The sequence below is a fragment of the Streptomyces sp. NPDC093260 genome (genome assembly GCF_040683715.1).
In the GTDB taxonomy this organism is placed as follows: domain Bacteria; phylum Actinomycetota; class Actinomycetes; order Streptomycetales; family Streptomycetaceae; genus Streptomyces; species Streptomyces sennicomposti.
The window spans coordinates 1-56,482 of the sequence record NZ_JBFBEK010000015.1; the positions used below are offsets into that span (position 1 = coordinate 1).

General features: G+C 74.9%; 50 protein-coding genes and 1 pseudogene (1 of these 51 cut by a window edge). 23 read left to right on the forward strand and 28 right to left on the reverse strand.

The features are described 5' to 3' along the window. Nucleotides 1–195 precede the first annotated feature (195 nt). Complete coding sequence (locus AB0N63_RS20145) at nt 196–1,761, reverse strand: phospholipid carrier-dependent glycosyltransferase (protein ID WP_365530505.1); 1,566 nt, start codon at nt 1,759–1,761, stop codon at nt 196–198. Nucleotides 1,762–2,132: 371 nt separating this feature from the next. Then, nucleotides 2,133–2,789 carry a nucleoside/nucleotide kinase family protein gene (locus AB0N63_RS20150; RefSeq protein ID WP_365530356.1) on the reverse strand — a complete coding sequence of 219 codons (657 nt, stop codon included), beginning with the start codon at nt 2,787–2,789 and terminating at the stop codon, nt 2,133–2,135. A gap of 135 nt (nt 2,790–2,924) precedes the next feature. Between AB0N63_RS20150 and AB0N63_RS20155 the strand changes: the two genes are divergently transcribed. Both AB0N63_RS20155 and AB0N63_RS20160 read left to right on the forward strand, forming a co-directional pair. After that, complete coding sequence (locus AB0N63_RS20155; protein WP_365530357.1) at nt 2,925–3,680, forward strand: beta-phosphoglucomutase family hydrolase; 756 nt, start codon at nt 2,925–2,927, stop codon at nt 3,678–3,680. After that, nucleotides 3,677–6,022, forward strand: coding sequence for a glycosyl hydrolase family 65 protein (locus AB0N63_RS20160; RefSeq protein ID WP_365530358.1), 2,346 nt, complete (start codon nt 3,677–3,679; stop codon nt 6,020–6,022). Before AB0N63_RS20155 ends, AB0N63_RS20160 begins: the two co-directional genes overlap by 4 nt. A 61-nt stretch (nt 6,023–6,083) precedes the next feature. Here the strand turns inward: AB0N63_RS20160 and AB0N63_RS20165 are convergent, their stop codons facing one another. Then, the gene (locus AB0N63_RS20165) at nt 6,084–6,464 is read right to left on the reverse strand and encodes a BlaI/MecI/CopY family transcriptional regulator (protein ID WP_365530359.1); all 381 of its coding nucleotides are present in this window, start codon (nt 6,462–6,464) and stop codon (nt 6,084–6,086) included. 256 nt (nt 6,465–6,720) lie between these two features. Between AB0N63_RS20165 and AB0N63_RS20170 the strand changes: the two genes are divergently transcribed. Both AB0N63_RS20170 and AB0N63_RS20175 read left to right on the forward strand, forming a co-directional pair. Continuing rightward, nucleotides 6,721–8,289: a hypothetical protein gene (locus AB0N63_RS20170; protein WP_365530360.1), complete on the forward strand. Its 1,569-nt coding sequence runs from the start codon at nt 6,721–6,723 to the stop codon at nt 8,287–8,289. Beyond that, a complete protein-coding gene (locus AB0N63_RS20175; protein ID WP_365530361.1) occupies nt 8,286–9,236 on the forward strand; it encodes a lysylphosphatidylglycerol synthase domain-containing protein in 951 nt (316 codons plus the stop codon). The genes AB0N63_RS20170 and AB0N63_RS20175 overlap by 4 nt, the downstream gene beginning before the upstream one ends. A 234-nt stretch (nt 9,237–9,470) precedes the next feature. On the opposite strand, the gene AB0N63_RS20180 is transcribed toward AB0N63_RS20175, so the two are convergent. After that, nucleotides 9,471–10,208 (reverse strand): phosphatase PAP2 family protein, encoded by a 738-nt coding sequence (locus AB0N63_RS20180; RefSeq protein ID WP_365530362.1) that lies wholly within the window; start codon nt 10,206–10,208, stop codon nt 9,471–9,473. 381 nt (nt 10,209–10,589) lie between these two features. On the opposite strand from AB0N63_RS20180, the gene AB0N63_RS20185 reads away from it, so the two are divergent. Next, on the forward strand, nt 10,590–11,096 hold the full coding sequence (locus tag AB0N63_RS20185) for a DUF5709 domain-containing protein (protein WP_365530363.1): 507 nt from the start codon (nt 10,590–10,592) through the stop codon (nt 11,094–11,096). A gap of 96 nt (nt 11,097–11,192) precedes the next feature. Here the strand turns inward: AB0N63_RS20185 and AB0N63_RS20190 are convergent, their stop codons facing one another. Continuing rightward, nucleotides 11,193–11,399 (reverse strand): hypothetical protein, encoded by a 207-nt coding sequence (locus tag AB0N63_RS20190; RefSeq protein WP_365530364.1) that lies wholly within the window; start codon nt 11,397–11,399, stop codon nt 11,193–11,195. 300 nt (nt 11,400–11,699) lie between these two features. On the opposite strand from AB0N63_RS20190, the gene AB0N63_RS20195 reads away from it, so the two are divergent. After that, a complete protein-coding gene (locus tag AB0N63_RS20195) occupies nt 11,700–13,529 on the forward strand; it encodes a glycoside hydrolase family 15 protein (protein WP_365530365.1) in 1,830 nt (609 codons plus the stop codon). 26 nt (nt 13,530–13,555) lie between these two features. Here AB0N63_RS20195 and AB0N63_RS20200 read toward each other — a convergent pair whose 3' ends face one another. The 10 genes and pseudogenes from AB0N63_RS20200 to AB0N63_RS20245 all read right to left on the reverse strand — a co-directional run bounded on the left by AB0N63_RS20200 (nt 13,556) and on the right by AB0N63_RS20245 (nt 23,554). Further along, nucleotides 13,556–14,398: a chitosanase gene (locus AB0N63_RS20200; RefSeq protein WP_365530366.1), complete on the reverse strand. Its 843-nt coding sequence runs from the start codon at nt 14,396–14,398 to the stop codon at nt 13,556–13,558. 164 nt (nt 14,399–14,562) lie between these two features. Continuing rightward, nucleotides 14,563–17,325, reverse strand: coding sequence for a SpoIIE family protein phosphatase (locus tag AB0N63_RS20205; RefSeq protein WP_365530367.1), 2,763 nt, complete (start codon nt 17,323–17,325; stop codon nt 14,563–14,565). A gap of 165 nt (nt 17,326–17,490) precedes the next feature. Beyond that, nucleotides 17,491–17,979 (reverse strand): annotated as a pseudogene (locus AB0N63_RS20210) (PP2C family protein-serine/threonine phosphatase); the annotation flags it as partial. 168 nt (nt 17,980–18,147) lie between these two features. Beyond that, nucleotides 18,148–18,840, reverse strand: a complete 693-nt coding sequence (locus AB0N63_RS20215; RefSeq protein ID WP_365530368.1) for a GAF and ANTAR domain-containing protein — start codon at nt 18,838–18,840, stop codon at nt 18,148–18,150. Between the two features lie 247 nt (nt 18,841–19,087). Then, nucleotides 19,088–19,561, reverse strand: a complete 474-nt coding sequence (locus AB0N63_RS20220; protein WP_365530369.1) for a hypothetical protein — start codon at nt 19,559–19,561, stop codon at nt 19,088–19,090. Between the two features lie 632 nt (nt 19,562–20,193). After that, nucleotides 20,194–21,054 carry a fructosamine kinase family protein gene (locus AB0N63_RS20225; RefSeq protein ID WP_365530506.1) on the reverse strand — a complete coding sequence of 287 codons (861 nt, stop codon included), beginning with the start codon at nt 21,052–21,054 and terminating at the stop codon, nt 20,194–20,196. 143 nt (nt 21,055–21,197) lie between these two features. Beyond that, nucleotides 21,198–21,662 carry a low molecular weight protein-tyrosine-phosphatase gene (locus tag AB0N63_RS20230; protein WP_365530370.1) on the reverse strand — a complete coding sequence of 155 codons (465 nt, stop codon included), beginning with the start codon at nt 21,660–21,662 and terminating at the stop codon, nt 21,198–21,200. Nucleotides 21,663–21,768: 106 nt separating this feature from the next. Further along, on the reverse strand, nt 21,769–22,533 hold the full coding sequence (locus AB0N63_RS20235) for a metallophosphoesterase (protein WP_365530371.1): 765 nt from the start codon (nt 22,531–22,533) through the stop codon (nt 21,769–21,771). Further along, nucleotides 22,530–22,832, reverse strand: coding sequence for a BON domain-containing protein (locus AB0N63_RS20240; RefSeq protein WP_365530372.1), 303 nt, complete (start codon nt 22,830–22,832; stop codon nt 22,530–22,532). The genes AB0N63_RS20235 and AB0N63_RS20240 overlap by 4 nt, the downstream gene beginning before the upstream one ends. Nucleotides 22,833–22,864: 32 nt before the next feature. Beyond that, nucleotides 22,865–23,554, reverse strand: a complete 690-nt coding sequence (locus AB0N63_RS20245; protein ID WP_365530373.1) for a nucleotidyltransferase family protein — start codon at nt 23,552–23,554, stop codon at nt 22,865–22,867. Between the two features lie 760 nt (nt 23,555–24,314). On the opposite strand from AB0N63_RS20245, the gene AB0N63_RS20250 reads away from it, so the two are divergent. After that, the gene (locus AB0N63_RS20250; RefSeq protein ID WP_365530374.1) at nt 24,315–26,594 is read left to right on the forward strand and encodes a catalase; all 2,280 of its coding nucleotides are present in this window, start codon (nt 24,315–24,317) and stop codon (nt 26,592–26,594) included. Between the two features lie 201 nt (nt 26,595–26,795). Beyond that, nucleotides 26,796–27,329 (forward strand): hypothetical protein, encoded by a 534-nt coding sequence (locus AB0N63_RS20255; RefSeq protein WP_365530375.1) that lies wholly within the window; start codon nt 26,796–26,798, stop codon nt 27,327–27,329. Nucleotides 27,330–27,531: 202 nt separating this feature from the next. Here the strand turns inward: AB0N63_RS20255 and AB0N63_RS20260 are convergent, their stop codons facing one another. Beyond that, the gene (locus AB0N63_RS20260; protein WP_365530376.1) at nt 27,532–29,142 is read right to left on the reverse strand and encodes a glycerol-3-phosphate dehydrogenase/oxidase; all 1,611 of its coding nucleotides are present in this window, start codon (nt 29,140–29,142) and stop codon (nt 27,532–27,534) included. Further along, the gene (locus AB0N63_RS20265; RefSeq protein ID WP_365530377.1) at nt 29,139–29,801 is read right to left on the reverse strand and encodes a TetR/AcrR family transcriptional regulator; all 663 of its coding nucleotides are present in this window, start codon (nt 29,799–29,801) and stop codon (nt 29,139–29,141) included. Before AB0N63_RS20265 ends, AB0N63_RS20260 begins: the two co-directional genes overlap by 4 nt. Before the next feature lie 48 nt (nt 29,802–29,849). Between AB0N63_RS20265 and AB0N63_RS20270 the strand changes: the two genes are divergently transcribed. Continuing rightward, nucleotides 29,850–31,460 carry an FAD-binding oxidoreductase gene (locus AB0N63_RS20270; RefSeq protein ID WP_365530507.1) on the forward strand — a complete coding sequence of 537 codons (1,611 nt, stop codon included), beginning with the start codon at nt 29,850–29,852 and terminating at the stop codon, nt 31,458–31,460. 158 nt (nt 31,461–31,618) lie between these two features. Further along, nucleotides 31,619–32,500, forward strand: coding sequence for a YegS/Rv2252/BmrU family lipid kinase (locus AB0N63_RS20275; protein ID WP_365530378.1), 882 nt, complete (start codon nt 31,619–31,621; stop codon nt 32,498–32,500). 93 nt (nt 32,501–32,593) lie between these two features. Here the strand turns inward: AB0N63_RS20275 and AB0N63_RS20280 are convergent, their stop codons facing one another. Further along, nucleotides 32,594–32,956 carry a transglycosylase family protein gene (locus AB0N63_RS20280; protein WP_365530379.1) on the reverse strand — a complete coding sequence of 121 codons (363 nt, stop codon included), beginning with the start codon at nt 32,954–32,956 and terminating at the stop codon, nt 32,594–32,596. Between the two features lie 176 nt (nt 32,957–33,132). Here AB0N63_RS20280 and AB0N63_RS20285 point away from each other — a divergent pair, with 176 nt between their 5' ends. The 7 genes from AB0N63_RS20285 (at nt 33,133) to hypE (ending at nt 39,893) form a co-directional block, all read left to right on the forward strand. After that, entirely contained in the window at nt 33,133–33,261 is a 129-nt protein-coding gene (locus tag AB0N63_RS20285) for a hypothetical protein (RefSeq protein WP_365530380.1), read from the forward strand. Beyond that, the gene (locus tag AB0N63_RS20290) at nt 33,258–33,860 is read left to right on the forward strand and encodes a hydrogenase maturation protease (protein ID WP_365530381.1); all 603 of its coding nucleotides are present in this window, start codon (nt 33,258–33,260) and stop codon (nt 33,858–33,860) included. Before AB0N63_RS20285 ends, AB0N63_RS20290 begins: the two co-directional genes overlap by 4 nt. A gap of 80 nt (nt 33,861–33,940) precedes the next feature. Continuing rightward, nucleotides 33,941–34,831 (forward strand): hydrogenase nickel incorporation protein HypB, encoded by an 891-nt coding sequence (gene hypB, locus AB0N63_RS20295; protein WP_365530382.1) that lies wholly within the window; start codon nt 33,941–33,943, stop codon nt 34,829–34,831. After that, a complete protein-coding gene (gene hypF / locus AB0N63_RS20300) occupies nt 34,828–37,179 on the forward strand; it encodes a carbamoyltransferase HypF (protein WP_365530383.1) in 2,352 nt (783 codons plus the stop codon). The genes hypB and hypF overlap by 4 nt, the downstream gene beginning before the upstream one ends. Nucleotides 37,180–37,292: 113 nt before the next feature. After that, nucleotides 37,293–37,649 carry a HypC/HybG/HupF family hydrogenase formation chaperone gene (locus tag AB0N63_RS20305; protein ID WP_365530384.1) on the forward strand — a complete coding sequence of 119 codons (357 nt, stop codon included), beginning with the start codon at nt 37,293–37,295 and terminating at the stop codon, nt 37,647–37,649. Beyond that, the gene (gene hypD, locus AB0N63_RS20310; protein ID WP_365530385.1) at nt 37,646–38,818 is read left to right on the forward strand and encodes a hydrogenase formation protein HypD; all 1,173 of its coding nucleotides are present in this window, start codon (nt 37,646–37,648) and stop codon (nt 38,816–38,818) included. Before AB0N63_RS20305 ends, hypD begins: the two co-directional genes overlap by 4 nt. Beyond that, nucleotides 38,811–39,893: a hydrogenase expression/formation protein HypE gene (gene hypE, locus AB0N63_RS20315; protein ID WP_365530386.1), complete on the forward strand. Its 1,083-nt coding sequence runs from the start codon at nt 38,811–38,813 to the stop codon at nt 39,891–39,893. Before hypD ends, hypE begins: the two co-directional genes overlap by 8 nt. A 77-nt stretch (nt 39,894–39,970) precedes the next feature. On the opposite strand, the gene hypA is transcribed toward hypE, so the two are convergent. The 7 genes from hypA to AB0N63_RS20350 form a co-directional block, all read right to left on the reverse strand. Continuing rightward, entirely contained in the window at nt 39,971–40,330 is a 360-nt protein-coding gene (hypA, locus tag AB0N63_RS20320; protein WP_365530387.1) for a hydrogenase maturation nickel metallochaperone HypA, read from the reverse strand. A 48-nt stretch (nt 40,331–40,378) separates the two neighbouring features. Then, nucleotides 40,379–40,975: a DUF5947 family protein gene (locus AB0N63_RS20325; RefSeq protein WP_365530388.1), complete on the reverse strand. Its 597-nt coding sequence runs from the start codon at nt 40,973–40,975 to the stop codon at nt 40,379–40,381. Continuing rightward, entirely contained in the window at nt 40,972–41,565 is a 594-nt protein-coding gene (locus AB0N63_RS20330) for a NifU family protein (protein ID WP_365530389.1), read from the reverse strand. The genes AB0N63_RS20325 and AB0N63_RS20330 overlap by 4 nt, the downstream gene beginning before the upstream one ends. Beyond that, nucleotides 41,562–43,352 (reverse strand): nickel-dependent hydrogenase large subunit, encoded by a 1,791-nt coding sequence (locus tag AB0N63_RS20335; protein ID WP_365530390.1) that lies wholly within the window; start codon nt 43,350–43,352, stop codon nt 41,562–41,564. Before AB0N63_RS20335 ends, AB0N63_RS20330 begins: the two co-directional genes overlap by 4 nt. Nucleotides 43,353–43,459: 107 nt before the next feature. Further along, a complete protein-coding gene (locus AB0N63_RS20340; protein ID WP_365530391.1) occupies nt 43,460–45,097 on the reverse strand; it encodes a hypothetical protein in 1,638 nt (545 codons plus the stop codon). A 188-nt stretch (nt 45,098–45,285) separates the two neighbouring features. Next, complete coding sequence (locus AB0N63_RS20345) at nt 45,286–45,768, reverse strand: MSMEG_6728 family protein (protein WP_365530392.1); 483 nt, start codon at nt 45,766–45,768, stop codon at nt 45,286–45,288. A 78-nt stretch (nt 45,769–45,846) separates the two neighbouring features. After that, complete coding sequence (locus AB0N63_RS20350) at nt 45,847–46,665, reverse strand: SDR family NAD(P)-dependent oxidoreductase (RefSeq protein ID WP_365530393.1); 819 nt, start codon at nt 46,663–46,665, stop codon at nt 45,847–45,849. Nucleotides 46,666–46,814: 149 nt separating this feature from the next. Here AB0N63_RS20350 and AB0N63_RS20355 point away from each other — a divergent pair, with 149 nt between their 5' ends. From AB0N63_RS20355 to AB0N63_RS20365, 3 genes are all read left to right on the forward strand, one after another. Further along, nucleotides 46,815–47,882 (forward strand): YihY/virulence factor BrkB family protein, encoded by a 1,068-nt coding sequence (locus tag AB0N63_RS20355; protein ID WP_365530394.1) that lies wholly within the window; start codon nt 46,815–46,817, stop codon nt 47,880–47,882. 95 nt (nt 47,883–47,977) lie between these two features. Then, on the forward strand, nt 47,978–48,352 hold the full coding sequence (locus tag AB0N63_RS20360) for a DUF488 family protein (RefSeq protein ID WP_365530395.1): 375 nt from the start codon (nt 47,978–47,980) through the stop codon (nt 48,350–48,352). A gap of 238 nt (nt 48,353–48,590) precedes the next feature. Next, complete coding sequence (locus AB0N63_RS20365) at nt 48,591–50,318, forward strand: RecQ family ATP-dependent DNA helicase (protein WP_365530396.1); 1,728 nt, start codon at nt 48,591–48,593, stop codon at nt 50,316–50,318. 1 nt (nt 50,319) lies between these two features. Here the strand turns inward: AB0N63_RS20365 and AB0N63_RS20370 are convergent, their stop codons facing one another. Then, nucleotides 50,320–51,549, reverse strand: coding sequence for a chitinase (locus AB0N63_RS20370; RefSeq protein ID WP_365530397.1), 1,230 nt, complete (start codon nt 51,547–51,549; stop codon nt 50,320–50,322). 264 nt (nt 51,550–51,813) lie between these two features. Then, entirely contained in the window at nt 51,814–51,984 is a 171-nt protein-coding gene (locus tag AB0N63_RS20375) for a hydrophobic protein (protein WP_360719660.1), read from the reverse strand. 99 nt (nt 51,985–52,083) lie between these two features. On the opposite strand from AB0N63_RS20375, the gene AB0N63_RS20380 reads away from it, so the two are divergent. From AB0N63_RS20380 to AB0N63_RS20390, 3 genes are all read left to right on the forward strand, one after another. Beyond that, nucleotides 52,084–53,199 carry an NAD(+)/NADH kinase gene (locus AB0N63_RS20380; protein WP_365530398.1) on the forward strand — a complete coding sequence of 372 codons (1,116 nt, stop codon included), beginning with the start codon at nt 52,084–52,086 and terminating at the stop codon, nt 53,197–53,199. Nucleotides 53,200–53,296: 97 nt separating this feature from the next. Further along, nucleotides 53,297–53,797 (forward strand): SRPBCC family protein, encoded by a 501-nt coding sequence (locus AB0N63_RS20385; RefSeq protein WP_365530399.1) that lies wholly within the window; start codon nt 53,297–53,299, stop codon nt 53,795–53,797. Then, complete coding sequence (locus AB0N63_RS20390) at nt 53,790–55,421, forward strand: NAD(P)/FAD-dependent oxidoreductase (protein WP_365530400.1); 1,632 nt, start codon at nt 53,790–53,792, stop codon at nt 55,419–55,421. Before AB0N63_RS20385 ends, AB0N63_RS20390 begins: the two co-directional genes overlap by 8 nt. A gap of 109 nt (nt 55,422–55,530) precedes the next feature. On the opposite strand, the gene AB0N63_RS20395 is transcribed toward AB0N63_RS20390, so the two are convergent. Continuing rightward, on the reverse strand, nt 55,531–56,482 hold the 3' portion of the coding sequence (locus tag AB0N63_RS20395) for a PP2C family protein-serine/threonine phosphatase (protein WP_365530401.1). It continues 224 nt past the right edge of the window; only the last 952 of its 1,176 coding nucleotides appear in the window; its start codon lies off the right edge, out of view; the stop codon is at nt 55,531–55,533.

The following is a 56,482-nucleotide window of genomic DNA, read 5'->3' on the forward strand; positions in this document are numbered from 1 at the left end:
GGTTCGTGGGCCTGCACCCGCGGGTTTCGGGGCGCCGGCCCCTGTGCTTTTCGTGGGTCGTGGGTGTTGGTGTGGGGGGGCCTGGCGGTAGTCACGAGCCGGTGGACCCTCCCGGCCACAGCACCTGGATGCCCCTGTCCCCGGCGCGACCGCTCCCCGGCGTGCTCGCGAGCGCGCTCATGACGGTCGGCGCGGTCAGCGCCGGTAGAGCGTGATCGAGTGCCCGACCTCGTCCACCGCGCGGCTCGACGCGATCAGCTCGGCCAGCCGCCCCGTCGCCTTGGCGGCGGCCGAGTCCGACACGGCCAGCAGCCCGTGCACGTCCGCGGGCGGTGCCGCGCGCGGATCGGCGGCGTGGACGCCGTAGAACGACGGCACGCCGCTGCCCTTGTAGACCAGCCACACCCGCTCGTCCGGGTACCGCGAGCGCAGCCGGCCGGCCAGCCGGCCCAGGTCCTGGCCCCAGTCCACGTTGGAGTCGTGCAGCAGCAGACGGGTGCGGGCCGGGCCGCCGAACGCCTCGTTGGCGTACGGCAGGTAGAACGGGTACGTCCGGACGGAGCTGATCGCGACGAAGGCCGTCAGCACTCCGGCCGCCGCGAGGGCGCCCCGCGCGCGGCGCGCCGTCACGGCGGCCGCCGCGGCGACGGCCAGGAACATCGGCAGGAACAGCGCGTACCGGGTGCCGAAGTCGCGCGAGGAGTGCATGGCCGCCGCCAGCAGGACCGCCGGCGGCGCGAGCACGTAGGGCGCCGCGCGCCGCAGCCGCCGCGCCGCCAGCAGGACGGCGGCGCCCGCGGCCCACAGCGCGAGCATCCCGAGGGGGGTCTTCACCAGCAGCGCGGCCGGCAGGTAGTACCAGCGCGCCCCGGTGTACACGTGCCCGAACAGGAAGCCCTGCCACGGCCGTCCCTCCAGCCCGAACTGGACGCGCATCCCGTCCCGGTACGCCCCCGGGAACGGCATCAGCTCGACCAGTGCCGCGCGCACCCCGTGCACGGCGGGCACCGGGCCGGCGTACGGCCTGCGCAGCCGTGGGTCGACCGCCAGGTAGGAGGCCCAGACGACGGCCACCATGGCCGCCGCCGCGACGGCGGCCCACCCGGCGGCGGCCGCGACCCGGATCCTGGCGGCGCGGCGGCCGAGTCCGTCCCGCGGCGGCCGGTCGCCCCGCGCGGGCCACACCGCGACCGCGGTGAGCGCCAGCAGCACCGGCACGGCCGGGAGCGCGTTCATCTTCGTGGCCACCGCCGCCCCCAGCGCCGCCCCGGCCAGGGGGACGCACGGTCCCGGCCGCCGTCGCGCCCGCCACAGCAGCCACGCCGAGGTCAGCACGAAGCCCGCGGCGGGCACGTCCAGCGTGGCCAGCGAGCCGTGCGCGATCAGATCGGGGGAGAAGGCGTACAGGGCGAGGGCCACCAGGCCGCCGGCCGGACCGGCCAGGTCACGGGCGAACGCGAGAACCACCAGCCCGAACAGCAGTGTCAGCGCGATCACCGGCAGCCGGGCCCACAGCATCAGCCGCCACGGATCGTTGCCCGACTCGTACAGCAGGTGCCGCCCCACCGCCCCTTGGTCGCCGGTGAACGAGGTGTCCAGGCGCGGACCGGCGACGGCGACCCCGGCCGCGATCAACAGCTTGCCCAGCGGCGGGTGTTCGGGGTTGTACGCGAGCCGGTGCTCCCGCAGGTAGACCGCCGCCGTGGCCACGTACACCGGCTCGTCGATGGTCGGGGTCTGCTCCCTGGCCGCCGTCACCATCGCGACGGCCATCTGCGCCAGCAGCAACCCGGCGACGCACGGCACGAGCCACCGCCGCCACCACGCCCTGTCGCGCCGTGCCGTCCCGGCGCCGGTCCGCGCCGGCCCGCGAAGCCCTCCGCGGACCATCGCCGCTCCGGACGGCCCTCCGGGCGGCGCCGCCTCGGCCGCCTCAGCCGTGTCCGCCGCGTCCGCGCCGTGAGGCCCGGGCGCCGTCCGGGCCGCTCGCTGTTCGCTCGCCATCGTCCGCCCCGCGGCGCCCGCCGTCCGGGCCGCGCCGCCGTACGCGTCGTACCGGCGGACCCTCCGCCGTGCCCACCGGTACGGTCCGCGGCCGGTCGTGGTTCAGCGCGCGCCCGTGCCGGCCGCGTTCAACGGGCGGGCGGCACCGCGGTGTCCGGCACGATCAGGTCCGCGCGGTCGCGGGTCGACGCCACCAGGTCCGCGTTGCGCTGGTCCGTGCCCAGCACCCAGGCGACCGCCTCGTCACGGCCCTTGCCGAACTCCTCGTGCCGGGCGACCAGACGGCGCACCCGCTCCGCCTCGTCCGGCTCGCAGAACCACACCTCGTCCAGCTCGGCCCGCACCCGTGCCCACGGGCCCTCGTCCAGCAGCAGGTAGTTGCCCTCGGTCACCACCAGCCGAGCCGTCGGTGGCACCGGGACGGCCCCGGCGAGGGGCTGCTCCAGGACGCGCTCAAAACCGGGCGCGTACACCGTCTCCGCCGTGCCGTAGTCCTCGCGCAGCCGCCGCAGCAGTGCCGCGTAGCCCGCCGCGTCGAAGGTGTCCGGCGCGCCCTTGCGGTCCCGGCGGCCCAGGCGGTCCAGTTCGGCGTCGGCCAGATGGAAGCCGTCCATCGGCACATGGGCGACCCACGGCTCGCCCGCGCCGTTCAGCGCGCGCACCAGCCGCTCGGCGAGCGTGGACTTCCCGGCGCCCGGGGCGCCCGCGATGCCCAGCAGCGCGCGGCGGCCCCCGCCGGTCAGCGAACGGGCGCGGTCGAGGAGGTCGGCGAAGGTCAGCGGCACGCGCCCAGTGTGTCACCCGGCCGTACCAGAGTCCGGGGCGCCCCGGACGCCCGTTGGCCGGAATGTCGGGGCGCGGCACGGTCGATGTGGCGCGCGCCACTTCGTCAGCGCGGCGATGCGGGGAAGGGTGCCTGTATGAAAGAGCTCGGTCTGCCCCCGGAAATCCTGGCCTGCCTCTTCGACCTCGACGGCGTCGTCACCAAGACGGCCGCGGTGCACGCGGCCGCCTGGAAGGAGACGTTCGACGCGTTCCTGCGCGAGCGGGAGGGCGCCGGCTACCGCCCCTTCGACTCGGTCGCCGACTACGACGAGTACGTCGACGGCCGGCCCCGCGCGGACGGCGTCCGCACCTTCCTCGCCTCGCGCGGCATCGAACTGCCCGAGGGCAGCCCAGACGACCCGCCGGACGCGCCCACGGTCAACGGCCTGGGCAACCGCAAGAACCAGCTCGTCCTGGAGAAGATCCGCACCGAGGGCGTGGAGGCCTACGACGGCACGCTGCGCTACATCGAGGCGGTCCGGGCGGCCGGGCTGAAGACGGCGATCGTCTCCTCCAGCGCCAACACCCTCGACGTACTGCGCTCCATCGACGCCGGGCACCTGTTCGACGTACGGATCGACGGCGTGGTCGCCCGCGAACGCGGCCTGCCCGGCAAGCCGCACCCGGACACCTTCCTCGCCGCCGCCCACGACCTCGGGGTGGAGGCGAAGCAGGCCGCCGTCTTCGAGGACGCCCTGGCCGGCATGGACGCGGGCCGCTCGGGCCACTTCGGCTACGTCGTCGGCGTGGACCGCGTCGGGCAGACCGACGCGCTGTACGCGCACGGCGCCGACGTCGTCGTCAAGGACCTCGCCGAACTCCTGACCGCCGCACCGGGAGGCGCCGCGTGATCACTCACGGTTCCTACGCCGTCGAGCCGTGGAGCGTCCGCGAGACGGAGCTCAGCCTGGACGTGCTGGCCCAGAGCGAGTCCGTCTTCGCGCTCTCCAACGGCCACGTCGGCTGGCGCGGCAACCTGGACGAGGGCGAGCCGCACGGCCTGCCCGGCTCCTACCTCAACGGCGTCTACGAGATGCACCCGCTGCCCTACGCCGAGGCCGGCTACGGCTACCCCGAATCGGGCCAGACGGTCATCAACATCACCAACGGCAAGGTGCTGCGGCTGCTCGTCGACGACGAGCCCTTCGACCTGCGCTACGGTCGGCTCGTCTCCCACGAGCGCGTCCTCGACCTGCGCCGGGGCGTGATGACCCGGACCTGCGAGTGGTGCTCGCCGGCCGGCACCCGCATCCGGGTGCGCGCCACCCGCATGATCTCCCTCACCCAGCGCTCCATCGGCGCGATCGCCTACGAGGTGGAGCCGGTCGACTGCCGGGCCCGCGTGGTCATCCAGTCCGAACTGGTCGCCAACGAGCAGCTCCCCGACGCCGACGGCGACCCGCGAGCGGCGCTGGCGCTGGAGGCCCCGCTGGAGCCGGAGGAGGACTTCGCCGCCGGCAACCGGCTGCGGCTGGTGCACCGCACCCGGCGCAGCGGACTGCGGGTGGCCGTGGCCGCCGACCACGTCGTCTCCGGCCCCGAGCGGACCACGACCACCAGCGAGAGCCACCCGGACCTGGCCCGGCTGACGGTCGCCGCCGTGCTGGAGCCGGGCCAGGCGCTGCGGGTGGAGAAGATCGTCGCGCACGGCTGGTCCGGGGCGCGCTCGCTGCCCGCCATGAGCGACCAGGTGGACGCCGCCCTGGCCGCCGCCGCGCACGGCGGCTGGTCCGGACTGGTCAAGGAGCAGAAGGCGTACCTGGACGACTTCTGGGCGTGCGCCGACGTGGAGGTGGACGGCGACGAGCAGATCCAGCAGGCCGTCCGCTTCGGGCTCTTCCATGTGCTCCAGGCCGGCGCCCGCGCCGAGGAACGGGCCATCCCCGCCAAGGGGCTGACCGGCTCGGGCTACGACGGGCACGCCTTCTGGGACACCGAGATGTTCGTGCTGCCGGTGCTCACCTACACCGCGCCGGACGCCGTGGCCGAGGCACTGCGCTGGCGGCAGAACACGCTGCCCGCGGCCCGGGAGCGGGCGGCCCAGCTCGGGCTGCGCGGCGCCGCGTTCCCCTGGCGGACCATCGGGGGGCAGGAGGGCTCGGCGTACTGGCCGGCCGGCACCGCCGCCTTCCACGTCAACGCCGACATCGCGCACGCCGTGGTGCGCTACGTCGCGGCCACCGGGGACGAGGAGTTCGAGCGCGAGACCGGGATGGAACTGCTGGTGGAGACGGCCCGGCTGTGGCGCTCGCTGGGCCACCACGACCACCGCGGCACCTTCCACATCGACGGCGTCACCGGCCCCGACGAGTACAGCGCGATCTGCGACGACAACACGTACACCAATCTGATGGCGCGGGCGAACCTGCTGGCCGCGGCCGACGTGGTCGAGCGCTACCCGAAGGAGGCGGAACGGCTCGGCGCCGACGACGAGGAGAGCGCCGCCTGGCGGGACGCCGCCGAGGCGATGAACATCCCGTACAACAGCGAACTGGGGGTGCACGAGCAGCACGCGGGCTTCACCCGCTACCAGCGCTGGGACTTCGCCGGCACCCGCGCCGACCAGTACCCGCTGATGCTGCACTTCCCCTACTTCGACCTGTACCGCAAGCAGGTGGTCAAACAGGCCGACCTGGTGCTGGCGATGTACACCTGCGGCGCCGAGTTCGACGCGGAGCACATCGCCCGCAACTTCGCCTACTACGAGCCGCTGACGGTGCGGGACTCCTCGCTGTCGGCGTGCGTGCAGGCGGTCATCGCCGCCCAGGCGGGCCATCTGCGCCTGGCCTACGACTACGCGGCCGAGGCCGCCCTGATGGACCTGGAGGACCTGGAGCACAACACCCGCGACGGGTTGCACATCGCCTCGCTGGCGGGTACCTGGATGGCGCTGGTGGCCGGCTTCGGCGGCACTCGCCGGGCCGGCGACGCGCTGGAGTTCGCGCCGCGCCTGCCGGAGAAGTTCAGCCGCCTGGCGTTCTCGCTGCGGTTCCGGGACCGCCGGCTGAAGGTGGAGATCACCCAGCAGACGGCGACATACACGCTGCTGGCCGGACCGGAGCTGACGGTGCGCCACCACGGCGACGCGCTCCCGCTGAGCCCCGACGCCCCCACGGCGGCCCGCCCGGTCCCCGCCCCGAAACACCGCCCGGCCCCCGAACAGCCCCCGCACCGCCGCCCGAACCGCCGCTGAACCGCCCACGGGCCTCCGGGGGCGGGGAACGGGCCGGACCGGCCCGCCCCCGGTCGGCCCGCTACGCCGGTCCCCGGGCCAGCAGTTCCCGCAGGGCGTGTTCCTCCTCGGGGCTCAGGCCGGTGACGAAGCGTCGCAGCACGGCGATCGGGTCGGGGCCGCGGTCGAGGGCGTCGTGCATCGCCTGGGCGGTCAGCTCGGCCGCGTCCTTCGCCGGCCGGTACGCGCCCCGGCGGCCGTCCACCTCGCGCAGCACCAAACCCTTGTCGTACAGCCGCTTGAGGATGGTGTGCACGGTGTTGTACGCCAGGCCGCCGATCTCCAGCTGGATCTCGGCCGGTGTCAGGGGCCGTTCCGTCGACCACAGGGCCGCGAGGACCTCGCTCTCCAGCTCGCCCGAGCTGCGCCGTTCCGTCCTGCCGTGAGGCCCTCCACCAGCCATGCCCTCAACCTTACAGCGCGTAGTGATTCCGGGGGTCCGGTGGTGCCCCGGCCGGCGGACCACCGCGACACGGGCCGGTTCGCCCCGGAAATCCCCGCTTTCCGCGGCTTCATCGTTTCTGCTGGTCCCTTCCGAGTTCGCCGACCTTTGGCAGATACTTTTCCGACGATTCCCCGACCTTCCACCCAGCTGCCGCGTCCGTCCCGCAGACTGTGGGGAGTCAGAAACCCTACAGTGCGTAGGGGGAGGGGTGGAGATGGCCGACAGCACGCACGCCATACTCGCCGGGACCCGGCGCCCCGGACCGGCGCCCGGCGCCGACCGCGCCTCCGGCCGCCGCGACGCCCTGCCCGTCGCGGCGGTGGCCGCCGCCTTCACCCTGGCCCAACTGCTCCTCGTCCGTCCCGGCACGGGCCTCGGCTGGGACGAGTCCGTCTACGTCAGCCAGGTCAGCCCGCACGCCCCGGCCGCCTTCTTCAGCGCCCCGCGCGCCCGCGGCGTCTCCCTGCTGGTGGCGCCCGTCGCGTCCTGGTCGTCCTCCACCGCACTGCTGCGCGTCTACCTCGCCGTCCTCTCGGGCCTCGCCCTGTACCTCGCCCTGCGGGTGTGGCGCACCCTCCTGCCCGCCCCGGTCCTCGCCCTGGCCGGCACCCTGTTCGCCTCACTGTGGGTGACCGTGTTCTACGGCCCGCAGGCCATGCCCAACTACTGGGTGGCCATCGGCGCCCTCGTCTGCGCCGGCTGCTTCCCGCGCGCCCGCGCCGACGGCCCCGCGGACGGCCGCTCCCGCACCGGGGACCGTCCCCGCGCCCGCAGCGGAGGGCGCCCGGCCGGAGGCCACCGCGACCGCGCCGCCCTGTACGGACTGTTCGGCGGCGCGGCCCTGATGGCCTGGATACGGCCCATGGACGCCGTCTGGGCCGTCCTCCCGCTGCTCGCCCTCGCCTCGGCGCAGGGAAACCGGCGGCCGCTGGCCGCCCTCCTCGCCGGACTCGTCGCCGGGTCCGCCGAGTGGGTGATCGAGGCGTACGCCGCCTACGGGGGCCTTCTGCGGCGGCTGTCCGACGCCTCCGCCATCCAGGGCCGCCTCGGCCCGCACTTCGCCGTGGTCGACCAGTTGCGCAGCCTCGGCGGGCGGACCCTGTGCCGTCCGTGCGCCGGCGCGCTGCCCCACCCGCTGATCACCGCCTGGTGGTTCGTCCTGCCGGCACTCGCCGTGCTCGGCGTCGTCCTCGCCCGGCGGGCCGGCCGCACCTCGCCCGCCGGGGTCGCCGCGGCCTGCGCGGCCACGGCCGCCGTCCCCTACCTGTTCCTCATCGGGTACGCGGCCCCCCGCTTCCTGCTGCCCGCCTACGCCCTGCTCGCCCTCCCGGCGGCCCTCGCCCTGACCCGTCTCGTCAGGAGAGCGGACGGCGCCTGGCGCCCCGTCGCCGCCGGGCTGGCCGCCGCCGGCCTCGCCACGCACCTCGCGGTCCAGTACGCCGTCCTGACCCGCACCGTGGACCGCACCGCCGCCGCCCACCGCGACTGGGACCGCACCGCGGCCGAACTGCACCGCCTCGGTGTCCGCCCGCCCTGCCTGCTCACCGGCGACAACGCCATCCCCATCGCCTTCTACACCGGCTGCGCCTCGGCCGCGACCGAGGGGCACAACGCCAACACCACCCGGGCGGCCATCGAGGAGACCGCCCGGCGGCAGCCCGTGGCCGCCCTCGTCGCCGCCCAGGGCTCCCCACCCGGCTACGCCCGGTCCTGGCCCGTCCACCCGTTCGGCGACCTGCGCCTGTACGTCGCGCCGGCGGCGCGGAAGGGCGCCGGACGATGACCACGTCCCCGCCGGTCGCCGCCGCCCCCGTCACCCGCCGCCGCGCCTGGTGGCACACCGGCGCCCTGCTCGCCGTGCTGCTGTGCGCCGCCTACCTCGGCGGCCGGCACTGGCCCGTGGTGGCGAGCGGCGTGGACCGGCTCGCCGTCGCCGACCAGGGCTGGCTGCTGGTGGGCGCTGCGGCGGCCGTCGCCACCTGGTGCTGCGCGGCCCTCGCCCAGCAGGGCGCGGTCGCCGAGCGGCTGCCCGGCGGGCGGCTGCTGGCCGCACAGTTCGCCGCCTCCGCCGCCAACCACGTCCTGCCCGCGGGGCTCGGGGCCGGCGCGGTCAATCTGCGCTTCCTGATGCGCTGCGGGCTGCCCGCCTGCCGTTCGGCGAGCGCCCTCGCGGTCAAGGCCGCGGCCGGGGTGCTCGCCCGCGCCGTCCTGATCGCGGTGCTCGCCGTCGTCTGCCCCGGCGTCCTGCGCGTCCCGCATGTGCCCGTGACGGCCGTGGCCGGGGGCCTGGCCGCCGTCATGGCACTGACCGTGCTGCTGCGCGGCCCGCTGCGGTCCCGCTGCGGGCGCGTGTTCGGCACGGTGCTGGCGGACGTGCGGGCCGTGCACTCCCGGCCGCACCGGGCCGCCGCCCTGTGGGGCGGATCGCTCGCCTTCGCGGCGGCGCACTGCCTGGTGGTGGTCGCCGTCGCGCAGGCCGTCCGGCTGCCGATCGAGGCGCCCCGGGTGGCCCTGCTCTACCTCGCCGCGAGCAGCGCCGCCGCCCTGCTGCCCACCCCGGGCGGTCTCGGCTCGCTGGACGCCGCGCTGGCCTTCGCCCTCACCACCGCCGGGGCGCCGGGCTCCGGGGCCGCCTCCACCGTCCTCGGCTACCGCCTCCTGACGGTCTGGCTGCCCCTCGTCCCCGGCCTGCTGGTCCTCGGGGCGCTGATCCGTCGCCGGGCGCTCTGACCAGGCGCGGGGCGTGTCGCGAAAGTCCCGATCGGCCCGCGGCGCCCGGCGCAGCGCCTGGCCGCGTTGTCGGGGCCGTCCGCGTCCGCCCAGTGCGCTGACGACCCTCCGCCTTGCGACGCACCGCACCGGACGCCGCGGGCCCCGCCCTTCGGGCGGACGACGGGACTCTCCCGACACGCCCCGGTCCTCGCGTCGGACCGCCCCGGCACACGTCGTGCCGACGGGCGGGCGTCAGGCCGGCGGGCGTGCGCGCCGTGCGGAGTACGACCGCTCCGCACCGCCCGGCGGCTTGCCGGCGGCCACCTCCTTCCCCGACAGCCCGTCCAGGACGTCCGGAGGCAGCCACCGCACCGCCGCGTACAGACACACCGCCAGCCACCCCGCGGCGTACAGCCAGCCGCCGATCACGTCGGTGAACCAGTGCACCCCGAGGTACACCCGGGTCAGCCCCACCAGCACGCCCCAGCAGCCCGCGACCACGCACAACGCGGTCCGGCCGCGCGGGCCGCGCAGCAGCGTGGCGGCGATCAGCAGACCGGCGGTGAGCGCGGACGTGCTGGTGTGCCCGGACGGGAACGACCAGCCGGAGGCGGCCGTCGCCCAGTCCAGCCGCGGCGGGCGCGGCCGGGCGGCCAGCTCCATCAGGCCGTAGCGCACCATCTGGCCCGCGGCGAGGCACACGACCCCGAGTCCCGCCGCGACCGCCCGCAGGCGCGGCGTACGCCCGAGGAGCACCCCGGCCAGCACGACGAGTACGTACGGCACCGCGCCCGTCCCCGTCGCGGTCAGGCCCCGGGCCACGGCGAGCGCCACCTCGGGCCGGTGGCCGAGGGACCAGGACAGCAGGCCCCGGTCGACCGGCAGAGGCGCGCCGTCGCCCCCGGCGGCGACCACGCCGACGACGGCGAACGCGGCCCAGGCGCCGCATCCCACGAGAGCCGCGCGCCCGGCGGCGTCCCGGCGGCTCACGGCGCCCACGGCGGCCGGGGCGTGGGGAAGGGCGGCCGAGGCGGCCCCGCCGCGACCGCGCGACGGGAGCCGCCGCACCACGAGCCCGCGAGGACTGGGACCATCCGCGCCTCCTGCGCCTGCGCTCCGCGCCCGTGGACCGTCCACGAACGTCCGGGGGACCTGCTTGGGACAACGACCGCCGTGCGCCCCCGTGACCACCCCCGGCGGGTGAACCGGCGGGCCGCGGCCCGGCCCGGTGTCCGGCGGGGGAGCCCAGGGGAGCCCATGGCAGTCCTGACCTGGTGTACCCCCGATTCGGCGGCGAAGTGATTGGACGGGCCCCGGCGGGAAACGCGGATCACGGCACGACGAGACACCGACCGCCGCGAGGGAGGACCCGTGAGCACCGATCCCATGGCCGACGACGCCTACCAGCCCACCGGGAGCAACGAGGAGCAGGAGGACGCCGCGCCGCTGGACATGCAGGACGCGGTGGACGAGCGGACCTACGACGACACCCTCGACGAGGGGTACTCCCCGCCCGAGAAGCCGCTCGGCGTCGACAAGTACGGCACCACGGCGGCCGAACAGCACGAGGGCGAGACCCTCGACCAGCGCCTGGCCCAGGAGCGCCCCGACGTGCGCGAGCCGGAGGGCGACGGCGTGGGCGACCTGCCCGGCGGCGAGGGTGAGCCCGTCGACCCCGAGGCGGGCACGGACCGCGCCGGGCGGCTGGTGGCGCCGGACGAGGGCGCGCACCCCGACACCACCAAGGACGAGATCGCCGCCGACAAGGGCATCGACGCGGGGGCCGCGAGCGCGGAGGAGGCCGCCGTGCACGTCGTCGAGGACGACGCCGCGCTGCCCGACGACGCCTACCGAGGCCGCACGCCGGACGACGTCTGACGAGGGCGCCCACCGGGGCCGCACGCCGGAGGGACCGGGACCCGCGCCGGGTTCCGGTCCCTCCGTGACGGCGGGCCGCGTCGGGTCCGCCGCCGGTCAGGGCAGCAGCTTGTCCAGCGCGGCCGGGCCCTCCGCCTCGATCTTGCGCTTGGCCCACTCCAGGTTGCGCGGCGTGATGTCCCGGCCGGCGGCCAGCACCACGTCCTCCGCCGTCACTTCGGTGCCGGTACGGGCGTGCAGCAGCTCGTCCGGCGTGCAGGCGTTCCCGGACGAACGGGATGCTTCGGGTTGCGACGTCGACATGTGTCCTCCTCGGGTCCGGCCGGGTCCCCGACCGGGTGCGGACTGCGCGCCCGTGCTGCGGGACCGGGACCTTCTCCCACCATTGCCCGCCGCGCCGCACCCTGCATCCGGAAGGGCCCCGCGTGCCGGGCCGGGCAGGTCCCGGCCCGCTGTGCCAGTAGGGGTACCTGACCGCGGCCCGGGAAAACCGCCGGACCCCGCCCCCGCCCCGATGTGCTCCTAAGCTGGAAGGACCCGGAAGGCCGGGCGGCGGGACGCACCGCGCGCCACCCGCGCGCCCCGATCAGGGAGGCCGCCGCCATGGCCGACACCGCCAGCCCGCAGCCCGTCGCCGACTGCGTGCCCATCGCCGACCACGGCCTGATCGGCGATCTGCGCACCGTCGCCCTCGTCGGCACCGACGGCACCATCGACTGGTACTGCCCGCCCGCCTTCGACGCCCCCAGCGTCTTCGCCGCCGTCCTCGACGCCGAGCGCGGCGGCCGCTTCGAACTGGCCGCGGCCCAGGCGGCCCGCACCAAGCAGTTCTACTTCCCCGACACCAACGTGCTGATCACCCGGTTCTTCACCGAGGACGGCGTCGGCGAGGTGCAGGACTTCATGCCGGTGACCGACGCCGGGGCGGGGGAGGCCGAACGGCACCGGCTGATCCGGCGGGTGGTGTGCGTACGCGGCACCCTGCCGTTCCGCGCCAGGATCGCGCCCCGTTTCAACTACGGCGCCGACCCGCACACGGTGCGCGCCGAGGGCCGGCTGATCCTGTTCGAGTCGGCGTCGCTGTCCCTCGCCCTCACCGCGACCGTGCAGCTGGAGGCGGACGGCCCTGACGTGACGGCGGAGTTCAAGCTCGCCGAGGGCGAGTCGGCCGTCTTCGCCCTCGACCAGGTCGGCGGCGAGGTGGCCCCGCGCCGCTGCGCCTGCACCGAGGCCGACGAGCAGTTCGCGGCCACCGTGGCCTACTGGCGGCGCTGGCTCGCGCAGTCCCGCTACCGGGGTCGCTGGCGCGAGATGGTGCACCGCTCCGCGCTCACCCTGAAGCTCCTCACCTACGCCCCGACCGGCGCCATCGTCGCCGCGCCCACCACGAGCCTGCCCGAACGCCTCGGCGGCGAGCGCAACTGGGACTACCGCTACGTGTGGGTGCGCGACGCCGCGTTCGCCGTCTACGCGCTGCTGCGGCTCGGCTTCACGGGCGAGGCGGCCGCCTTCATGCGCTTTTTGACCCTGCACATCAGCCCCGGCGACGGCAGGGCCACCGGCCCGTTGCAGGTCATGTACGGCATCGACGGCCGCACCGAGCTGCCCGAGCGCGAACTCGGCCACCTCACCGGGCACCGCGGCTCCGCCCCGGTGCGGGTCGGCAACGCCGCCGCCGACCAGCTCCAGCTGGACATCTACGGCGCGCTGATCGACTCCATCTACCTCTACGACAAATGGGCCGAGCCGATCTCCAGCGCCCAGTGGGACGACGTGTGCGCCCTGGTCGACTGGGTGTGCGACAACTGGGACCAGCCCGACGAGGGCGTGTGGGAGACCCGCGGCGGCCGCAGGAACTTCCTGTACTCGCGGCTGATGTGCTGGGTCGCCGTGGAGCGCGCCATCCGGCTGGCCAACCGCCGCGGTCTGCCCGCCGACCTGCCGCGCTGGCGGCAGAGCCGGGACGCGATCTACCGCCGGGTCATGGACCGCGGCTGGTCGGCCGAGCGGCGGGCGTTCGTCCAGTACGAGGGCGGCGACGTGCTGGACGCGGCCGTGCTGATGATGCCGCTGGCCAAGTTCATCGCCCCCACCGACCCCAAGTGGCTGGCCACCCTGGACGCGCTCACCGACGACCTGGTCTCCGACTCCCTCGTCTACCGCTACGACCCGACGAGCAGTCCCGACGGACTGCGCGGCGACGAGGGCACGTTCTCCATCTGCTCGTTCTGGTACGTGGAGGCCCTCACCCGGGCCGGCCGCCTGGACGAGGCCCGTCTCGCCTTCGAGAAGATGCTCACCTACGGCAACCATCTCGGCCTGTACGCCGAGGAGATCGGGCGCACCGGCGAGCAGCAGGGCAACTTCCCGCAGGCGTTCACGCACCTGTCGCTGATCAGCGCCGCGTACAACCTGGACCGCGCGCTCGGCTGACCCGGGCGCGCGGTCCGCGGCGGCGATCAGCCGATGTGGTACGGGTCGCCGTACACCTTCCAGTCCAGCGGCGGGTTGAGGTCGAGGTTGCCGTTGCGCAGGAAGACCCGCTGCTCGGTGTCGACCCGGCTGGTGTCGCTGTGGGCCTCCTCCTGCTTCATCGCCCACACCCGCGCGTCGAGGAAGGCGTTCAGGTACGCCGCCTCGTCGCCGCCCTGGGCCGGCGGCTTCGCGGTGCGCAGCGCGCGCTTGCGGATGCTGCGGAAGCTGGTGGCGTCGTCGCCGTCGCCGTGCATCACGATGGCGTCGTAGTAGGCGAACTGGCCGAGCGCGCGCAGCCCGTCCGCCTTGCCCTGGGCGACGGCCGGGCCGAAGTAGACGCGGTCGCGTTCGTCGTTCTGGGCCTGCTGGAACACGGTGTCCTTGGCGGCCGTGCGCCAGTCCCTGGGGAAGTCGGGGTCCAGCCCGGCGTGCGAGTCGGTGCCGTCGACCCGGCGCAGCGCCGGGAGGTACTTGGCGAGCACGTTGCCGCTCTTGCGGTCGGTGTAGAGCTGGACCAGGTCGAGCATGTCGCCGGTGCCGGAGCAGAAGCCGATGATGCCGGCGGTGTAGCCGCGGCCGTCGCCGATGTCCTCGATGTACTTGTACTGCGCCTTCCAGTCGAGCGAGGAGTTCTCCGCGCTCGACACCAACTGCATGGCGATCTCCTTCTTGGCCGGGTCGTCCAGGCCCGGCCCGGCGGCCGGGGCCGCCGCCGCGCCCGCGGCGTCGAGCAGCGGGACGGCGGCCACGGCGGCGCCGAGGAGGGCGAGGACGGTACGGCGGGGGATGCCGGGCACGGCAGCCGCACGGAAGTTCGGATGCACCATGGGGACTCCAAGGGCGAGTGGGGGGAGGGTAGTTGGCCGCGCCTGCGGATATGCGACCAACTGATAGGAAGGTTTCCTACCAGAAAGTCGAACGTGTGGTCACCGGTCGAACGCCGAATTCGTAGAAACGTACGGAAGGGCCGCGGGGGAGCGGCCCGGCCGGGTCAGGGCAGCGGCTGCTCGGCCCAGATGACCTTTCCCGTCGCCGTGTAGCGCGTACCCCACCGCTCGGCGAGCTGCGCCACCAGGAACAGGCCCCGGCCGCCCTCGTCGGTGGCCGCCGCGTACCGCAGATGCGGCGAGGTGCTGCCGCTGTCGAACACCTCGCAGATGAGGACGCGGTCGCGCAGCATCCGCACCCGGATCGGCGCCGCGCCGTAGCGGATCGCGTTGGTGACCAGCTCGCTGAGGATCAGCTCCGTGGTGAACGCCAGCTCGTCCAGCCCCCACCGCGCCAGCTGCGCGGTCACCGCGGCGCGCACCTCGCCCACGGCCGCCGGGTCCGACGGCACCTCCCACTCGGCGATCCGGTCGGCGGCCAGCGCCCGGGTGCGGGCGACCAGCAGCGCCACGTCGTCCACCGGCCGGAACGGCTGCCGGGCGTCCAGCACCGCACGGCACGTCTCCTCGGGCGAGGGACCGGCCGAGGCCAGCGCCGCGCGCAGCTCCGCCAGACCGGTGTCGATGTCCCGCTGCCGGTCCTCCACCAGCCCGTCCGTGTACAGGACGAGCCGGCTGCCCTCGGGCAGCTCCAGCTCGGCCGTCTCGAACGGCAGACCGCCGAGGCCCAGTGGCGGCCCGGCGGGCACCTCCGCGAACGTCACATCGCCGCCGGGCGCGATCACGGCGGGCGGCGGATGACCGGCCCGGGCGACGGCGCACCGCCGGGAGACCGGATCGTAGACCGCGTACAGACAGGTCGCCCCGATCACCGGCGCACCCGGCCCGTCTCCCGGCTCGTCCTGGTCGATCCGGCCGACCAGCTCGTCCAGCAGCCCCAGCAGCTCGTCCGGCGCCAGGTCCAGGGCGGAGAAGTTGTGCACCGCGGTCCGCAGCCGGCCCATCGTGGCCGCCGCGTGCAGCCCGTGGCCCACCACGTCGCCGACCACCAGCGCCACGCGCGCCCCGGACAGCGGCAGCACGTCGAACCAGTCGCCGCCCACGCCCGACTGCGCCGGCAGATACCGGTAGGCGATGTCCAGCGCGCTCTGCTCGGGCAGCCGGCGCGGCAGCAGACTGCGCTGCAACGTGACCGCCATGCCGTGCTCGCGGGTGTAGCGGCGGGCGTTGTCGATGGAGACCGCGGCCCGCGCCACCAGCTCCTCGGCCAGCGCCAGCTCCTCGGTGTCGAACGGCTCGGGCCTCTCGGAGCGCCAGAAGTCGACCAGCCCCAGCACCACCGTCCCGGCCCGCACCGGCACCGTGATCAGCGTGTGGATGCCGTACGCCACGATCCGCGCGGTGCGCTCGGGGTCCTGCGCCAGCCAGCCCGTCGCCGTCTCCAGACGCGGCTCGAGGACCGCTCTGCGGGTGCGCAGAGCGACGGCCTGCGGAGAGGTGTCGACGAACCGGAACTGCCGGCCCACCGGGTACAGAGGGGCGTCGTCCCTGATCCCGCCGACGGCCGTGCGGCGCAGGGCCGCGCCCGGCTCCGGGTCCTCGCCGCGCAGCACCGCGTCGTACAGGTCCACGGTGACGAAGTCGGCGAACCGGGGCACGGCCACCTCGGCCAGCTCCTGGGCGGTCCGGGTCACGTCCAGGGTGGTGCCGACGCCCACCCCGGCGTCGTAGAGCAGGCTCAGGCGCTCCCGGGCCAGCTCGGCGCGGCCGGCCAGGGCGCGCAGCTCCGTGGAGTCGCGCAGGGTGGCCACGCTGCCCGAGGGACCGCCGTCCAGGTCGGTGGGGCGCTGGTTGACCGCCAGCAGCCGTTCGCCCACCGGGTGCAGCTCGTCGGTGACCGTCACTCCGGAGGCCAGCAGATCGGCGGTGGCCGCATCGAGGCCGAGATCGCGCACGTCGCGGCCCTCGGCGTCCGCCGGCAGATCGAGCAGACGGTGCGCCTCGTCGTTGGCGAGCAGCAGCCGGCCCTCCTCACCGATGATGATCACGCCCTCCCGGACCGAGTGCAGCACCGCGTCGTGGTGCTCGTACATCCGGGTCATCTCGCCCGGCCCCAGGCCGTGGGTCTGCCGCAGCAGCCGCCGGCTGACCAGCGCCGTCCCCGCCGTGGCCAGGACGAGACCCACCCCGGCCGCCCCCAGCACGACGGGCAGCTGCCGGTCGGCGAGGCCGCCCACGTTGTGGGTGGTGATACCGGCCGCGACCAGCCCCTCCACCTTGCCGCCGGGCGCCTGGACGGGCACCACCGCCTGCACCAGCCGCCCTATCGTGCCGTTGACCTCCTCGACGACCGTGCCGCCGCGCACCGCGGGCCCGATGTCGCCGACGAACTTCTTGCCGATGCGGTCCGGCACCGGGTGCGTGTAGCGGACGCCGTCGGTGTTCATCACGACGATGAAGTCGACGTGGGCCGCCTCGCGGGCGGCCTCGGCCCGCGGCTGGAGGATCGTCGTCGGGTCCGGGGCGGCGAGGGCCTCGCGGGTGCCCGGCGCGTTGGCGAACGTCTCGGCGACCGCGAGTGAGCGGTTGCGGGCCTCGGCGGTGGTGTCGTGCCGCACCTGGAGCACCAGCGCCACCACCGCCGCCACCACGAGCAGCAGCACGATGACGACCTGGAGCACGAACACCTGTCCGGCGACGCTGCGCCCGCGCAGCGCGGATCTGAACCGCGTGGACCGGCCGGCCTCGGACCGGCCGCGCTCGGCGCGTTCACGCGCCCGCCGGGCCGGGCCGGGAGCGTGCTCCAGGCGCCGGCCGGTGGGCGGGCGGGACGGCCGGGGGCCGGTTCGACCCGGAAGTCGGACCATGATGCCATGTCTACACTGCCGGGCCTGATGAGGCGAGGGGCGTCACAGCCTCTTGACGGGATGTTGGCCGGACCCGAGCGAGTCCCGCTCACCTCCGGACCCGCGTGAGTCGTGCCCACCTCACCCGTCGCCGGTGCCGTCGTGCGGGCCCGGGCGGCGCAGGGCCTACAGGAGCGCGATGCCGGCGGGCCGGTCCGCGGTGTGCCGGGCCGTCGCGGTCAGCCGGTCGGCGGCGACGCGGGCCGGCGACGGTCCGGCACACCGCGCGGCCTCCGCGCCCACCTGCGCCGGCGCCCTGCGCAGGGCGGTGATGCCCTCGTCGATGTCCACCCGGGCCGCTCCACGAGCCCGTCGGTGTACAGACCGGGATCGCGCCCGGCTCCAGCCGCGGCCCGCCCACCGGATGGCGGGCGGTGTCGTCCGCCCCGAGGACGGCGCCGCCGGGCGGGTCGCAGACCTCGGTTCGGCCGTCCGGGTGACGAGGCAGCGGCAGCGGATGCCCGGCCCGGCCGCCCGGCCCACCCCGGTCGCCGGGTCCGGCCGCAGAGAGCAACAGCTCGAGAACTGCCCCGGGGCGAGATCGATCAGCGGCCGGTCGTGGCCGTTCATCACCTCCTCTGGCGGCCGGTCGCCGAGCGCGAACGCCTTGACCGCGCCGTGTGACTGCCCGTGGTGGCGGCCGCGCCGCCGTCGCGTCCGCTTCCTCGCTCGTCGTCGGCCCCGCCTCGTCCCCGCGCCGACACGAGCACGACACGGCAAGAACGCGCCCCGATGTCCCGGCGGCGCACCCGGCACGGCGGCGGACATCCGGCGGGCCGTCCGTCAGGGCTTCTCGGGCCGCTTCTCGCGGATGTTCTGGGCGACGTCGCGGAGCTTGACATTGTGGTGCTGGGAGATGCGGCGCAGCACCGCGAACGCGTCGTCCTCGCTCAGCCGGTGCCGTTCACGCAGTATGCCCATGGCCTCGCCGATGGCGTGCCGGGTCTCCAGGGCGTGTTCGAGCTGGTCGACGGTGCGGGCGCTGGCCACCGCCACCGCGGCGTGCGAGGCCAGCAGCCAGCCGGCCGTCTCGCTCTCGGGGGTGAACGCGCCGGGCCGGGTGGAGTAGCAGTCCAGCGCGCCGAAGTCCTGGTCCTCGGTGTACAGCAGGAAGCCCATCATGCTGCCGATCCCCAGGTCGCGGGCGGCCGGCGCGTACCGCGGCCAGGCGGGCTGGGGTTTGGTCATGTCGCTGATGCGGAACATCCGGTCGTCGTCCACCCGGCGGGCGGCGTCGAAGCACGGACCCTCGCCGAGCTCGCCCTGCAACCGGTCGGACTCCTCGACCATGTCCCCGCTCACCGCCAGGCTCACCGCCCGGCCCTTGCGCACGGCGAGGATGCCGGCGGCCTCGCAGCCGTCGATCAGCTCGACCGCCGCCGAGACGATCTCCTCGAGGGTCGCCTGGGGCGAGTCCTGGGCCAGCAGACGCCGGGCGAGCTGCGCCATCTGTTCGGCGAACTCACGCCAGTCCATCCGTTCGCACCACCCTTCTCCCAGTCTCCTGCAAGGGTGACGTCGCCCTCAGTCTCCGGCACCCGCAGCGTACCCCGCTCACCGTGCGATACCCCGCAAGCCGATCATGATGCCCACGCGCGCCGGAGCGCGCGCACGGGGGCGCGGCGGCGGGGGAGGTCGCGGACGCGCCGGCGCCCCGGCCGGGAGGGCCGGGGCGCCGGCGCCGCGCGCTGCGGCGGTCAGGAGCGAAGGTGCGGCCCTGCGGTCACGCGCCCCACGTGCCCTGGTTGACCGCGCAGCTCCAGCCGGAGCCGTGCAGCGTGAGCTTCAGCTGGTAGCTGCGGGTGTTGAGCAGGTGGGTGCGGACCCGGAAGCCGAGACTCGCCTTGCCCCTGAAGGTGGAGGTGGAGACGGAGACGGTCGTGGAGGTGCGGTGGCTGATCCCGCCGCCGGTCGCCTTCGCCGTGCCGAAGCGGATGTTCTTCGAGTTGGTGACCGTGAAGGTGACCTTCCGGAAGCTCTTGCTCGTCTTGCTCTTGATGCCGAAGTACAGACCCCCGTTGGTCACCCAGCCGTTGTGGTCGACGTAGAAGCGGGACGGGTAGACGATGTTGACCGGGCAGCCCGAACTCCGCGGTGCGGCGGTCGACGCGGAGGCGGTCCCGGCGAGACCCAGCTGAGCGGCGGTGACGGCCCCGACTGCGGCCAGGACGGCGGCGGTTGTGCGTGTGCGGTTCACTGCGGTGACACCTTTCCCCCTGCGGCCCCGAAGGGCCGGCGCGGCATGACCGGTGGCGCACCCGGTGGTACGCCGGCATGCCTGTTTCGCGGTATTTCCTACCACGGGCGGCACCTTCCCGGGCGATATCTGGGGCGCCAGTGCCACTCGTTGACCAAACCGGTACACAACATGGCCCCACCGCGCTGGTGTTGTGCGCAGCAGCCACCCTCTTCGCACGGCGGGGCGACGGCCGGCTGACGGCCCGGTGGCCACGGTCATGGGGTGGGCACCTCGGCCCCAGGCGTTGGTCACTTGTTCACTCCCGGTCCCTGACGGCGTCCGGCGCGGCGGCCGGGGAGTGGGTCGGCGGTCCGTTCCGCTCCGGCGCGCGGACCGGCCCGTGCGAGAGCTTCGTCCGCGCAAGAAGGGCATCCCCTGCCGAGGTGACACGCCGCAGGCTCCTGGGCCTGACCGCGCGCTGGGAGGGGCCACCACCGCATCCCCCGCCAGGAACGCGGCCACCGCCCCCACCTGTGAGCCGCCGGCGCCGGTGGGCGCGGACCCACTCGGCGTGTGTGCGCGGTGACGGCCACCCCGCCGTGCGACCGCGCCGCCCGCCGCCGTGTACCGCACCGGTGGGGCGGCGCGCGTCACGCGGGCGCGCCGCGGGCCGCGGTGAGCGCCCGTTCGGCGTAGCCGCGGCCGAACAGCACCGTGTGGACCAGCAGGGGGAAGAGCTGGTGCAGGCCGATTCGGTCGCGCCAGCCGTCGGCGAGCGGCGCCGCCTCCTGGTAGCCGGCCAGCACCCGGTCCAGGCGCGGGCAGCCGAACAGGTGGAGCATCGCCAGGTCGGTCTCCCGGTGGCCGCCGTGCGCGGCGGGGTCGATCAGCCACACCCGGCCGTCCGCGCCCCACAGCACGTTGCCGTTCCACAGGTCGCCGTGCAGCCGGGCGGGCGGCTCGGCGGGACCCGCCAGGCCCGGCAGCCGCTCCAGCACGCCCTCGATCACCGCCGCCTCGGCCGGACGCAGGACGCCCTTGTCCACCGCCCGTCGCAGATAGGGCAGCACCCGGTGCTCGGCGTACCAGGAGGGCCAGTCGTCACCGGGCACGTTGCGCATGGGGGCGCGGCCGATGTACGCCTCCCGCGGGCCGCCGGGCGGCGGAGTGCCGAACGCCCGGGCCCCCGCCGCGTGGAGCGCCGCAAGGTCCCGGCCGAACCGGAGCGCGGCCCGTGCGTCGGGCCGCCCCTCGGCGACCCGGTCGATCACCAGGCGGTGCGCGTCGTGGCCGCGCACCGAGGGGACGCGTACGGCGCCGGCCTCGGCGAGCCAGGCCAGCCCGGCCGCCTCCGCGCGCACGGCGCCGGGTGCGTCGCCGCGCTTGACCATCACCACCTGCCCGCCGTCGAGCGTCACTTCGGCGAGGGCGGCGGACAGCCGGCGCTCGGCGACCGCCGCACGGCCGGTCAGCCGGGAGGCGGCGGCGCCGGGGGCGTCGTCGTGGGACATGTCGGGGTGCCTCCCGCCGGGATGGCTTCCGCCATGGTGGGCCCCGGTGTCGTCGCCGCCCGGCAGGCGGCCCGCGGACCGGGGCGTACCGGCCCGGTCCGCGTCCGGCCCGGCCTCACCGCCGTCGTCCCGGGGGTCGTCCGTCATGACGGCAGGCGCTCGCGCACCCAGGCCAGCAGGCCGGGCATCGCGGCCTCGACCATGGCCAGCACCTCGTCGAACCCCTCCGGGCCGCCGTAGTACGGGTCGGGCACGTCCAGGTCGCCGGTGGCCGCCGGGTCGAAGGAGCGCAGCAGCCGGACCCTGGACGGGTCGGCCACGAGACGCCGCAGCGCCTTCTCGTGGCCGGCGTCCATCGCCAGGAACAGGTCGGCGTCCAGATGCTCGGCGCCGACCTGCACGGCCACGTGCTCCACCGGATAGCCGTGCCGGGCCAGGGCCGCACCGGCCCGCTCGTCGATGGGCTCCCCGATGTGCCAGGGCCCGATGCCGGCGCTGGTGACCCGCACCGCCCCGTCCAGACCGGCTCGGCGCAGCCGCTCGGCGAGGACCAGCGCCCCGGACGGCGACCGGCAGATGTTCCCGCTGCAGACGAAACAGATGTGCACGGACCCCAGGGTAGGCGGCCCCGCCCGAGCCGGTGGCGCCCCGCCGCCGTGCACCGGTCACTTCCGGCCCACCCGGTGGCCGGGGCGCGCCCGGTGCGGCGCCCGGTCAGCCGTTCCGCTCGCCGCCCGCCCCCGTGGGCACCGGCTCCCGCTCGTGCAGGTGGTAGATGTGGAAGGCCCGTCCGATGACCGGCTGTGCCACGTTCCGCACCCGTACGCCGCCGTTGGTCATGCCGTTCTCCGTGCCGGAGTGCGCGTGGCCGTGGACGGCGAGGTCCGCGCCCGCCGTGTCGACCGCCTCGGCCAGCAGGTAGCTGCCGAGGAACGGATAGATCTCCAGCGGCTCGCCGGCCAGCGTCTCGGGGACGGGGGAGTAGTGGGTCAGCGCGATCCGCGCGTCACACCCCTGGCCGTCCAGCTCCTCCAGCGCCGTGCGCAGCCCGTCGGCGCAGCGGCGGGTGTACCGGACGAACTCCTTCATCAGCGGCTCGCCGAACTCGCCCGCGCAGCGTCCCATGAAGCCCCCGCCGAACCCCTTCGTACCGGCCACGCCGACCCGTGCGTCGCCGCACCGCACGACGGTCCCGCGCCCCTCCAGCACCTGTGCGCCCGCGTCCTCCAGGATCGCGGTGACCTCCTCGGGCCGGTCGTCGTGGTGGTCGTGGTTGCCGAGCACCGCCACGACCGGCACGCCCACGTCCCGTATCTCGTCCGCCACCACCCGGGCCTCCTCGGGGGTTCCGTGCCGGGTGAGGTCCCCGGCCAGCAGCAGGACGTCGGCGAGTTCGGGCAGGGTCTCGAAGGCGGGCCGGAGCGTGCCCCGGGTCTCGGGCGCCATATGGATGTCCCCGACGGCTGCTATCCGGATCATGCGAGGTCCTCCGCGTGGTCGGGGCTGGTGGCGTCGGCGACGACGATGTCGCAGTGGACCTGGTGCCCGGTCAGCTCGCCGGCGACGAGGCCGCAGATGTCGTCGCGGCACCGCGCCGAGGGGACCGTCCCGGTCAGCAGCACCGTCTCGCCGCGCACCTCCAGCCGCACCCCCAGCTCGCCCAGGGGGCCGCCGGCGATCCGTTCCCTCAGATGGGCGACGCGGTACTCCAGGTTGGTCCCCGCGTCGTTCCCGGCGGCCGGGGCGCCGGGTGCCTGCTCCTGGCCGTGGTGGTTCATGACGCTGCTCCTCCTACGGATGCTCGGGCCTCTCACGGACGCCCGTGCGGGGTGATGACGTTCAGGCGTTCGAGGAGGAAGAAGAACGCGGCGGGCATCGGCTCGTCGCCGCAGGCCGCCCGCACCCGCTCCCAGTCGACCTTCTCGCGCAGCGCGCGGGCGATCGGCAGCACGGCCCCGAAGTCGCAGTGGTGTTCGGAGAACGCCGCGATCAGACCCCACAGCAGATCGGTGGGGGCCAGCACGGGCATCCGCACGGAGTCCACCGGCAGTTCCTCGGCGCGCTCCAGCATCTCCCGGGTCACCGGCTGGTGGGCCAGCTCGAAGATGATGTCGATGTCCTGGTCGAAGCACTTGGCCTTGATCAGCCAGTCCTCCGGCGGGGTGTAGACGGTCAGACCGCCCTCCCGCAGGGTCCGCGCCACCGCTTCGGCGTCCTCGCGGCGCACGCAGAAGTCGGCGTCGTGCTGGAGGTTCTCGCTGCCGCCGTGCGCGTAGGCGGCCACACTGCCGGCCAGCGCGAAGGCGTGGCCCTTCCGCTTCAGGAGCGCGCCGACCTGTTTGGCCGCCTCCAGGATCGCCTGGTTGCGGTCGCGGGGCAGCTGCCGTCCCCGCGGGGGCGCCCCCTGACAGGAGGCCTCGCCCGTCCCGTCCGCCGCCAGACGAAGGCCGGCAGGCTCCGCCTGCCGAGCGGGAGCCGCGTCGCCTCCGTTGCGTGCCATTCCCTCTCCCATCGCCGGACCTGCCCCGGAACGGCGCCCACCGGTCGCGCAACCGCCGGCCCCGCACCTCCCGGACGCCTCGTGTGCCCGGCGGGTACCCGGCGCGTCCGCATCGACACGGCACGGCGACGGGGGGAGATCGGCCGACCGACCGGGGGTGGAGCCGTGGTCGACGGGCCCTCGGCCCATCGCCCACGTCGACGACGGGCAGCCCCCGCCGGGAACCGCGGGCGGCCCGCGCCGACCGGGTGACGCCTGCCGCATACCGGCCGCACGGCCCCGACCGACAGCCGTGGGCGTCCCACGCCCGGCGGGCGCCCGCCGCCTGTCCCTCCCTCCCTCCCCGCGGACGGGCCCTCTCCCCGCCCGCGCAGGCGGGTCACTTGACGGAGGCGGAATCCACAGGGCTTGAGCGCCCCCGGCTGGGTACGCGGTGGGGCGGCCGGGGCGTCGAGGAGCGAGCGGAGCGGTGTGAAGTGAGGGGACGGCGTGAGGTGACGGCTCGGTCCGGCGTTCACCCCGCCGTCGCGCGTCCCATGCGCCATCCCCCGCGCCATGAGAGATTGACCGGGTAGATGACCTTTCATGGCGCTTTATTCATTTGTCTACTTTCCCCTGGTCACTTTCCCGAGTTTTCCCACTTTCCCCTCGGCACGGGCGCAGCGGTGACCGCCGGCGCGGCCGAGGGCGACCGGCAACCGGACAGCACACGGCCGAGCCGCACACGACGGTACGGCCAGGAGCGGAGGAACGGGTACTGATGAGCGACGACAACCCCATCAAGCAGGCGGCCCAGAAGGTCACCGACGCCCTGCGTGGCGGCGCCGCGGGCCCCGAGGAGGGCATCCCCGGCAAGCCCGGCGTCGAGTCGCCGCCCGTCGAGGAGCCGACCGAGTACCGCGAGCCGCTGCCGCCCAAGCCGGACCAGACCGGCCCGGACACCGTCTCGCCCACCGGCCAGCCCACCGGCGCCGACCAGGCCCGGATGGCCCAGAGCGGCGCCTATCTGACGAACGCCCAGGGCACCCGCCTGTACGACACCGACCACTCGCTCAAGGCGGGACCCCGCGGCCCCGTCCTCCTCCAGGACCACCATCTGCGCGAGAAGGTCATGCACTTCGACCACGAGCGCATCCCCGAGCGCGTGGTCCACGCCCGCGGCTCCGCGGCGCACGGCGTCTTCACGAGCTACGGCACCGCCGCCTCCGTCACCAAGGCCGCGTTCCTCGCCGAGGACGTCGAGACCCCGGTCTTCGTCCGGTTCTCCACCGTGCTGGGCTCGCGCGGCTCCGCCGACACGGTACGCGACACCCGCGGCTTCGCGACCAAGTTCTACACCAGCGAGGGCGTCTTCGACCTGGTCGGTAACAACATCCCGGTCTTCTTCATCCAGGACGCCATCAAGTTCCCCGACGTCATCCACGCCGGCAAGCCGCATCCGGACCGGGAGATCCCGCAGGCGCAGAGCGCCCACGACACCTTCTGGGACTTCGTCACCCTGCACACCGAGGCCACCCACCACACCCTGTGGAACATGTCCGACCGCGGCATCCCCCGCTCGTTCCGCACCATGGAGGGCTTCGGCGTCCACACCTTCCGCCTCGTCAACGCGGCGGGCGAGACCACCCTGGTGAAGTTCCACTGGAAGCCGAAGCTGGGCGTGCACTCCCTGGTGTGGGAGGAGGCCCAGATCATCAACGGCGTCGACCCCGACTTCCACCGCCGGGACCTCGCCGACGCCATCGAGGCGGGCGCCTATCCCGAGTGGGAGTTCGGCATCCAGACCTTCCCGGACACCCCCGACCAGACCTTCGAGGGCATCGACCTGCTGGACCCGACGAACATCGTCCCCGAAGAGCTGGCCCCCGTGCAGCCGATCGGCAAGCTCGTCCTCAACCGCAACCCCTCCAACTTCTTCGCGGAGACCGAGCAGGTCGCCTTCCACGTCGGCCACCTCGTGCCCGGCATCGACATCACCGACGACCCGCTGCTCGCCGGGCGTCTGTTCTCCTACCTGGACACCCAGATCACCCGGCTCGGCGGCCCCAACTTCCCGCAGATCCCGATCAACCGCCCGCACGCGCCGGTCAACGACATGCTGCGCGACAGCTTCCACCAGACCGCCGTGCACCGGGGCGTGGCGCCCTACCGGCCCAACTCCCTCGACGGCGGCTGCCCCTTCCTCGCGGGCGCGGACACCGGGGCGTACATCGAGACGCCGGTGACGGTCCCGGAGGGCAAGAAGGTCCGCGAGGCGCCCGAGTCGTTCGCCGACCACTTCAGCCAGCCCCGCCGGTTCTGGCTGAGCATGAGCCCGGTGGAGCGCGAGCACATCATCGGCGCCTACACCTTCGAACTCGGCAAGTGCTACGAGCAGTCCATCAAGGAACGCGGGCTCCAGGTGCTGGCCAACATCGACCCCGAGCTGTGCGCCGAGGTGGCCGCCGGACTCGGCCTCCCCGCGCCCTCGGCCACCGTGCCGCTCGCCGACGTCGAGCCGAGCCCCGCCCTCTCCCAGGTCGGTCACACCTGGCCCACGGACGGCAGGATCATCGGCATCGTCACCGGCCCCGACGGCGACCTGGAGGGCGTGCGGGCCGTACGCGACGCGGTGCTCGCCGCGGGCATGGTCCCCCTGGTCGTCGCGCCGACCGGCGGCAAGGTGGGCGACGGCGCGGACGCGCTGACCGTCCAGCGCACCTACGCCACCGCCCGTTCGGTGGAGTTCGACGCCGTCCTGCTGGCCGGCGCCCCGGGCGTGGGCGCCGACGCCTACGGCGCCCGGGACGCCAAGTCCGGCCTCGCCACCGTCCAGCAGGCCACGTACGACCCGCGGGTCGCGCTGCTGCTGTCGGAGGCGTTCCGGCACGGCAAGGCGATCGGCGCGTGGAAGGGCGCGGAGGCCGCGCTGGAGGCGGCCGGCGTGCCCGCCGACGCGCCCGGCGTGATCGTCGGCGACAGCGGCACCACCACCCTGGAGCAGGTCGTCCGCCTGCTGGGCGCCCACCGCGTCTGGGAACGCTTCCCCGCACAGGCCTGACCCCCTCCGCGGGCCTGATCCCCTCCGCAGGTTGGACCCGCGACCGCGGGTCCGGCCCGCTTCCGTGCACCGGCCCGGGCCTCCCGGCGGGTGTGGCTGAGGCCACGCCCCGAAGGAGGCCCGGGTCATATTGCCGTCCCCGGGTCGCGGGCTACGGTGCTGGCCGTCCCTGTGCCCGCGACACGCTCGAACGGCCCGCCAGTGCTCGAAGACCTCTCGGATCTCTCGCCCCTCATCGCGGCGACCACCCAGTGGCTGACCGGCGCCTATCCGGCCGCCGGCGGCGCGCTGGCCTCCGTGCTGTGCGAGATGCAGGCGCGCCAGGCTGTCACGGCCGCGGCCTGGCTGCGCTATCCGACACCCGTGGACGCCGCCCTGGTGGGCATGGCGGGGCCGGGGGGCTCCGCGCGGCTGGACTGGATCACCGGCGCGGACGGCGGCGGGGTGGCCGACCCGGAGACGTACGCGTGGCGTACCTGGGTGGACGAGGTCGTCGCCAGCTGGGCCGCCTGTCTGCTCACCGATCCGGAGCTGGCCGGCCGGGCGGTGGCCGCGCTCACCGGTACGGGCGCCGCGGGGCCGCCGGTCGAGTTCCGGCGTCTGCTCGCCCCCGACGACACCGACCGCGCGGCCGCCGCGCTGCTGCGCCACCCCGACCTGCTCTCCCCGGTCGCCGCCCTGCACCGGGCCCAGTTGCGGGACCTCCTGGGGCGGGGCTCGGCACTGGCGGCCTGACTACGGGCAGCCGCACCGGCCCGTGGTACAGCCGCTCCCGTCGTGCGGCGACCCGGCGCAGCGGTGCGGACCGCATCGGCCGCGATGCAGCGGGGCACGCCTCTCACGGCCGGTCGCACAGCGGGGCGACCCGGGGCGCACCGGCCCCGGCGCACGGCGGCACGGACCCGAACTCGCCTTCCCCGGGCCTACTCGCCCCCCGTCACCGCGACCCCAGCACCTCGCCCAACGCCTCCCGCGCGGCGTCCAGTGCGGCGGCGCGGTCGGCCGGGACCAGGCCGACGCGGGTGCGCCGGTCGAGCAGATCGGCCTCGTCGAGCGCGCCCTCGTGGCGCACCGCCCACACCAGTTCGGCCCGGGTGACGGGGTGCCCGTCGAGCACGGGTTCGCCGAGGCGCGGGTCGCCGACGCCCAGGGCGTGGACGTACGGCGCCTCGGTGCCGTAGCGGCGGACCAGGCGGCGCGGCGCCTGGAGCGCGGCGAGCGTCCGCGGCGAGGCCGCGCCGACCAGCGGCAGGGCGGCCGTGGGGGAGGGGCCCGCGGCCAGTCCGCGCGCGGTGAGGGCGGCGTCAACGGCGTCTTCCGCCATGCGCCGGTAGGTGGTGAGCTTGCCGCCGACCACGGTGATCACACCGTCCGCCGAGGTGAGCACCGCGTGCCGGCGGGAGACGTCCGCGGTCCGCGGCGTGCCGGCGCCCTCGGGCGTGGCGTCCAGCAGCGGCCGCAGCCCCGCGAAGGCCCCCACCACGTCCTCGCGGCGCACCGGCACGTCCAGTGCGGACCCGAGGACGTCGAGCAGGAAGCCTATGTCGGTCTCCGGGACCTCCGGGACGTCGGGCACCGGCCCCTCGACGGGTTCGTCGGTGAGCCCCACGTACACCCGGCCGTCGCCCTGCGGCAGCACCAGGACGAAACGGTTGCTCTCCCCGGGCACCGGGATGTGGAGCCCGGCGGGCAGCGGCCCCAGCCGCTCGGAGCGCAGCACCAGGTGCGTGCCGCGCGAGGGCCGGATCCGCACCCCCTCCACCAGGCCGCCCGCCCACACCCCGGAGGCGTTGATCACGGCGCGGGCCCGGATCTCGCCCTCCTCGCCGGTGAGTTCGTCGCGTACCCGGGCGCCGGTGGCGGTCAGTTCCAGCGCGCGGACCCGGGTCAGGACGCGCGCGCCGCGGGCCGCCGCCGTCCGCGCGAGCGCGGTGACCAGCCGGGCGTCGTCGGTGAGCCGGCCGTCCCAGGACAGCAGGCCGCCGCGCAGCCCGCTGCCGCGCAGGGCCGGCGCGAGATGGCGGGTCTCCACGACGGACAGCCGGCGCGGCGCGGGCAGGGTGGCGCGGGCGGTGCGCGCCGCCAGCCGCAGGCCGTCGCCCGCGCGGAAGCCCGCCCAGGCCAGCGCGGCCTGGCCCCGGGAGACCAGCGGGGTCAGCGGCAGCACGAAGGGCTGCGCACCCACCAGATGCGGCGCGGTGCGCTCCATCAGCACCCCGCGTTCGACCGCGCTCTCGTGGGCCACGTCGAGCTGCGCCGAGGCGAGGTAGCGCAGGCCGCCGTGGATGAGTTTGGAGCTCCAGCGCGAGGTGCCGAAGGCGAGGTCGTGCGCGTCGATCGCGGCGACGGACAGACCTCGGGCGGCGGCGTCCAGCGCGGCGCCCGCGCCGGTCGCGCCCAGGCCGACGACCAGCACGTCGACGGAGGCACCGCCCACCGTCCGGGCCAGTTCGCGGGAGCGGCGCGCGGCGGTCAGCGAGGACCCCGGGTGTGCGCCGGGCGGCTCGTCCGGTGCACTCGCGTCCAGGGGGCTGCTGCTGGAGTTCATGGCGTCAGGGTCCTCTCCAGGATGGTCCGCAGTTCCGCGAGGAAGGCCTCGCCGGACAGGTCGGGGTCGTCCGCGTCGGTCATCGTGCGCAGCGACAGGGTGAAGGACTGCACCACCAGCAGCAGGGACCGTGCCTGCAGGGCGGGCTGCCCGGGGCGCACCGACCCGTCGGCGTGGCCCTCCCCGAGGCCCTCGGCGATCAGTTCGAGCAGGGCCTCCTGGCTGGCGCCGCGCCGGTCCAGCACGTAGGGGAGGAGCAGTTCCGGGTCGACGTCGAGGATCTTGCGGAACAGCGGGTGCGCGCGGAACGCGGCCACCCCGGCCACCAGGCCGTCCACGATCAGCGTCCGCGTGGGCACACCCGGCCGGCGCTCGGGCATCGCCCCGGTGGCCACGCCGATCCACTCCCGGGTCATCAGATCGCCCACCAGGGACCGCACGTCCGGCCAGCGCCGGTACAGCGTCATCCGGGACACCCCGGCGCGCCGGGCCACGTCCGTCATGGTCGTCCGGCGGACGCCGACGGCCAGGACGCAGTCGCGCACGGCGTCGAGGACGGGGTCGCCGGCCGGGCGGGCCGTCCCGCCCGGGGTGTCGGTGGCTGCGGAGGCGCCGGGCCGCTCGGACCCGTCAGCACCGTTGTGACGAATAGGCGTCATGTGTAACAGTGTAACGCCCCTTGACGTCGACCGGTGAGGAACAACGCGATGGACATGCTGTGGAGCGGCTGGGGCGACCCGGCCAAGGCCGCACCGCTGCCCGAGACGGTCACCGCCCTGCTGCGCGACCTGCTCGGCGTCAAGCCCCGCGGCACCGCACCGCTCGCCCTCACGGAGATCGCCGTCCCCGAACCGCCGCTCACCACCGCCGCCCGCCGGGCGTTGGCGGACGCGGCCGGCGGCGAGGAGCACGTCCGCGCCGACGCCGAGTCCCGCATCCGGCACACCCGCGGCAAGTCCACCCCCGATCTGCTGCGCATCCGCGAGGGCGACGTCACCGACCTCCCGGCGGCCGTGGTGCTGCCCGCGAGCCACGACGACGTGCTCGCCGTGCTGCGCGCCTGCGCCGCCCATGACCTGGCCGCCGTCCCGTTCGGCGGCGGCACCTCCGTCGTCGGCGGCCTCGCCCCCGAACGGGGTCCCGCTCCGCGCCCGTTCGTCGCCCTGGACCTGCGCCGCATGGACCGGCTGCTCGCCCTCGACCCGGTCTCCCGCACCGCCACGCTCCAGTCCGGCCTGCGGGCCCCGGACGCCGAGGCCCTGCTCGCCGGACACGGCTTCACCCTCGGCCACTTCCCGCAGTCCTACGAGTGGGCCACCATCGGCGGCTTCGCCGCCGCCCGCTCCAGCGGTCAGGCCTCCGCCGGATACGGCCGCTTCGACGAGATGGTGCTCGGCCTCACCCTCGCCACCCCCGGTGGCACCCTGGAGACCGGCCGCGCCCCGCGCTCGGCCGCCGGTCCCGACCTGCGTCAGCTCGTCCTCGGCTCCGAGGGCGCGTTCGGCGTCATCACCTCCGTCACCGTGCGCCTGCGCCCCCTGCCGAAGACACGGATCTACGAGGGCTGGCGCTTCGCCTCCTTCGAGGAGGGCGCAGCCGCGCTGCGCCGCCTCGCCCAGGACGGACCCCGGCCCACCGTGCTGCGCCTGTCCGACGAGACCGAGACGCTCATCGGCCTGGCCCATCCCGACGCCATCGGCGCCGGGAACGCCGGGGACGCGCAACCTGCGGGCTGCCAGGCTGTCGCGGGCTACGAGGGCGACCCCGAGGAGGTGGCCCACCGCAGGGAACGCGCCGCCGCCGTCCTGCGCGAGTGCGGCGGCACGTATCTCGGCGAGGAGCCGGGCGAGCGGTGGGCGCACGGCCGCTACTCGGCGCCGTACCTGCGCGACGCGCTGCTGGACGTGGGCGCGTTCGCCGAGACCCTGGAGACCGCCGCCTTCTGGTCCCGCGTGCCCGAGCTGTACGCCGCCGTCCGCGACGCCCTCACCGCGGCGCTCACCGAGGCCGGCACCCCGCCGCTGGTGATGTGCCACATCTCGCACGTCTACGAGAACGGCGCGTCCCTCTACTTCACGGTGGTCTCCGCGCAGGGCGAGGACCCGGTGGCGCACTGGACGCCCGCCAAGCACGCCGCCAACGAGGCGATCCTCGCCACCGGCGGCACCATCAGCCACCACCACGGCGTGGGCACCGACCACCGTGACTGGTACCTGCGGGAGGCCGGACCGCTCGGGGTGGACGCCCTGCGGGCGGTCAAGCGCCGCCTGGACCCGGCCGGCCTGCTGAACCCCGGCGTCCTGCTGCCCCTGGACTGAGACCGCGCCCCACAGCCCCGGTCGCCGCAGCTCTGGCCTGCCCCTCCCGGCCCCGCCGTCCCGGTCGCCGCAGCCGGTTCGCGCAGTCCCGGTCCCCGCGGTCCCGCCCCGTCCCGTACTCTCCCGCCACGCCCGCTCAGCGCCCCGGAGGCCCACCGATGCGACAGTTCACCGCGATCGTCAACCCCACCGCGGGCGGTTCCGCGGGCGCCGCGGCGCTGCTGCGGGTGGCCCGGCCGTTGAGGGAGGCGGGCGCCTCGCTGGAGACCGAGTACAGCCGCAGCCTCGCCCACGCCCAGGACCTCGCCCGGCAGGCGGGGGAACGCGGCCGGGTCGTCCTCGCCGTGGGCGGCGACGGCATCGCCGGCGGCGTCGGCGGGGCGCTCAGCGGAACCGGCGCCCTGTTCGGCCTCGTCCCGGCCGGCCGCGGCAACGACTTCGCCCGCGCGCTCGGCCTGCCCGCCGACCCTGCCGAACTGGCCCGCCTCCTGCTGCACCACGCGCCGCGCCCCGTGGACACCATCGAGGTGGAGTCCGCCGTCCACCCGCGCACCGTCGTCCTCGGCAGCGTGTACGCGGGCGTCGACGCGCTCGCCAACCGGCACGCCAACCACGCCAGGCTGCTGCGCGGCGCCGCCTCGTACTACCTGGGCGGGCTGCGCGCCGTCGCCACCTGGCGCGCGGCGACGTACCGGGTCACCGTCGACGGCGAGGAGCACGCCCACCGCGGCTACACCGTGGTGGCCGCCAACTCGGCGTACTACGGCTCGGGCCGGATGATCGCGCCCGGCGCCCGGGTGGACGACGGCCTGCTCGACGTGGTGCTGATCCGGGCCGCCCCGCGCCGGCTGTTCTTCACCCTGATGAACGAGCTGAGGACGGGCGGTCACGTCGACCGCCCCGAGGTGCGGGTCCTGCGCGGCCGGGAGATCAGCGTCGCCGCCGACCGGGAGATACCGTGCGGCGCCGACGGCGAGGTGGACGCCGTCCTGCCCGTCACGGCGCGCGTCCTGCCCGGCGCCCTCTCGATGCTCTGCTGACGGCGCAGGGGGCGGGTGGTGGGCGGTGTGCGGCCCGTCGGGCCGGGAGAGGTGCGACCGCCGGGCCGCACACCGGCGGCCCCGGGACGCACGCTACGCGCAGCCCCAGGCCGACATTCCCTGGAGGGCGGCCAGCCGCTTGGCCACGGCGATCTGCTCCTCGCGGGTGGCCAGATCGGCCCGGGGCGCGTACTTCAGACCACCGGCCGCGATCCAGCTGGACTGCCGGAACTGCAGCCCGCCGAAGTACCCGTTGCCGGTGTTGGCCTTCCAGTCGCCGCCGGACTCGCAGGCGGCGATGGCGTCCCAGTCGGCGGTGCGGGCCTCGGCGGGTGCCGCGGTCGCGGTCGGGCCGCCGGCCAGCGCGGCGGTGGTCGCCGCGGCCAGCAGGGCGCCGCGCAGCGTGCGACGGGAGGGACGAGCGGAGGCCCTGTCGATGTTCTGCTGCCAGATCATGCGCAGACTGTTACATCACATGAACTGTAAGTAGCACCACGACACGCCGACTCCCGCAGCCCCGCGCGGACCGCCGACGGGATTCGATCCGGATGGCGGACGACGGCCGCGCCGGCCGCGCGAAACGCCGCGACGGTCCTTCGCGCCGCCGCGCGGGACGGCCAACATTCCGCGTCATGGACACGGACACCCTCCTCGCCGTCACGGGCCCCCTGCTCGCCGTCCCCGACCCCCGGCTCCCCGCCATGGGCCACCGGCCCGCCGCCGACGCGTTCGCCGCCCCGCTCCCCGGGGGCGTCCGATGACGGACGCCGCCGCACCGACCGCCCGGCTGCTCGTCGCCGGTGTCGGCAACATCTTCCTCGCCGACGACGCCTTCGGCCCCGAGGTGCTGCGCGCCCTCCAGGACCGCCCGCTGCCGCCGGCGGTCCGGGCGCGCGACTTCGGCATCCGCGGTCTCGACCTCGCCTACGAACTCCTCACCGGCTACGACACCGCCGTCCTCGTCGACGCCGCCCCGCGCGGCCACCGGCCCGGCACCCTCTCCGTGATCGAGCCCGACCTCCCGGACGGCGCCGACTGCGCCCCGCCGGAGGCGCACGGCATGGACCCGGCCAAGGTGCTGGCGCTGGCCGCCCGGCTCGGCGACGGGCCGCTGCCCCGCGTCCTCGTGCTGGCCTGCGAGCCCGAGACGGTGCCGCGCGGCGACGAGGACATCATGCCGGGCCTCAGCGCCCCGGTGCGCGCGGCCGTCGACCACGCCGTCACCGCCCTGCACGCCATGGTCCCGGTCCTCCTCGCCGACCCCGCGGCCACCCCGTCGTTGCGCCGCCCGGACGAATCCGCGGCCCCGCACACGGCTGCGCTACCGCACCTGGCGGCCCGAGCGCCCCAGGATCGGTGAGGGACGCGGTTCCCGCGCCGCCCGCCGCGGGCGGCGCACCGCGGACCGTCCCTTCCTGACCGACCCCGAGGAGATGCGCCATGTGCCGGTCCGTCGACGTCCAGCAGGCCGTGCTCGCCAAGAACGACGACCTGGCCCGCACCCTGCGCGACGACCTGGCCGGGCGCGGCGTCACCGTGGTCAACCTGCTGTCCAGTCCCGGCAGCGGCAAGACCGAACTCCTCGGCGGGGTGCTGGCCCGCGCCGTCGGGCGGGGCGTCCCGGTCGCCGCGCTCACCGCGGACCTGGCCACCGAGAACGACGCCCGCCGGCTGGCCCGTTCGGGCGCTCCGGTGCAGCAGGTCCTCACCGACGGCCTGTGCCACCTGGAGGCCCGCCAGGTGCGCCGCCGGCTGGAGGGCTGGCTCCCCGGCGACACCGCCGTGCTGTTCGTGGAGAACGTCGGCAACCTCGTCTGCCCCGCCTCCTACGACCTCGGCGAGACGCTGCGGATCGTGCTGATGGCCGTCACCGAGGGCGAGGACAAGCCGCTGAAATACCCCACCGCCTTCGGCTCCGCGCACCTCGTCGTGACCACCAAGACCGATCTCGCCGGACCCGCCGGATTCGACGAGGCCGCCTTCCGCGCGAACGTCCACCGGGTCAACCCCAGCGTGGAGATCGTACGGACCTGCGCCCGTACCGGCGAGGGCGTCGACACCGTCCTGGACCGGGCGCTCGCCACCCGCCACGCGGCCCCGCCGCACCGCCCGCCCCTCGCCCCCCGCCCGCACGACCACGGCCGGACCCACGACGATCCGCACGACGACGGTCACCGCCACAGCCACGACGACGACCACGAGCACACCCACCCCCACGAGCACACCCACCCGCACGACCGGGCCCGCCCCCACCCCGGCGACCGCGACCCCGCGCACGACGGCGGCCGCGACCACTTCCACCCGGCGCCGGCCGTCGCACCCGCCTCATGACCGCTGCGGCCACCGGTCCGGTGCGTCGCCGGCTCACCGTGCGGGGCACCGTGCAGGGCGTGGGCTTCCGGCCGTACGTGCACCGGCTCGCCGCCGACCTGGCGCTGGCCGGCTTCGTGAGCAACACCGCGAACGGCGTGCTGATCGAGGTGGAGGGACCGCCGGACGGCGTCGCGAGCTTCTGCGACCGGCTGACCCGCCAGCCGCCGCCGCTGGCCGCCGTCACCGGCGTCGGCGCCGAGGAGGTGCCCGCCACCGGCAGCGCAGGACCGTTCACCATCCGGCCCACCGAGAACTCCACCGGGCGCACCCACCTCCCGCCCGACACCGCCACCTGCCCCGACTGCCTGCGCGAACTGGCCGACCCCGCCGACCGCCGGCACCGGCACCCCTTCATCACCTGCACCCACTGCGGCCCCCGCTTCACCGTCGCCACCGCGATGCCCTACGACCGCCCCGCCACCACCATGGCCGGCTTCCCCCTGTGCCCCGCCTGTGCCCGGGAGTACGCCGACCCCGCCGACCGGCGCTTCCACGCCCAGCCCGTCGCCTGCCCCGACTGCGGCCCCCGGCTGCGCCTGGTGCCCGCCGAGGGCAGCGGCCTGCGCCCGGCCCGGGACGCCGAGGCGCTCGCGGCGGCCCGGAGCCTGCTCGCCGCGGGGCGGATCGTCGCCGTCAAGGGCGTCGGCGGCTACCACCTGGCCTGCGACGCCACCGACGCCCGCGCCGTCGCCGCCCTGCGCGCCCGCAAGGAACGCGGCGGCAAGGCGTTCGCGGTGATGTGCGCCGACCCGGCCACCGTCGAGCGGGTCGCCGACCTGACCGAGGCCGAGCGGGCCGCGCTGACCGGCCCCCGCCGTCCCATCGTGCTGCTGCGCCGCCGCAGCCGGCCCGGTGGCCTGCGCCTCAGCGACGAGGTGTGCCCCGGCAGCCCCCACATCGGCGTGCTGCTGCCCTACACCCCCGTGCACACCCTGCTCTTCGGTCTGCCCGGCGACCCGCCCGGCCCCCAGGTGCTCGTCATGACCAGCGGCAACCGGTCCGGCGAGCCCATCGTCACGGACGACGGCGAGGCGCTGACCCGGCTCGCCCAACTGGCCGACGCCTGGCTCGTCCACGACCGGCCCATCGCCTCCCCGTGCGACGACTCGCTGCTGCGGGTGCGCCCCGACGGCACCGAACAGGTCCTGCGCCGCTCCCGCGGACACGTGCCGCGCCCGCTGCGCCTCCCGGTCCCGGTCCGCCCCGCCCTCGCCGTGGGCGGCGACCTGAAGAACGCGCTCTGCGTCGGCGACGGCGAACACGCCTGGTTCGGGCCGCACGTCGGAGACCTGGGCGACCTGGCCGGCCTGGAGGCCGCCGGACGCGCCGAACGGCACCTGCTGCGGCTCACCGGAGTGACCCCGGCCCTGGTCGTCGCCGACCGTCACCCCGGCTACCACTCGGCCCGCCGCGCCCGGCGCAGGGCGGACGAACTCGGCCTGCCCACCCCGGTGCCGGTCCAGCACCACCACGCGCACATCGCCTCGGCGATGGCCGAGCACGGACTCGACGGCGCCCGGCCGGTGATCGGCGTCGCCTTCGACGGCACCGGCTACGGAGACGACGGCACGGTCTGGGGCGGGGAGTTCCTGATCGCCGACTACGCCGCCCACCGCCGCTTCGCCCACCTCGCCCCCGCCCCGCTGCCCGGCGGCGACGCCGGAGTGGCGAACCCGTGCCGGCTCGCGCTCGCCCGGCTGTGGTCCGCCGGACTGGACTGGGACCCCCGCCTGCCCAGCGTCGCCGCCTGCTCACCCGAGGAACTGAAAGCGCTCCACAGGCAGTTGGAGCGCGGGCTGGCCTGCGTGCCGACCTCCAGCATGGGCCGGCTCTTCGACGCCGTCTCCTCCCTCACCGGCGTCTGCCACCGCGCCCACTACGAGGCGCAGGCCGCCCTGGAACTGGAGGCGGCGGCCGGCGAGGCCCGGGACGCGGACACGGTGGCGTACCCCTTCGGATACGCCGACGGCCCCGGTCCGCTCCGCTGCGACCCCGCGCCCCTGCTGCGCGCCCTCCTCGCCGACCGGCGGCGCGGCGCACCCGCGCCCGTCCTCGCGGCGCGGTTCCACCGGGGTGTGGCGGGGATGGTCGCCGAGGTCTGCCGGCGCGCCCGCGCGACCACCGGCCTGACCACCGTCGTCCTCACCGGCGGCGTCTTCGCCAACGGCCTGCTGGAGGAGGAGTGCGCCGCACGGCTGACGGCGGCCGGCCTCACCGTGCTGCGCCACGGCGAAGTCCCGCCCAACGACGGCGGCCTGGCCCTCGGGCAACTGGTCGTGGCGGCGCACGAGCGGCGGCGCGAGTGACCCGCCCGGCCCGGACCCGGCCGGCGTACGAACCGACCGGACCTACGAGCAGCTCGGCCCGTACGGGCCCACCCGGCCGGCGGACCACCGACAGCGACGAGACGGAGTGACCCATGTGCTTGGCAGTGCCCGGCAAGGTCGTGTCCATCGACCACCGCGCCGACCCGCTCACCGGGCTGATCGACTTCGGCGGGGTGCGAAAACAGGCGTGTCTGGAGTACCTGCCCGACCTGCGGGTGGGCGAGTACGTCATCGTCCACGTCGGCTTCGCCCTGCAACGGCTGGACGAGGAGTCCGCCCGCGCCTCCCTGGAGCTGTTCGAGCAACTGGGACTGCTGGAGGAGGAGTTCGGCGACCCCTGGGCGCAGGCGGCGCAGCAGGCCGAGGACACCGAACGGCAGGCCGAGGCCACGGCGCCGCGGGCGGCGGACGCCGTCGCGGCCGAGCGGAGCGGGAGTGAGGCCCGATGAAGTACATCGACGAGTTCAACGACCCCGAGCTGGCCCGGCGGCTGCTGGACGAGATCCACGCGACGGCCACCCGGCCATGGGCGCTGATGGAGGTCTGCGGCGGTCAGACCCACTCCATCATCCGCCACGGAATCGACCAACTGCTGCCTGAAAATGTCGAGTTGATCCACGGCCCCGGCTGCCCGGTGTGCGTGACGCCGCTGGAGGTCATCGACAAGGCCCTGGAGATCGCCGCGCGCCCCGAGGTGATCTTCTGCTCCTTCGGCGACATGCTGCGGGTGCCGGGCACCGACCGGGACCTGTTCCGGGTCAAGGGCGAGGGCGGCGACGTACGGGTGGTGTACTCGCCGCTCGACGCCCTCCAGCTGGCCCGCCGCCACCCCGACCGGCAGGTGGTCTTCTTCGCCATCGGCTTCGAGACGACCGCGCCCGCCAACGCCATGGCCGTCCACCAGGCCCGCCGTCTCGGCCTCGACAACTTCAGCCTGCTGGTCTCCCATGTGCGGGTCCCCCCGGCCGTCGAGGCCATCATGACCGCCCCCGCCTGCCGGGTGCAGGCCTTCCTGGCCGCCGGGCACGTGTGCAGCGTCATGGGCACCGCCGAGTACCCGCGACTCGCCGAACGCCACCGCGTTCCCATCGTGGTCACCGGCTTCGAGCCGCTCGACATCCTGGAGGGCATCCGCCGCGCAGTCCACCAGCTGGAGCGCGGCGAGCACCGGGTGGAGAACGCCTACCCGCGCGCGGTGCGCGAGAGCGGCAACCCGGCCGCCCTGCGCATGCTGGAGGAGGTCTTCGAGGTCACCGACCGCGCCTGGCGCGGCATCGGACCCATCCCGGGCAGCGGCTGGCGGCTGTCGCAGGCCTACCGCGCCTACGACGCCGAGCACCGCTTCGACGTCACCGGCATCCGCACCCAGGAACCCGCGGCGTGCCGCGCCGGCGAGATCCTGCAAGGCCTGATCAAACCCACCGAGTGCGCCGCCTTCGGCACGACCTGCACGCCGCGCACCCCGCTCGGCGCCACCATGGTCTCCAGCGAGGGCGCCTGCGCCGCCTACTACCTCTACCGGCGGATGACCGGACCCGCCGTCCCGGACGCGCCCGTGCCGGTGAGCACGCCCCAGGGCTCCCGCGCCGCGCAGGAGGAGATGAACCCCGTTGGCTGAACCGGCACCCGCGGCGACCGAGGCCCCCGTCGACCCCGCTGACTGGACCTGCCCCGCCCCGCTGCGCGACCAGCCCGTCGTGGTCATGGGCCACGGCGGAGGCGGCGCCCTGTCCGCCGAACTGATCCAGGACGTCTTCACCCCGGCCTACGGCAACCCCGTCCTGGCCGCCATGGGCGACTCCGCCGTCCTCCACCTGGGCGGCGCCCGGCTGGCGTTCTCCACCGACTCCTACGTCGTCCGGCCGCTGTTCTTCCCCGGCGGCAGCCTCGGCGACCTCGCGGTCAACGGCACCGTGAACGACCTGGCGATGAGCGGCGCCCGACCCGCCTACCTCTCGGCGGCCTTCGTCCTGGAGGAGGGCGTGGAGCTGACCGTCGTGGACCGGATCGCCCGCGCCATGGGCGCGGCGGCCGAGGCGGCCGGCGTCACCGTCGCCACCGGAGACACCAAGGTGGTGGAGGCCGGCCACGGCGACGGGATCTACGTCACCACGGCCGGCGTGGGCCTCGTCCCCGAAGGGGTGGACATCCGCCCGCAACGGGCCCGGCCGGGCGACGCCGTCATCGTCAGCGGCCCCATCGGACTGCATGGCGTGGCCGTCATGAGCGTCCGGGAGGGCCTGGAGTTCGGCGTCGAGGTCGCCAGCGACACCGCGCCGCTGGCCGATCTGGTGGCGGCCATGCTCGCCGTCACCCGGGACGTCCACGTCCTGCGCGACCCCACCCGAGGCGGACTGGCCGCCTCCCTCAACGAGATCGCCCGCGCCTCAGGCACCGGTGTCCGGCTCACCGAACGGGCGATCCCTGTCCCGGACGCCGTCGTCAACGCCTGCGGCTTCCTCGGCCTGGACCCGCTCTACGTCGCCAACGAGGGCCGGCTCGTCGCGTTCGTGCCGCCCGCCGACGCCGACGAGATCCTTGCCGCCATGCGCGCCCACCCGCAGGGCACGGGCGCCGCGCTGATCGGCGAGTGCGTCACCGAGCACCCCGGCATGGTCGTCATCGCCACCGGTCTCGGCGGCACCCGCGTGGTGGACCTGCCCCTCGGGGAGCAACTCCCGCGCATCTGCTGATCCCGCGGGGAACCCCACGAGCAGCGGCCCCGCCGGCGCCTCGGACGCCGACGGGGCCGCTCCCACCCGATGCCACGTCAAGTCCTCGCCGTGCGCTCCGGTTCGACGCTGACGATCTCCAATTCCCGTCCCGTGCGCAGATCCCGCGAGGGGCGATCGCAGTGCGGGCACCAGAAGAAGGGCGGCATGCCCACCGCGAACTCGGCCGCGCACGCGGCGCAGTACGCCCGCGCCGACACCTGTTCCACGACGAGCCGGGCGCCCGCCAGCGCGGTGCCCTCCCTGGCCGCCTCGAAGGCGAAGTCCAGCGCGTCCGGCACCACTCCGGACAGCTCGCCCACCCGCACCGTCACCGCCGACACGGTCTCCACGCCGTCCGCCAGGGCGAGTTCCCCGGCCCGCTCCACGATCGCGGACGCGATCGACAACTCGTGCACGGCGACTCCCTGTGACTCGGTCGGCGGCGTCGGCCCGCCGCCGTTCGCTCAACGCCGCTCGGTCAACTGTTCGAAGAACTCCGTGACGGCGGGCCACACCCGGCCGCCGCCCGACAGCCCGCGCCACTCCCGGCGGACGACCGCCACCATCCGGAAGCAGTCGTCCACGGGCACGATCCAGTGCTGGTCGAGCCCGTGCACGGTGTTCACGAGCAGCGCCTCCACCTCCGGCTCCATCGAGGCGAGTTCGGGACACTGCTCGGCGGCCCGCCGCCAGGCGGCCGTGTCCACCTCCCACCGCATGGACCCCGCCGGGCTCGGACCCTGGGCGGTGACCGTGCCGTCGTCGTGCGGCACGAAGAACACCAGCCCGACCGGCACCCCCAGGGTCTCGGTGTCCACCCGGCGCAGCCTCAGCCGCCGCCCGGGGACGAGCCGGAAGCGGCCGCCGCCCGCCCCGTCCCCGGCGAACAGCACCGAGCAGGGACGGCAGGCGCACCGCACCTCCGCCTGCTCCATGTCATACAGGTGCGGATGCTCGTCCGGCACCGGGGCGGCGCACAGTTCGCACGCCTGCGTCGCCGCCGCCGCCGAACGGTCGGCCGAGGAGCGGATCAGCCGGGCCAGCGCGCCGTCCCCGCTCACGTGGTCTCCCGCGTCCGGGCCGCGCCACCGTCCCGGCGCGACAGGGACCCCAGCGGCACGAACGCGGGCGCCGCCCGCCGCTCCTCGGGCACCGCTTCCACCGCCGTCAGTTCGGGAGCGGCGGCGAGGACCGCCTCGCGCACCGCCTCCGTGACGTCCGCCGCACCGCTGCCGCAGCCTCCGCCGCAGCCGCCGCCCGTGCTCAGCCGCACCCGGGCCACCTGCCCGTCCAGACCGGCCCACCGCACATCGCCGCCGCGCTCGCGCACGGCCGGGCGCAGCCGCTCCACCGCCCGGGCGGCCCGCTGCTCCGGGGACTCCGGGTGGATGGCGTGCAGCACCATCAGATGCCCCAACAGCTCGTCCTCGGCGAGCTGTCGGGCGAGCGACGGGTCTGCCTGCTCCAGGACCCGGGTCAGGGCCTCGCCGTAGACCTCGGTGAGCAGGCCCACCGCCTCCAGCGCGGAGCGCACGGTGGGGCCGGGAGCGGACTCCAGACCGGCGAGCACCTCGTCGATCCTCGCGAGCCGCGCCTCGATCTCCGGGTCCCCGAGCCGGCCGCCCGGGGAGGTGTCTCCCGGCTCGGTCACGACTGGCTGCCGTAGGTGGGCGTGTGCGTGGTGGTGAGGGTCTTGCCGTTGCCGAGATACATGTGCACGCCGCACGGCAGACAGGGGTCGAAGCTGCGGACGGTGCGCATGATGTCGACGCCCTTGAAGTCGTCGGGCCCGTTCTCCTCGAAGATCGGCTGCCCCTGCACGGCGTCCTCGTACGGGCCGGGGGTGCCGTAGTGGTCGCGCGGGCTGGCGTTCCACGGAGTGGGCGGGTAGGGATGGTAGTTGGCGATCTTCTTGTCCCGGATGACGAGGTGGTGCGAGAGCACGCCGCGGACGGCCTCGTGGAAGCCGCAGCCGATCGCCTCGTCGGGCACCTCGAAGTTGGTGAAGACCTTGGTGTCTCCGGCCCGAACCAGAGAGGTGGCCTCCTCCAGGAACTGGAAGGCCATCGCGGCGGCGTAGGCGATGAAGTACGGACGGGCGCGGTCGCGTTCGATGGTGTTGGACCACTTCGGGATGTGCCACTCCAGCGTGGTCTCCGGCAGCGACTCGCCCTTGGGCAGGGTGATCCGCACGCTGTGGCCCGTGGTCTTGATGTACGGGGTGTCCACGATGTTGCTCAGGGCGGTCGACCACAGGCGGGCGAGCGGGCCGCCGCCGGTGTCGAGGGCGAGGTGGTCGCCGCTCTCCTGGTCGAACCAGCGCGGGCTCATGACCCAGGAGTAGTTGCCGTCGAAGTCGCGCTTCTGGGGGTGGGGGAGCGTGGTCTGGTTCCAGGGGTGACGGATGTCGACCGGGTTGCCGAGCGGGTCGTGGGTGACGAAGGGTTCCTCGGCGGTCCAGTCCTCGTAGAAGGAGGAGCCGAGGAGGATGCGCAGACCGAGGTTGATGTCGATCAGGTTGTTGGTGCGCAGTCGACCGTCCACGATGATGCCCGGGGTCACGTACATGGCCTTGCCCCAGGTGTTCATCGTGTCGTAGCGGTAGTCCACGACATCGGGGTTCTGCCAGGCACCCCAGCAGGCCAGGAGGGTGCGGCGCAGTCCGACCTGCTCGTAGCCGGGGAGCGCCTCGTAGAAGAAGTCGAAGACGTCGTCGTTCATGGCGACGGCCTGTTTGACGAAGTCGACCACGTGCAGGAGGCGGGAGAGGTAGTCGGTGAACAGCGACGGCTGGGGCATGGTGCCCACGCCGCCCGGATACAGGGTGGAGGGGTGCACATGGCGGCCCTCCATCAGGCAGAACATCTCCCGCGTCACCCGCGACACCTTCAGGGCCTGCTTGTAGACCTCGCCCTCGAAGGGGTTGAAGGCGCGCATGATGTCCGCGATGGTGCGGTAGCCGTGCACGTCGCCGCGCGGGGCCTGGGTGCGTTCCGCGCGGGCCAGGACACCGGGGTTGGTCGCCTTCACCATGGCCTCGCAGAAGTCCACGAAGACCAGGTTGTCCTGGAAGATGGTGTGGTCGAACATGTACTCAGCGGCTTCGCCGAGGTTGGTGATGTGCTCGGCGAGCGGTGGGGGTTTGACGCCGTAGGCCATCTGCTGGGCGTAGTTGGAGCAGGTGGTGTGGTTGTCGCCGCAGATGCCGCAGATGCGCGAGGTGATGAAGCCCGCGTCGCGGGGGTCCTTGCCCTTCATGAAGACGGAGTAGCCGCGGAAGAGGGAGGAGGTGGAGCGGCAGTCGACGACTTCCTGGTTGGCGAAGTCGATTTTGGTGTAGATGCCCAGGTTGCCGATGATCCGGGTGATCGGATCCCAGGACATGTCCACGATCTGAGCGGGTTTGCGTCCCGCCGCACGAGCCTCGGTCGCCGTCATCTGCTTCTCGTCCCTTGCTCTGGGTGGGTCAGGGGTGGGTGGGTCACGGATGGGTGGGGGTGCGCGGTGCTCGCCGTCGCCGCGAGCGGGCCGCGGTGCTCGCCGGGTCAGGAAGCGGGGGCCGGCGCCTCGGGCGGTGCGGGCGCGTGCGGTCCGTCGGCTGCCGTGAGCGGTTCGAGTTCGTCCGGGCGGAAGTAGTGGAAACGGCCGTACCAGGTGTGCAGTTCGGCCGCCGGGTCGTCCTCGAGGGTGACGGCCAGGTGCGTGCTGCCGTCCACGTCGTGGAAGACGGCGGCGACCCGCGCGGCGCGCCCGGCGAGGAACATGTCCTGGGCGTCGGCGCCCCGGCCCCGAGGCCGCAACAAGACCGGGCTGCCGCCGCCCACCCGCACCCCGTCCACGAGCACGGTGTCGGTCGTGGGGGAGAGCCCGTCGTCGCCGCCCTCCTGCCACCAGGCGGGCCGCCCGGTGCCGCTCGCTCCGCCGGGGGCGAGGGGTCCGTCGGAGGCGAAGGGTCCGCCGGACGCGGGAGGTCCGGCGGGTGCGGGCGGGGGCCCGGCCGGGCTGAGTGAACGGATCGCGCCGTGCAGCCGGGCGAACACCTCCGGAGGCATGCTGTCGACACGGTCGATGATCTCCGCGGCGCGCGGGTCCGTGGCGCGGGCCTCGGCCTTCTCCTCGTCGGTCAGGAGCATCGTGCGCAGTGTCAGGATCTCGTCGATCTCCCCGGCGTCGTGCAGGTCGCCGGGGCTCTCCGGGGAGATCTGCGGATGGTCCGGGAGGATGATCGGCGCGGACAGCAGCAGCGGCCCCGTGCTCCCGTCGGACGGCTCGCGCCCTCCGTACGGCGACGCTCCGTCGGCCTGCGGAAGGGGAGCGCCGCCGAGGACCGGGAACGTGAACTCGCTGCGGCACTCGCCCACCTCCCGCGCCAGCTCACCGGGCGGGTCGATCAGTGACACGAACTCCGCTCCGTCGCCGGCCACGAGGGTGTGTGCGGCGACGAGAGCCCGGCGCAGCGCCTCTTCGCGCGGGGCGCCGGGGTCCGCCGACCGCCCGGTGTTCTCGGTGCGCACCCGCAGCCGGACCAGGTCGTCCGCGAGCCGTACCGCCGTGAGCGTCGTGCGCGCCCGGACCTCCTCGCGCCGCCGTACCACCCGGCCGGCGCCCGAGGGCAGCGGTTCGGTCGCCTCGCCGCCCGGCGCGCCCACCGAGGCGGTGTGCTCCCGGCCGCCGAGCAGGCCGGCCAGGGCGACGGAGAGGTCCGTCTCCCGCGGCACCGCCTCGTCGAAGGTCAGCCACGCGGTGCCGTCGTCCGCGCGCAGCGACGGCACCGGGCGGTGGCTCCCGTCCGGCTCCGCCTCCTCCACCTGCTTGTGCTGCGTCTGGAGGTACCGCACCCGCACCCGTACGGCGGCGTCCGGCCGCCGCACGCGCAGCAGGCACTCCGTCTGCTGGTACCAGGAGTCCGCCGAACCGGACACCCCCACGGCGACCGGCCCGTCCCGCTCCACCCAGTCGCGCGGCAGCAGCACCCCGAACTGCCACCGCACCCGGTTCTTGGGCGACGAGCGGCGGTAGGGGTAGAGCAGATAGCCCTCGTAGAGGACGGCGTCGGCGACCGCGCTCAGCTGCTCGAACCCCGCCGGACCCGGGTGGCTTCCCGGAGCGGGCCCGGCAGGGAGGGCGCCGTCCTCGGCGGTGGCGGCGCGGGCGACGTCGTCCTCGGCCACGGCATCGGGCATCCGGCCTCCTCGGGTAGGCGTGTGCGCCATCCCTTCCACCACCGCCGCACCGCTCACGCGCCCCACCCCCCTTGGGGCAGCGGGTTCGACCGGGCGGCGCAACGACGGGGGCCGCGGGTTGCGGGACCGGGCCCGCCTCATGCCGGGTGCGGGAGGGCAGGCTCGGCTCTCATGTGTGCCGTGACGCCTCAGTCCCCGGTCGCGAGCGAGGTGCGGTCCGACGCCGGCCACACGTACGGCAGGTCGTCGGGCACCCCAGGGAAGAGCGGCGCGTACCGCTCCGGGTCCTTGCGCACCAGCGCCGACCGGTGACTGAGGTGCAGGGCCTCGTCGCCGAGCCAGGGCGGCAGCTCGCCCGCCTCCGCCAGCTCCGGCTGCGCCCGCACCTCCGTGCCGGGGCGGGCGGCGGCGAGATCGGCGACGAGGGTGGCCGCGCAACTGTCCTGGTGACCGTGGTCGCGCCAGACGCGGCACACGTCCAGCCCGTACCGCACCAGCGCCTCCTCGTAACCGGCCCACATCCGCACCGCCGGATGCCGGCGCCATCCGTACCCCGGCACGGTCAGCCCCCGCAGCACCTGCAACGCCTCCACCCGCTGCTTGCCCAGCCGCCGCCGGTCCAGCGCCAGCGCGGACTCGGTGAAGCCGGGATACGGCAGGAACGTCTGCATGGATCACCGTCCGCGATGCGTCGAAGTGGGGGAGGCGGCCGCCGACGGCCGCGGTCGGCGGCCCGGGGCGGGCGCGGACTACTCCCGATCGCCGCCGCCGGGCCCGTCCCCCGACCCCGGCTGCGCCATCTTCCGGTGCGCCGCGGCCTTCGCGCCGTCCGGCAGGATCTTGTTCGCGGCGCCCTGCGCCTTCGTCTTCAGCGAGCCGGTGACGGCCTTCGTCCGCCCCTTCGCCACCGCCTCGTACGCCTGCTCGGCGACCTGCGCCGGGTCGTCCTTCGGGCCGGCGCCGATCCTGGTGTCGCCCATGTCGGCCCGCCGGAAGAAGTCCGTGTCGGTCGGGCCCGGCATGAACGCCGTCACGCTCACCCCGGTGTCCTTCACCTCGTCCTGGAGGGCCTGCGCGAAGGACTGCACGAACGACTTCGAAGCGTTGTAGACCGACTGGAAGGGTCCCGGCATGGTGGCGGCGATGGACGACGTGAACACCAGGCTGCCCTCGCCGCGCGCCACCATGTCCCGCAGCAGCGGCTTGGCGAGGCGGACCGTGGAGGTCACGTTCAGGTCGATCACGGAGAGGTCGTCGGCCAGATCGGTGTCGGCGAAGGCACCGCCCTGCCCGACCCCCGCGTTCAACGCGGCCACGTCCACCGTCAGTCCCGTCGTCGCGGCCACCAGATGGTCCACGCCGGCCGGGTCCCTGAGGTCCGCCCGCACCGCCCGCACCTCGGCGCCGGTCTCCCGCAGCCGCTGCGCGGCGTGGTCGAGACGGTCGTCCTCGGCGTTGACGAGGAGGTCGTAGCCGTGCTCGGCGAACTGCCGGGCCAGTTCGTACCCGATGCCGCTGGAGGCCCCGGTCACCAGGGCGAGCGGCTTGCTGTCGTCGTTGGCGTCCATGGGGACGGAGTAACCGCGCAGCCCCCGTCCAACCACCCCGGCCGGCCCGGTGCGGCACCGGCTCCACGCATGGAACGCCCTGGCCAGGGCACCTGGAAGCGGTGGCGGCCGGCGCGAGCGGCGCCACGGCCGACAGTGTGGGAGAGCGCATGGACGTGCTGGCCCGACTGGATGCCTACCAGCGACGGCATCGCTGGGCGGGGCTGCCGCTGGCGGTGATCTACAAGTTCTACGACGACCAGGCCGCCTACCTGGCCGCGCTGCTGACGTACTACGGCTTCCTGGCGCTGTTCCCGCTGCTGCTGTTCCTCGTCGCGGTGCTCAGCGCCGTCCTCAGCGGCGACCCCCAGCTCCAGCAGTCGGTGCTGAACTCGGCCCTGAGCGAGTTCCCGGTGATCGGCGACCAGATCGGCCACAACATCCACTCCTTCCACGGCAACACCGTCGCCGTCACGGTCGGTGTGCTCGGCAGCGCCTACGGCGCGCTGAACGTCGCCCAGGCCGCGCAGCACGCCCTGAACAAGATCTTCGCGGTGCCCCGGCACGCCCGCCCGGACCCGTTCCGCTCCCGGCTCAAGGGGCTGAAGTTCCTCACGCTGCTGGCGGCCGGGCTGCTCGTGACGACGGGCCTGTCCACCGCCGCCGAGTGGGCCTCCGGAGTGTTCGGCGCCCGGCTCCAGACCGGGGTGCGGATCGCCGCGGAACTGCTGTCCGTGCTGTTGAACGCCGCTCTGCTGGTCGGCAGCTACCGCGTGCTGACGCGCCGCAGGCTGCCCCTGCGCATCATGTACGCCCCGGCGCTGGGCGCCGCCTGCGCCTGGCAGGGGCTGCTGTGGGTCGGCACGTACTACGTCGACCACGTGCTCCAGGGTGCCACCGCGACGTACGGCCTGTTCGGCATCGTCCTCGGCCTGCTGGCGTGGATCTATCTGGGGGCGTTGGTGTACGTGTTCACGGCGGAGGTCAGCGCGGTGCGGTGCATGCGGCTGTGGCCGCGCAGTCTGCTGACCCCGTTCACCGACCGCGTCCACCTGACCCCCGGCGACCAGCGGGCCTACCGGTCCTACGCCGCCACGGAGGCCTTCAAGGGCTTCCAGAAGGTGACCGTCCACTTCGACCCGCCGCCGCACGCGGAGCCGGGCGGCGGACCGGCCGCCGCCGGCGACGGACCGGACGCCGCCGGTCCGGGCCCCGGCACCGGCTGCCCGCCCTCCTGACACCCGGTCCCACCGACCCGTCGGCTCCACGGCCCCCCGGCTCGACCACTCCCCGACTTCACCGGTTCATGGAGACCCGACGAACGGAGGCACCCATGACCGAGCACATCACCTACCGGCGCGTCTACGAGGACACCTCGCCCGAGGACGGCAAGCGCGTGCTCGTGGACCGGGTCTGGCCGCGCGGGATGCGCAAGGAGGACGCCCACCTGGACGAGTGGCTGCGCGACGCGGCGCCCTCCACCGACCTGCGGCACTGGTACGGCCACGAGCCGAGCCGGTTCGACGAGTTCCGCCGTCGCTATCTCGCCGAACTGCGCGACGCCGGCCACCGGGAGGCGGTCGGCCACCTCCGCGACCTCGCCGACCACGACCGCGTCACCCTGCTCACCGCCACCAAGGACGTGGACCACAGCCAGGCCGCGGTCCTCGCCGAATGGCTGACCCACAGCAGGCGGACCCGTGCCTGACGCCCGCGCGCACCCGTCCGCACCCGGACCGCCCAGCCCGCAGGACGTCCGCGGTCCGGCCGCCGCCCGATTCGCGCGATCGGCCCCTTGTGGCCGTTCGTCCCGTGGCCGAAACTGGCCATGGTCGTCTCCGCCCCCCCGGCCTCCCGCGAGCGCGCCGCCCCCGGTCGTCCGCCGCGCCGGGGCGGCCCCTCGGGCGGGGGCGCGCCAGCCCGCCGGAAGCGACCGGGAGCCGGACATGACCGACACGGACCGACGGGACGAGCGAGGCGAGCCGGCGCGGCGGCTGCGCGCGGCGGCCGCCGACGTCTTCGGCTGGGACACGCTCAGGCCGGGGCAGCTGACGGCCATGGAGTGGGTGCTGGCCGGCGACGACGCCCTGGTGGTGATGCCGACCGGTTCCGGCAAGTCCGCGATCTTCCAGGTCCCCGCCCTGCTGATGCCCGGACCGGCCGTGGTGGTCTCGCCGCTCATCGCCCTCCAGCGCGACCAGATCGCCGGGCTGCCCGAGCAGGCGCCGCAGGCCGTCGCCCTGAACTCCGCCCTCACCGCCGCGGAGGAACAGGCCGCCTGGCGGGCGGTGGAGGAGGGCGCGGCCCGCTTCCTCTACCTCGCCCCCGAGCAACTGGCCAAGGACGAGGTCGTGGAGCGGCTGGCCGGGGCGAGGCCCGCCCTGTTCGTGGTGGACGAGGCGCAGTGCGTCTCCTCCTGGGGCCACGACTTCCGCCCCGACTACCTCCGCCTGGCGCAGGCCGTACGCCGGCTGGGCCGCCCGCCGCTGCTGGCGCTGACCGCCACCGCGGCCCCGCCGGTGCGCCGGGAGATCGTCGAACGGCTCGGCATGGAGCGGCCCCGGGTGCTGGTCACCGGGTTCGACCGGCCGAACATCCGGCTGGAGGTGCGCCGTTTCCAGGACGAGGACGAGCGGCGGCGCGCCGTGGTCGAACGGGCCGCCGGCGAACCGAAGCCCGGCCTCGTCTACGCGGCCACCCGCAAGGACACCGAGCGGTGCGCGCGCGAGCTGGCCGAACTGGGGCTGACCGCCGAGGCCTACCACGCGGGGCTGCGCGCCGCCGAACGCCGCCGCATCCACGCGGCGTTCCACTCCGGGGCGGCCGACGTCGTCGTCGCGACCTCCGCCTTCGGCATGGGCATCGACAAGGAGGACGTGCGGTTCGTGCTGCACGCGGCGCTGCCCGGCTCGCTCGACGCCTACTACCAGGAGATCGGCCGCGCGGGCCGGGACGGCGGAGCGGCCCTGGCGGTGCTGCACTACCGGCCCGAGGACACCGGCATACAGGCCTACTTCGCCTCCCGTACGACCGGCCGGGACACCCTGGACGAGGTCGCCGGCGCCGTGCACGACCACCGCGACGACCCGGCCGACCTGGCCGGACTCCGGGAGGACACCGGCCTTTCCCGCCCCCGGGTGACCACGGCCGTGAACCTGCTGGAGGAGGCGGGAGCCGTCACCACGGGCGAGGAGGGCGAGGTGCGCCCCGTCGCCGGCACCCCGCCCGGCGAGGCGGCCGAGGAGGCGGAGCGCACGGCCGAGGCGCACCGCCGCACCGACCGCTCCCGCGTCGCGATGGCCCGTGCCTACGCCGAGACCACCGGCTGCCGGCGGCACTTCCTGCTCGGCTACTTCGGCGAGGCCTACGAGCCGCCGTGCGGGAACTGCGACCGCTGCACGGCCGCCGAGGCCGACCCGGAGGCGGCCGCCGCCGTCCGCAGGCCCGTCCATCCCGCCGCGGAGCGCTATCCGGTGGGCGCCGAGGTGCGGCACGGGCAGTGGGGCGCGGGCACGGTGCTGAGCCAGGACGGCGACCGCATCACCGTCCTGTTCGAGGAGGCCGGCTACCGCACCCTGTCCCTGGGCGCGCTGGCCGGGCACGACGACCTCCTCACGGTGGTGCGCCGGCCCGGCCGGGACGAGTCCTCCGGTCAGCGGGGAGGGGGCGCGTAGGTCAGCAGGCGCCCTCGTCCTCCCACGGACCCCACTGCGAGGCCCCCGGGGTCTCGTTCTGGGTCCACCACTTGGCCTTCCAGTTGTGGCCGTTGTACGACACCTCGCTGCCCCCGGTGTACGCGGTGCTCGCGCTCCAGGCGGACTTGCACTGGGTGCTCGGCGGCGGCGTGGGGCTGCTGGGCGGCGGGGAGGTCGGGGGAGTGGTGGGCGGGGTGACGCCGGCGAACCTCACCGAGTACTTGGCGAAGTCCCAGGAGTTCTGGGCCACGCTGGAGCACGTGCCCGAGGTGCGGCCGCCGTTGTCGGCCGGGGTGCACTGCCGGTCGCGGTTGAGCGACCAGAACGTGAAGCGGTCCATGTTGTGGCTCGTGGCGTAGTCCAGCACGGTCTGGAAGTCGGCCTGGGTGAAGATCTCGCCGGTGTCGCTGCGGCCGTTCATGCCGGAGAAGCCCTCGTGGGCGTAGGCGGTGGCCTCGCTCCAGCCGAAGGTGGACTGGAGGATCTTGTTGAAGTTGGTCAGCGCGCTGGTCTGCGAGGCCGCCCCGTTGAAGCCGCCGTCGAAGGGCATGATGGAGAAGTTGTTCGGGGTGAAGCCCTGCGCCTTGGCCTCCAGCAGCATCTGCTTGCCGAACCAGCCGGTTCCGTCGGCGGTGCCCGCGGTGGTGACGGAGACGTAGAGACCGGGGTTGTTCTGCTGGAGGATCTTGGCGGCGCCGATCTCGTTCCTGATGGCGGCCGTGTTCTCGTACTCCGGCTCCTCCAGGTCGAAGTCGATGGCGTGCAGGCCGTACTTGGTGATGACCTGCTGGTAGGCCGCCGCGGTGGAGGCCGCGTCCGAGCAGGCCTGGCCGAGCTTGGTGCCGCCGTAGCCGCCGATGGAGACGGAGACGTCGCCGCCCTTGGCGCGGATCGCGTCGATCACGGACTTCACGGCGGTGTCCGAGGAGACCGCGGCCGTGCCGTCCCAGGTCGGCGAGCAGCCGCCGCCGCCGGGCGCGAGGATGAAGGCGAGCTGGAAGGCCTTGAGGCCGGTGGCGTCCATGATGGCGCTCGCGCTCGGCGGGTCGTTGTCGAGCGGCATCAGATACGGGGCCGCGGCGTACCAGCGGTTGCTCAGCGCGTCCGCCGTGCTGGTCGCGCCCGAGGCGCTGCCGGCGACCAGGGCGGTGGTGCCGGCGGCGACGGCGACGGCGGCGGCCGCGCCCAGACATGCGCGAAGACGTCTCACTGCGTGCCTCCAGGGGGTGGGGTGGGGAAGTGGCCCCAAGCTTCCTGACCCTGTTGCGAGCACGTCAATGGAGTGGTCTGGACCAGGTGATTCTTTGGACTAGACCATACGATCCCTTTACCTCGAGTCAGGCTCCCCCGGGCGACTGCCCGGCACCCCCGGCCTTCTGCTTCCCTCCCGCGAAACGACGTACGCCCGGCACGAAGCCGGGCGTACGTCGACGACCACTGCCGCGGACGGCGACTGCCGTCGCGCCGACGGCCGTCACCAGCGGTACCAGCGACCCCTCCGGCCACCGCCGCCGGCCGGCCGCACGATGAAGCCGAGCAGCCACAGCACGAGCACGACGAGAGCGACCCACCACAGGATCTTCAGCGCGAAGCCGGCACCGAAGAGGATCAGGGCGAGCAGCAGAACGAGCAGCAAAGGAACCATGATTATCAACCTCCGCTCCACCGAATGCCCTTGATTCCCAGGAAAACGCACACACTCTTCGATGTTTCCAAGAGGCTGCGAGGGGAACTCGCGGATGCCGTGACGGTGCGCCGGATCGGCCTGGTCGTCCACGGCGGACGTCCGGAGGCCCAGGTCGCTCAGCGGGTCGTGCACGCCTGGTGCGAGGAGCGCGCCGTGCGGTGCACGGACATCGACGTGTGGCACGACGGCGGACGGCGCGACGCCCGCGCGGAGGTCGAGACCGCCGGCGACCCCGACCTCATCGTCACCCTCGGCGGCGACGGCACCTTCTTGCGCGGCGCGCGGCTCGCCGCCGAGAACGACGCCCTCCTCCTCGGCGTCGACCTCGGCCGCGTCGGCTTCCTCACCGAGGTCCCCGTCACCCGCGTGCGCACCGCGCTGGACGCCGTACTGGAGGACCGGCTGACGGTCGAGAGCCGCATGCTGCTCACCGTGCGCGCCTCCCGCCGCCTGGAGATCCCCGCCGGCATCGAGGAACTGATGCGCTACGGCCGTCGCCCCATGCTGCCCCCGCCGCGGGTGCGCAGCGACTGCGAGTCCGGCGGCGACTGGGGCGTGGCACTGAACGTCACAGCCCTCAACGAGATCGCCGTCGAGAAACTCGCCCGTGACCGCCAGGTCTCGGCCGGCGTCTACCTCGCCGGGCGGCTGCTGGCCTCCTACTCCGCCGACGCGCTGCTCGTCGCCACCCCGACCGGCTCGACCGCCTACAGCTTCGCCGCCGGCGGCCCCGTCGTCTCCCCGCGCGCCGACGCCCTGGTGTTCACCCCCGTCGCCCCGCACATGGCGTTCAACCGCTCGGTCGTGGCCGCCCCCGACGAACCCGTCGCCCTGCGCCTGCTCGACCGCTCCGGCCAGGCCGCCGTCAGCGTCGACGGCCAGCTGCGCGGCGTCCTCGACCCGGGCGACTGGATCGGCGTCTACGCCGCCCCGCGCCGGCTGCGGGCCGCACGGCTCGGCCCCATGGACTTCTACGGCCGGCTGCGCGAGCGCATGAACCTCACCGACGCCCCGGCCGCCGTCGCCGACGGCACCCCGGCGCCGCTGTGGCCGGTGAGCAGCCCCCGGCCCGGCGACCTCGCCCATCTGGCGCTGCCGCCCGCGCCCGACGGCGCACCGGACCGGGGCGAGGACCACGGCACTCCGGCGCACACCGAGGACCGCGCCCGCTGACCCCGCCCGCGCCGGGCACGAATTGCAGCCCCGCGGCCGACCGGAGAGCCTGGTACCGCATCGCCCCTCGCGCCCCACCGACCCGCGGAGGCACCCTGTGGCAGTACGTCACCGGCTGGTCAGGACCAGCCCCGAGGCGGTGTGGGCCGTCCTGGCCGACGGCAGCCGCTACGCCGAATGGGTGGTCGGCACCGCCGAGTCCCACCCGCTGCGCGGCCAGTGGCCGCAACTTGACTCGGCCATCGAGTACCAGGTCCGTCTCGGCCCCGTACGGCTCACCAACCAGACCATCGTGCGCAACTGCGAGGAGGGCTCGCTCCTCGAACTGGAGGCCCAGGCGGGCATCCTCGGCACCGGGCGCATCGCCATCGAGGTACGCCCCTGGGGCGAGCACTGTCTGGTGATCGTGGACGAGCACCCCCTCCAGGGCGCGGGCGGCGTGGTCCACAACATGGCCGTGGAGACGCTGATCCAGCTCCGCCACCGCGCCATGCTCGCCCGGCTCGCCAAGGTCTGCGAGACCGACGCCGACAACGGCCGCCGCCAGAGGGCCCAGCAGAACGCCGGTACTCCGCAGCCGGGCGGCGGGCATGCCTGACGCCGTGGTGATCGGCGCCGGCCCCAACGGCCTGGTGGCGGCCAACCTGCTCGCCGACGCCGGCTGGAGCGTGGAGGTCCTGGAGGAGCAGCCCGAACCGGGCGGCGCCGTCCGCCACGACCGGGGCGTGCACCCGGACTACGTCAACGACCTGTTCAGCTCGTTCTACCCGCTCGCCGTCGCCTCGCCCGTCCTCGCCGCCCTGCGCCTCCAGGACCACGGGCTGCGCTGGAGCCACGCCCCGCACGTGCTGGCCCACCCCCTCACCGACGGCCGGTGCGCCGTCCTCGACCGGGGCGTCGACACCACCGCCGCCTCGCTCGACGCCTTCGCGCCCGGCGACGGCGACGCCTGGCGCCGGCTGTACGAGCTGTGGGAACGCCTCGGCGGAGACCTCATGGACGCCCTGTTCGCGCCGTTCCCGCCCGTCAGGGCGGGGGTCCGGCTGCTCGCCCGGCTGCGCGGGGCCGGCGGGCTGCGGGTGGCCCGCACCATGCTGCTGCCGGTGCGCCGCATGGGGGAGGAGGAGTTCCGCGGCGAGGGCGGCCGGCTCCTGCTGGCCGGCAACGCCCTGCACGCCGACCTCGCCCCAGAGTCCGCCGGCAGCGGCGGCTTCGGCTGGCTGATGTCCATGCTCGGCCAGAGCCACGGCTTCCCCGTCCCGGTCGGCGGCTCCGGCGCCCTCACCGCCGCCCTGACCCGGCGGCTGCACAGCCGCGGCGGCGTCCTGCGCTGCGGCGAGCGCGTCGACCAGGTCGTCGTGCACGACGGTCGGGCCGTCGGCGTCCGGACGGCCGGCGGCGCCCTGGTGCCCGCCCGGCGCGCCGTCCTCGCCGACGTCTCGGCGCCCGACCTGTACGGCCGCCTCGTCGACCCGGCCGAGCTGCCCGACCAGCTGCTGGCCGATCTGCGCCGCTTCCAGTGGGACTTCGCCACCTTCAAGGTGGACTGGGCGCTGGACGGACCCGTGCCCTGGCGCACCGAGGGTCCCGTGGGCGCGGGCACCGTCCACCTGGCCGACGGCTTCGACGAGCTCACCCGGTTCACCGCGCAGATCGCCATGCGCCAGGTGCCCGACCGGCCCTTCACCGTGTTCGGCCAGATGACCACCGCCGACGCCACCCGCTCACCGCTCGGCACGGAATCCGCCTGGGCCTACACCCACGTCCCCCGCGAGATCACCGGCGACGCGGGCGAGGAGGGGCTGACCGGCGCCTGGGGCCCCCGCGAGCAGGAGATCATGGCCGACCGGATGGAACGGCAGGTCGAGCGGTTCGCCCCCGGCTTCCGCGGCCGCGTCCGCGCCCGCCGCATCCTCGCCCCCGGCACCCTCCAGTCGCTGGACCGCAACCTCGACACCGGGGCCGTCAACGGCGGCACCACGGCCGTCCACCAGCAGCTCGTGTTCCGCCCGGTTCCCGGCACCGGCCGCCCCGAGACGCCGGTCGCCGGCCTCTTCCTGGCCTCCGCGGGCGCCCATCCGGGCGGCGGCGTGCACGGCGCGCCCGGCGCCAACGCGGCCCGCGCCGCGCTGCGCCGCCGGCTGCCGCCCGGCCTGTCCCTGGCCCAGCGAGCCCTGGCCGCCCGCGACCGCACGGGTCGCCGCGCACCGTCGGACCGCTGACCCGCCGCACACCGCGGCGACCTCCGGGCCGCCCGGCGCCGGGAGCCCTGCGAAGGCTGTGCGCGTACGAGGGCCGTACGCGGACCAGGGCCGCACCCGAGGGGGCCCGTCAGGCCCCGTCCTCGCCGGGACGGCCCGGCATCCGGTACGCGGCGAGCGCGGCGATGTCGTCGTCCAGCCGCCCGTCGCTGTAGTCGAGCAGGTCCTCGTGCAGCCGGTCCAGCAGCTCGCGCGGCGGCAGCAGCGCCCACGGCCCCATCCGCTCGGCCAGCGGGTAGAAGGTCCCGCCGGGGTCCCGGGTCTCGGTGACGCCGTCGGTGTACAGCAGCAACTGGTCGCCCGGCCGGAAGGACACCACGTCCACGTGGTAGCCGTTGCCGGCCAGCGTGCCCAGGTTGATCGGCGGCGAGGGGGCGCTCGCGTGCAGCTCGGTGATCCGGCCGGAGTGGATGAGCAGGGGTGGCGGATGACCGCAGTTGACGAGGCGCATCATGTGCTCGTCGTCGGGGATCTCCGCGAACACCGCCGTGACGAACCGTTCCGCCGCCTCGCCGCCTGGCAGCTGCGCGGCATGACGGCTCATGCTGCGCTCCATCCGGCGCGCCACACCGGTCAGATCGGGCTCGTCGTGGGCCGCCTCCCGGAAGGCCCCCAGTATCGTCGCGGCGGTCTCCACGGCCGCCAGTCCCTTGCCGCGCACGTCGCCGACGAGCAGCCGTACGCCGTAGACCGTCGGCACCGCCTCGTACAGGTCGCCGCCGATCCGGGCCTCCGCGGCGGCGGACAGGTACAGCGTCTCCACCGAGACCTGGCCGAGCCGGCGCGGCACCGGGCGCAGTAAAACCCGCTGCGCGGTCTCGGCGACGGACCGCACCGTGGCGAGCGTGCGCTCCCGGCGGATCCGGTGCACGGCCAGGGTCGTGCCGAGGATCCCGACCAGACTGGTGCACACGTAGTTGGCCACGTAGTGGCGGTCCCAGAGATAGCCGACGGAACGTCCCGCGCAGCACGGGGTGCCCGCCAGCACTCCCTCGAACACGATGGCGAACAAGGTGAAGGCG

Excerpts from the sequence above, each read along its gene's own strand:
- AB0N63_RS20145 (WP_365530505.1), bottom strand. The coding sequence starts at position 1,761 with ATGGTGACGGCGGCCAGGGAGCAGACCCCGACCATCGACGAGCCGGTG.
- AB0N63_RS20155 (WP_365530357.1), top strand. The coding sequence starts at position 2,925 with ATGAAAGAGCTCGGTCTGCCCCCGGAAATCCTGGCCTGCCTCTTCGAC.
- AB0N63_RS20165 (WP_365530359.1), bottom strand. The coding sequence starts at position 6,464 with ATGGCTGGTGGAGGGCCTCACGGCAGGACGGAACGGCGCAGCTCGGGC.
- AB0N63_RS20170 (WP_365530360.1), top strand. The coding sequence starts at position 6,721 with ATGGCCGACAGCACGCACGCCATACTCGCCGGGACCCGGCGCCCCGGA.
- AB0N63_RS20175 (WP_365530361.1), top strand. The coding sequence starts at position 8,286 with ATGACCACGTCCCCGCCGGTCGCCGCCGCCCCCGTCACCCGCCGCCGC.
- AB0N63_RS20190 (WP_365530364.1), bottom strand. The coding sequence starts at position 11,399 with ATGTCGACGTCGCAACCCGAAGCATCCCGTTCGTCCGGGAACGCCTGC.
- AB0N63_RS20195 (WP_365530365.1), top strand. The coding sequence starts at position 11,700 with ATGGCCGACACCGCCAGCCCGCAGCCCGTCGCCGACTGCGTGCCCATC.
- AB0N63_RS20200 (WP_365530366.1), bottom strand. The coding sequence starts at position 14,398 with ATGGTGCATCCGAACTTCCGTGCGGCTGCCGTGCCCGGCATCCCCCGC.
- AB0N63_RS20205 (WP_365530367.1), bottom strand. The coding sequence starts at position 17,325 with ATGGTCCGACTTCCGGGTCGAACCGGCCCCCGGCCGTCCCGCCCGCCC.
- AB0N63_RS20215 (WP_365530368.1), bottom strand. The coding sequence starts at position 18,840 with ATGGACTGGCGTGAGTTCGCCGAACAGATGGCGCAGCTCGCCCGGCGT.
- AB0N63_RS20225 (WP_365530506.1), bottom strand. The coding sequence starts at position 21,054 with ATGTCCCACGACGACGCCCCCGGCGCCGCCGCCTCCCGGCTGACCGGC.
- AB0N63_RS20235 (WP_365530371.1), bottom strand. The coding sequence starts at position 22,533 with ATGATCCGGATAGCAGCCGTCGGGGACATCCATATGGCGCCCGAGACC.
- AB0N63_RS20240 (WP_365530372.1), bottom strand. The coding sequence starts at position 22,832 with ATGAACCACCACGGCCAGGAGCAGGCACCCGGCGCCCCGGCCGCCGGG.
- AB0N63_RS20245 (WP_365530373.1), bottom strand. The coding sequence starts at position 23,554 with ATGGCACGCAACGGAGGCGACGCGGCTCCCGCTCGGCAGGCGGAGCCT.
- AB0N63_RS20250 (WP_365530374.1), top strand. The coding sequence starts at position 24,315 with ATGAGCGACGACAACCCCATCAAGCAGGCGGCCCAGAAGGTCACCGAC.
- AB0N63_RS20260 (WP_365530376.1), bottom strand. The coding sequence starts at position 29,142 with ATGAACTCCAGCAGCAGCCCCCTGGACGCGAGTGCACCGGACGAGCCG.
- AB0N63_RS20265 (WP_365530377.1), bottom strand. The coding sequence starts at position 29,801 with ATGACGCCTATTCGTCACAACGGTGCTGACGGGTCCGAGCGGCCCGGC.
- AB0N63_RS20270 (WP_365530507.1), top strand. The coding sequence starts at position 29,850 with ATGGACATGCTGTGGAGCGGCTGGGGCGACCCGGCCAAGGCCGCACCG.
- AB0N63_RS20275 (WP_365530378.1), top strand. The coding sequence starts at position 31,619 with ATGCGACAGTTCACCGCGATCGTCAACCCCACCGCGGGCGGTTCCGCG.
- AB0N63_RS20280 (WP_365530379.1), bottom strand. The coding sequence starts at position 32,956 with ATGATCTGGCAGCAGAACATCGACAGGGCCTCCGCTCGTCCCTCCCGT.
- AB0N63_RS20285 (WP_365530380.1), top strand. The coding sequence starts at position 33,133 with ATGGACACGGACACCCTCCTCGCCGTCACGGGCCCCCTGCTCGCCGTC.
- AB0N63_RS20290 (WP_365530381.1), top strand. The coding sequence starts at position 33,258 with ATGACGGACGCCGCCGCACCGACCGCCCGGCTGCTCGTCGCCGGTGTC.
- hypB (WP_365530382.1), top strand. The coding sequence starts at position 33,941 with ATGTGCCGGTCCGTCGACGTCCAGCAGGCCGTGCTCGCCAAGAACGAC.
- hypF (WP_365530383.1), top strand. The coding sequence starts at position 34,828 with ATGACCGCTGCGGCCACCGGTCCGGTGCGTCGCCGGCTCACCGTGCGG.
- AB0N63_RS20305 (WP_365530384.1), top strand. The coding sequence starts at position 37,293 with ATGTGCTTGGCAGTGCCCGGCAAGGTCGTGTCCATCGACCACCGCGCC.
- hypD (WP_365530385.1), top strand. The coding sequence starts at position 37,646 with ATGAAGTACATCGACGAGTTCAACGACCCCGAGCTGGCCCGGCGGCTG.
- AB0N63_RS20335 (WP_365530390.1), bottom strand. The coding sequence starts at position 43,352 with ATGACGGCGACCGAGGCTCGTGCGGCGGGACGCAAACCCGCTCAGATC.
- AB0N63_RS20340 (WP_365530391.1), bottom strand. The coding sequence starts at position 45,097 with ATGCCCGATGCCGTGGCCGAGGACGACGTCGCCCGCGCCGCCACCGCC.
- AB0N63_RS20345 (WP_365530392.1), bottom strand. The coding sequence starts at position 45,768 with ATGCAGACGTTCCTGCCGTATCCCGGCTTCACCGAGTCCGCGCTGGCG.
- AB0N63_RS20350 (WP_365530393.1), bottom strand. The coding sequence starts at position 46,665 with ATGGACGCCAACGACGACAGCAAGCCGCTCGCCCTGGTGACCGGGGCC.
- AB0N63_RS20355 (WP_365530394.1), top strand. The coding sequence starts at position 46,815 with ATGGACGTGCTGGCCCGACTGGATGCCTACCAGCGACGGCATCGCTGG.
- AB0N63_RS20360 (WP_365530395.1), top strand. The coding sequence starts at position 47,978 with ATGACCGAGCACATCACCTACCGGCGCGTCTACGAGGACACCTCGCCC.
- AB0N63_RS20365 (WP_365530396.1), top strand. The coding sequence starts at position 48,591 with ATGACCGACACGGACCGACGGGACGAGCGAGGCGAGCCGGCGCGGCGG.
- AB0N63_RS20375 (WP_360719660.1), bottom strand. The coding sequence starts at position 51,984 with ATGGTTCCTTTGCTGCTCGTTCTGCTGCTCGCCCTGATCCTCTTCGGT.
- AB0N63_RS20390 (WP_365530400.1), top strand. The coding sequence starts at position 53,790 with ATGCCTGACGCCGTGGTGATCGGCGCCGGCCCCAACGGCCTGGTGGCG.